52 protein-coding genes (1 of these 52 only partly in view) are annotated in these 56,424 nt (G+C 69.4%); 20 read left to right on the top strand and 32 right to left on the bottom strand.

The annotated features are described in order from the left end of the window. Positions 1–338: the end of a pyridoxal-phosphate-dependent aminotransferase family protein gene (locus tag ACI2L1_RS23765; RefSeq protein ID WP_404741357.1), read on the top strand. The gene continues 754 nt to the left of window position 1, outside the view; 338 of the gene's 1,092 nt are visible here — the last part of the coding sequence; the start codon falls outside the window, past its left edge; the stop codon is at positions 336–338. Between the two features lie 94 nt (positions 339–432). On the opposite strand, the gene ACI2L1_RS23760 is transcribed toward ACI2L1_RS23765, so the two are convergent. Beyond that, positions 433–1,365 (bottom strand): SDR family NAD(P)-dependent oxidoreductase, encoded by a 933-nt coding sequence (locus ACI2L1_RS23760; protein ID WP_404741356.1) that lies wholly within the window; start codon positions 1,363–1,365, stop codon positions 433–435. Between the two features lie 104 nt (positions 1,366–1,469). Here ACI2L1_RS23760 and ACI2L1_RS23755 point away from each other — a divergent pair, with 104 nt between their 5' ends. The 6 genes from ACI2L1_RS23755 (at position 1,470) to thpD (ending at position 6,372) form a co-directional block, all read left to right on the top strand. Beyond that, entirely contained in the window at positions 1,470–2,339 is an 870-nt protein-coding gene (locus ACI2L1_RS23755) for a helix-turn-helix transcriptional regulator (protein ID WP_404741355.1), read from the top strand. Positions 2,340–2,357: 18 nt separating this feature from the next. Beyond that, positions 2,358–2,885 carry a DinB family protein gene (locus tag ACI2L1_RS23750; RefSeq protein WP_404741354.1) on the top strand — a complete coding sequence of 176 codons (528 nt, stop codon included), beginning with the start codon at positions 2,358–2,360 and terminating at the stop codon, positions 2,883–2,885. A 307-nt stretch (positions 2,886–3,192) separates the two neighbouring features. Continuing rightward, on the top strand, positions 3,193–3,705 hold the full coding sequence (gene ectA / locus ACI2L1_RS23745; protein ID WP_404741353.1) for a diaminobutyrate acetyltransferase: 513 nt from the start codon (positions 3,193–3,195) through the stop codon (positions 3,703–3,705). 38 nt (positions 3,706–3,743) lie between these two features. Next, the gene (gene ectB / locus ACI2L1_RS23740; protein WP_404741352.1) at positions 3,744–5,027 is read left to right on the top strand and encodes a diaminobutyrate--2-oxoglutarate transaminase; all 1,284 of its coding nucleotides are present in this window, start codon (positions 3,744–3,746) and stop codon (positions 5,025–5,027) included. A gap of 33 nt (positions 5,028–5,060) precedes the next feature. Then, positions 5,061–5,480 carry an ectoine synthase gene (locus tag ACI2L1_RS23735; RefSeq protein WP_404741351.1) on the top strand — a complete coding sequence of 140 codons (420 nt, stop codon included), beginning with the start codon at positions 5,061–5,063 and terminating at the stop codon, positions 5,478–5,480. A gap of 4 nt (positions 5,481–5,484) precedes the next feature. Continuing rightward, positions 5,485–6,372, top strand: a complete 888-nt coding sequence (gene thpD, locus ACI2L1_RS23730) for an ectoine hydroxylase (protein ID WP_404741350.1) — start codon at positions 5,485–5,487, stop codon at positions 6,370–6,372. A gap of 3 nt (positions 6,373–6,375) precedes the next feature. Here the strand turns inward: thpD and ACI2L1_RS23725 are convergent, their stop codons facing one another. From ACI2L1_RS23725 to ACI2L1_RS23700, 6 genes are all read right to left on the bottom strand, one after another. Beyond that, positions 6,376–7,398, bottom strand: coding sequence for a maleylpyruvate isomerase family mycothiol-dependent enzyme (locus tag ACI2L1_RS23725; protein WP_404741349.1), 1,023 nt, complete (start codon positions 7,396–7,398; stop codon positions 6,376–6,378). A 135-nt stretch (positions 7,399–7,533) separates the two neighbouring features. Continuing rightward, complete coding sequence (locus ACI2L1_RS23720; protein ID WP_404741348.1) at positions 7,534–8,142, bottom strand: RNA polymerase sigma factor; 609 nt, start codon at positions 8,140–8,142, stop codon at positions 7,534–7,536. Between the two features lie 99 nt (positions 8,143–8,241). Continuing rightward, positions 8,242–9,303 carry an aminotransferase class V-fold PLP-dependent enzyme gene (locus ACI2L1_RS23715; protein WP_404741347.1) on the bottom strand — a complete coding sequence of 354 codons (1,062 nt, stop codon included), beginning with the start codon at positions 9,301–9,303 and terminating at the stop codon, positions 8,242–8,244. Between the two features lie 98 nt (positions 9,304–9,401). Continuing rightward, positions 9,402–10,127 (bottom strand): DsbA family oxidoreductase, encoded by a 726-nt coding sequence (locus tag ACI2L1_RS23710; protein ID WP_404741346.1) that lies wholly within the window; start codon positions 10,125–10,127, stop codon positions 9,402–9,404. Between the two features lie 119 nt (positions 10,128–10,246). Next, positions 10,247–10,855 carry a DUF1349 domain-containing protein gene (locus ACI2L1_RS23705; RefSeq protein ID WP_404741345.1) on the bottom strand — a complete coding sequence of 203 codons (609 nt, stop codon included), beginning with the start codon at positions 10,853–10,855 and terminating at the stop codon, positions 10,247–10,249. A gap of 139 nt (positions 10,856–10,994) precedes the next feature. Then, positions 10,995–12,524, bottom strand: coding sequence for an aldehyde dehydrogenase (NADP(+)) (locus tag ACI2L1_RS23700; protein ID WP_404741344.1), 1,530 nt, complete (start codon positions 12,522–12,524; stop codon positions 10,995–10,997). A 121-nt stretch (positions 12,525–12,645) separates the two neighbouring features. Here ACI2L1_RS23700 and ACI2L1_RS23695 point away from each other — a divergent pair, with 121 nt between their 5' ends. The 3 genes from ACI2L1_RS23695 to ACI2L1_RS23685 all read left to right on the top strand — a co-directional run bounded on the left by ACI2L1_RS23695 (position 12,646) and on the right by ACI2L1_RS23685 (position 15,711). Beyond that, positions 12,646–13,419 carry an IclR family transcriptional regulator gene (locus tag ACI2L1_RS23695; protein WP_030612680.1) on the top strand — a complete coding sequence of 258 codons (774 nt, stop codon included), beginning with the start codon at positions 12,646–12,648 and terminating at the stop codon, positions 13,417–13,419. A 289-nt stretch (positions 13,420–13,708) separates the two neighbouring features. Then, positions 13,709–14,179, top strand: a complete 471-nt coding sequence (locus ACI2L1_RS23690; protein WP_404741343.1) for a GNAT family N-acetyltransferase — start codon at positions 13,709–13,711, stop codon at positions 14,177–14,179. 80 nt (positions 14,180–14,259) lie between these two features. Next, on the top strand, positions 14,260–15,711 hold the full coding sequence (locus ACI2L1_RS23685; RefSeq protein ID WP_404741342.1) for a peptidoglycan D,D-transpeptidase FtsI family protein: 1,452 nt from the start codon (positions 14,260–14,262) through the stop codon (positions 15,709–15,711). 13 nt (positions 15,712–15,724) lie between these two features. Here the strand turns inward: ACI2L1_RS23685 and ACI2L1_RS23680 are convergent, their stop codons facing one another. Beyond that, positions 15,725–17,128, bottom strand: a complete 1,404-nt coding sequence (locus ACI2L1_RS23680) for an NCS2 family permease (RefSeq protein ID WP_404741341.1) — start codon at positions 17,126–17,128, stop codon at positions 15,725–15,727. Positions 17,129–17,364: 236 nt separating this feature from the next. On the opposite strand from ACI2L1_RS23680, the gene ACI2L1_RS23675 reads away from it, so the two are divergent. From ACI2L1_RS23675 to ACI2L1_RS23665, 3 genes are all read left to right on the top strand, one after another. After that, positions 17,365–17,931: a SigE family RNA polymerase sigma factor gene (locus ACI2L1_RS23675; protein ID WP_404741340.1), complete on the top strand. Its 567-nt coding sequence runs from the start codon at positions 17,365–17,367 to the stop codon at positions 17,929–17,931. Further along, positions 17,928–18,779 carry a hypothetical protein gene (locus tag ACI2L1_RS23670; RefSeq protein WP_404741339.1) on the top strand — a complete coding sequence of 284 codons (852 nt, stop codon included), beginning with the start codon at positions 17,928–17,930 and terminating at the stop codon, positions 18,777–18,779. The genes ACI2L1_RS23675 and ACI2L1_RS23670 overlap by 4 nt, the downstream gene beginning before the upstream one ends. 84 nt (positions 18,780–18,863) lie before the next feature. Beyond that, positions 18,864–20,546: a rhamnogalacturonan lyase B N-terminal domain-containing protein gene (locus ACI2L1_RS23665; RefSeq protein WP_404741338.1), complete on the top strand. Its 1,683-nt coding sequence runs from the start codon at positions 18,864–18,866 to the stop codon at positions 20,544–20,546. A 99-nt stretch (positions 20,547–20,645) separates the two neighbouring features. Here the strand turns inward: ACI2L1_RS23665 and ACI2L1_RS23660 are convergent, their stop codons facing one another. From ACI2L1_RS23660 to ACI2L1_RS23545, 24 genes are all read right to left on the bottom strand, one after another. Further along, positions 20,646–21,800, bottom strand: a complete 1,155-nt coding sequence (locus ACI2L1_RS23660) for a right-handed parallel beta-helix repeat-containing protein (protein WP_404741337.1) — start codon at positions 21,798–21,800, stop codon at positions 20,646–20,648. A gap of 227 nt (positions 21,801–22,027) precedes the next feature. Then, a complete protein-coding gene (locus ACI2L1_RS23655) occupies positions 22,028–22,825 on the bottom strand; it encodes an HAD family acid phosphatase (protein WP_404741336.1) in 798 nt (265 codons plus the stop codon). Between the two features lie 88 nt (positions 22,826–22,913). Beyond that, positions 22,914–24,026 (bottom strand): chondroitinase-B domain-containing protein, encoded by a 1,113-nt coding sequence (locus tag ACI2L1_RS23650; protein WP_404741335.1) that lies wholly within the window; start codon positions 24,024–24,026, stop codon positions 22,914–22,916. A gap of 54 nt (positions 24,027–24,080) precedes the next feature. Then, on the bottom strand, positions 24,081–25,238 hold the full coding sequence (locus ACI2L1_RS23645; protein WP_404741334.1) for a dienelactone hydrolase family protein: 1,158 nt from the start codon (positions 25,236–25,238) through the stop codon (positions 24,081–24,083). Beyond that, on the bottom strand, positions 25,225–26,385 hold the full coding sequence (locus ACI2L1_RS23640) for a polysaccharide lyase family 1 protein (protein ID WP_404741333.1): 1,161 nt from the start codon (positions 26,383–26,385) through the stop codon (positions 25,225–25,227). The genes ACI2L1_RS23645 and ACI2L1_RS23640 overlap by 14 nt, the downstream gene beginning before the upstream one ends. Before the next feature lie 91 nt (positions 26,386–26,476). Then, entirely contained in the window at positions 26,477–27,502 is a 1,026-nt protein-coding gene (locus ACI2L1_RS23635) for a pectinesterase family protein (protein WP_404741332.1), read from the bottom strand. Next, a complete protein-coding gene (locus tag ACI2L1_RS23630; protein ID WP_404741331.1) occupies positions 27,502–28,638 on the bottom strand; it encodes a pectinesterase family protein in 1,137 nt (378 codons plus the stop codon). The genes ACI2L1_RS23635 and ACI2L1_RS23630 overlap by 1 nt, the downstream gene beginning before the upstream one ends. 113 nt (positions 28,639–28,751) lie before the next feature. After that, on the bottom strand, positions 28,752–30,041 hold the full coding sequence (locus tag ACI2L1_RS23625) for a polysaccharide lyase family 1 protein (protein WP_404741330.1): 1,290 nt from the start codon (positions 30,039–30,041) through the stop codon (positions 28,752–28,754). A gap of 72 nt (positions 30,042–30,113) precedes the next feature. Next, a complete protein-coding gene (locus ACI2L1_RS23620) occupies positions 30,114–30,914 on the bottom strand; it encodes a rhamnogalacturonan acetylesterase (protein WP_404741329.1) in 801 nt (266 codons plus the stop codon). A 96-nt stretch (positions 30,915–31,010) separates the two neighbouring features. Beyond that, positions 31,011–32,354, bottom strand: coding sequence for an ABC transporter substrate-binding protein (locus ACI2L1_RS23615; RefSeq protein WP_404741328.1), 1,344 nt, complete (start codon positions 32,352–32,354; stop codon positions 31,011–31,013). Between the two features lie 56 nt (positions 32,355–32,410). Beyond that, positions 32,411–34,402: a pectinesterase family protein gene (locus ACI2L1_RS23610; RefSeq protein WP_404741327.1), complete on the bottom strand. Its 1,992-nt coding sequence runs from the start codon at positions 34,400–34,402 to the stop codon at positions 32,411–32,413. Between the two features lie 33 nt (positions 34,403–34,435). Continuing rightward, positions 34,436–35,977 carry a family 43 glycosylhydrolase gene (locus tag ACI2L1_RS23605; RefSeq protein WP_404741437.1) on the bottom strand — a complete coding sequence of 514 codons (1,542 nt, stop codon included), beginning with the start codon at positions 35,975–35,977 and terminating at the stop codon, positions 34,436–34,438. 44 nt (positions 35,978–36,021) lie between these two features. Then, on the bottom strand, positions 36,022–36,867 hold the full coding sequence (locus ACI2L1_RS23600; protein ID WP_404741326.1) for a PmoA family protein: 846 nt from the start codon (positions 36,865–36,867) through the stop codon (positions 36,022–36,024). After that, positions 36,864–38,021, bottom strand: coding sequence for a Gfo/Idh/MocA family protein (locus ACI2L1_RS23595; protein WP_404741325.1), 1,158 nt, complete (start codon positions 38,019–38,021; stop codon positions 36,864–36,866). Before ACI2L1_RS23595 ends, ACI2L1_RS23600 begins: the two co-directional genes overlap by 4 nt. Next, entirely contained in the window at positions 38,018–39,301 is a 1,284-nt protein-coding gene (locus ACI2L1_RS23590; RefSeq protein WP_404741324.1) for a polysaccharide lyase family 1 protein, read from the bottom strand. The genes ACI2L1_RS23595 and ACI2L1_RS23590 overlap by 4 nt, the downstream gene beginning before the upstream one ends. Positions 39,302–39,596: 295 nt before the next feature. Continuing rightward, positions 39,597–40,493: a carbohydrate ABC transporter permease gene (locus ACI2L1_RS23585; RefSeq protein WP_404741323.1), complete on the bottom strand. Its 897-nt coding sequence runs from the start codon at positions 40,491–40,493 to the stop codon at positions 39,597–39,599. After that, on the bottom strand, positions 40,490–41,425 hold the full coding sequence (locus tag ACI2L1_RS23580) for a carbohydrate ABC transporter permease (RefSeq protein WP_404741322.1): 936 nt from the start codon (positions 41,423–41,425) through the stop codon (positions 40,490–40,492). The genes ACI2L1_RS23585 and ACI2L1_RS23580 overlap by 4 nt, the downstream gene beginning before the upstream one ends. Positions 41,426–41,576: 151 nt before the next feature. Continuing rightward, positions 41,577–43,307, bottom strand: a complete 1,731-nt coding sequence (araD, locus tag ACI2L1_RS23575) for an L-arabinonate dehydratase (protein ID WP_404741321.1) — start codon at positions 43,305–43,307, stop codon at positions 41,577–41,579. Further along, positions 43,304–44,215 carry a dihydrodipicolinate synthase family protein gene (locus ACI2L1_RS23570; RefSeq protein ID WP_404741320.1) on the bottom strand — a complete coding sequence of 304 codons (912 nt, stop codon included), beginning with the start codon at positions 44,213–44,215 and terminating at the stop codon, positions 43,304–43,306. The genes araD and ACI2L1_RS23570 overlap by 4 nt, the downstream gene beginning before the upstream one ends. Next, positions 44,212–44,868, bottom strand: a complete 657-nt coding sequence (locus ACI2L1_RS23565) for a GntR family transcriptional regulator (protein ID WP_404741319.1) — start codon at positions 44,866–44,868, stop codon at positions 44,212–44,214. Before ACI2L1_RS23565 ends, ACI2L1_RS23570 begins: the two co-directional genes overlap by 4 nt. 160 nt (positions 44,869–45,028) lie before the next feature. Continuing rightward, a complete protein-coding gene (locus tag ACI2L1_RS23560; RefSeq protein WP_404741318.1) occupies positions 45,029–45,784 on the bottom strand; it encodes an MBL fold metallo-hydrolase in 756 nt (251 codons plus the stop codon). A gap of 94 nt (positions 45,785–45,878) precedes the next feature. Then, entirely contained in the window at positions 45,879–46,463 is a 585-nt protein-coding gene (locus ACI2L1_RS23555) for a TIGR03086 family metal-binding protein (protein WP_404741317.1), read from the bottom strand. 154 nt (positions 46,464–46,617) lie between these two features. Further along, complete coding sequence (locus ACI2L1_RS23550) at positions 46,618–47,787, bottom strand: hypothetical protein (RefSeq protein ID WP_404741316.1); 1,170 nt, start codon at positions 47,785–47,787, stop codon at positions 46,618–46,620. Then, complete coding sequence (locus ACI2L1_RS23545; RefSeq protein WP_404741315.1) at positions 47,784–48,728, bottom strand: 5-dehydro-4-deoxyglucarate dehydratase; 945 nt, start codon at positions 48,726–48,728, stop codon at positions 47,784–47,786. Before ACI2L1_RS23545 ends, ACI2L1_RS23550 begins: the two co-directional genes overlap by 4 nt. A 153-nt stretch (positions 48,729–48,881) precedes the next feature. On the opposite strand from ACI2L1_RS23545, the gene ACI2L1_RS23540 reads away from it, so the two are divergent. The 7 genes from ACI2L1_RS23540 (at position 48,882) to ACI2L1_RS23510 (ending at position 56,266) form a co-directional block, all read left to right on the top strand. Further along, positions 48,882–49,691, top strand: a complete 810-nt coding sequence (locus tag ACI2L1_RS23540) for an NAD-dependent epimerase/dehydratase family protein (protein WP_404741314.1) — start codon at positions 48,882–48,884, stop codon at positions 49,689–49,691. 307 nt (positions 49,692–49,998) lie between these two features. Beyond that, on the top strand, positions 49,999–50,766 hold the full coding sequence (locus tag ACI2L1_RS23535; RefSeq protein WP_404741313.1) for a DeoR/GlpR family DNA-binding transcription regulator: 768 nt from the start codon (positions 49,999–50,001) through the stop codon (positions 50,764–50,766). 78 nt (positions 50,767–50,844) lie between these two features. Then, positions 50,845–52,221, top strand: coding sequence for an ABC transporter substrate-binding protein (locus ACI2L1_RS23530; RefSeq protein ID WP_404741312.1), 1,377 nt, complete (start codon positions 50,845–50,847; stop codon positions 52,219–52,221). Further along, positions 52,218–53,156 carry a carbohydrate ABC transporter permease gene (locus tag ACI2L1_RS23525; RefSeq protein WP_404741311.1) on the top strand — a complete coding sequence of 313 codons (939 nt, stop codon included), beginning with the start codon at positions 52,218–52,220 and terminating at the stop codon, positions 53,154–53,156. Before ACI2L1_RS23530 ends, ACI2L1_RS23525 begins: the two co-directional genes overlap by 4 nt. Then, on the top strand, positions 53,153–53,992 hold the full coding sequence (locus ACI2L1_RS23520; protein WP_404741310.1) for a carbohydrate ABC transporter permease: 840 nt from the start codon (positions 53,153–53,155) through the stop codon (positions 53,990–53,992). The genes ACI2L1_RS23525 and ACI2L1_RS23520 overlap by 4 nt, the downstream gene beginning before the upstream one ends. Continuing rightward, entirely contained in the window at positions 53,989–54,978 is a 990-nt protein-coding gene (locus tag ACI2L1_RS23515; protein ID WP_404741309.1) for a zinc-dependent alcohol dehydrogenase family protein, read from the top strand. The genes ACI2L1_RS23520 and ACI2L1_RS23515 overlap by 4 nt, the downstream gene beginning before the upstream one ends. Positions 54,979–55,042: 64 nt before the next feature. Further along, entirely contained in the window at positions 55,043–56,266 is a 1,224-nt protein-coding gene (locus ACI2L1_RS23510; RefSeq protein ID WP_404741436.1) for a TerD family protein, read from the top strand. Positions 56,267–56,424 lie beyond the last annotated feature (158 nt).

Here is a 56,424-nt window from a genome sequence, read left to right as displayed (position 1 = left end):
CCGCGGCCGCGACGAGGGCGGGGGCCCTTGCCTTGGGCGGAGGGCTTGAGCCGTATGTGTACGACGCCGGGGAGGCCGCTCCTGTTGCTACGACGCTGCGGGCACCGGCCGGCGTTGTGGCGTCGGAGCTCGTCGCTTACGCGCTGAGTGTGGATCCTGGGGTGCCGTTGGCCGCGGGCGGGGGTGCGTTGGCCAAGGAGATGATCCGGGTCAATCACTACGGGGGCGATGCGACGGCGGGCGTGGTGCGGGCGAGTCTTGCGGCGTTGGGTTCCGCGTTGGCCGAGAAGGGGCTCGACGTGGATCTGGAAGGGGCACTCCGGGCCGCGTCGCGATAGGAAGTGCCACGATGTGTCGTCAGGCTTCTGCGGATTCGTCGTGACTGGTCGCGCCCACGCGGCGGAGCCGCATATCGATACAGCCCCGCGCCCCTCAAGGGGCGCTGTCGGTGCCCGGTGTTGTGAACCGTTCGGCTGTCTCCCAGAGGTCGGCTTCGCGTCGCCGGTCGTATGACTCCTTCGATGAGCGGGCGACTCGACTGCGGTCCACGTACGAGCCGCTCGGTGCCTGGATCGTCCCGAGGGCGACTTCGGCCAGGTGGCGGCCCGCGGCTTTGCGGTCTGTGGCGAGGGGTGTGAGGGTCAGCGCCGGGAGGATGCAGCGCATCGCGAAGCGGGAGGCGGGGCCTGCGTTGCGGGCCAGGCCCGTGGCGGGGACGAAGCCCGGGTTGTAGGCGACGGCCTCGATTCCGGGTGGCAGGCGGCGGGCGTACTCGTGGACCAGGTAGATCGTGGCCAGCTTGCTCGTCGAGTACGCGGTGCGGCCGGCGGTCGTGGTGTGCGGCCTGGGGAAGGCGCCCGGGCGGGCCAGGGTGTCCGGGCTCCTCCAGGACGGGCCCGGGACCATGCCCAGGTTGTGCCTGGCGTCGCCGAAGTGGGTGTCGCTGGTGGTGATCACGATCCGGGCGGGTGTCGTGAAGCGGTTCTGGAGCAGACGTACGAACAGGTGGTTGGCGAGCACATTGACGGTGAAGGTGGACTCCAGCCCGTCGGGTCCCTCCGTCAGCGCGTTCGTGTGCTGAATGCCCGCGTTGCCCACGAAGCCGCGCAGCGGCGGGAGTTCGCCGCGGTCAAGCCGGTCGCGGATGTCGGTTGCGGCCGAGTGGACGCTCTTCAACGAGCCGAGGTCCGCGGAGATGCAGGAGACCGTGGGCCCGCCCGCGCCGGGAACCGGGGTCGGCCGCGCGCCGGAGGATCCGCGGGCGACGACGAGGAGGTGCGTGTCCGGCGACCGGCGCAGGATGTGCTCCGCGGCGACGCGGCCGATACCACGGGTCGCGCCCGTCATCACGATGGTGTGCTGCATGGGGGACACGTTCGCCGGGTGCGGCGATGCCGACCAGTGCCGTGCCCGTCACTAGGACTGGGAGTACCCAGGCTCATCCGGCCCGGTACGGCGAGAATGAACCCATGGCTCCCTCCCTCCGTTCCGGTTTCGCCGGGCTGTTGCGTGCCTGGCGCGACCGGTTGTCCCCGGCCGACGCGGGCTTCGCCGCGATGGACGGGCGTCGTGCGCCCGGGCTGCGCCGTGAGGAACTCGCTCAACTGGCCGGGCTCTCCGTCGACTATGTGCTGCGACTGGAGCAGGGGCGGGCGAAGAATCCCTCGGCCCAGGTCGTCGGGGCTCTCGCGCAGGCCCTTCAGCTCTCCCGCGCCGAGCGCGATCAGTTGTACCGGAGTGCCGGGCTGCTGCCGCCTCAGGACGGGACGGTCAGTACGCATGTGCCGCCGGGGATCCAGCGGCTCGCCGCGCGGCTGGGCGATGTCCCGATCGGGGTGTTCGCCGCCGACTGGACGCTGGTGTGGTGGAACGCCATGTGGAGCGTCCTGCACGGCGACGCCTCCGTCGTCCCGGTCTCCGAGCGGAACCTCGCCCGTGCGCTCTTCGGCAACGGCGTCGCGCATGCCGCGATGCTTCCCGTGCGGTCCGAGCGCGGGCAGGACGCCTTCGCGATGTCGATCGTCGCCGATCTCAAGGACGCGGTGTCCCGGTACCCCCGGGACACCCGGCTGGGTCGGCTCGTGCGGGAGTTGCGGGAGGTGTCCGACGTCTTCGCCCGGCTGTGGGCCACGGAGACGGCCGCCGCCCCGCACACGTCCGACCGCAAGACGATCCGGCATCCCGAGGTCGGTGACCTCGTGCTCGACTGCGACGTCCTCGTCGTTCCCGGTGCGGACCTGCGCATGGTCACCTACACGGCGGCGGCCGGCAGCGGCGACGCCGGGAAGCTGGAGCTGCTTCGCGTCACAGCCGGCCGTTCCGCCGCCGCGCTTCCCTGACCGTGCCATGCTCGCCGTATGACCACCGACGCACCGCAGACGCTGCCCGACGGCCGCCCCATCCCTCTTCTGACCGGCGCCGAACTGCCCATGCTGGAGAGCTGGTTGGCCTTTCACCGGGCCACCCTGGAGCTGAAGTGTGCGGGGCTGGACGACGCGCAGGTGCGGATCGCGTCCGCCGAGCCGTCGCAGCTCACGCTGCTCGGGCTGGTGCAGCATCTCGCCGAGGTGGAGCGGAACTGGTTCCAGCGGGTGGTCGGGGGACTCGACGTGCCGCCCGTCTTCGAGGACGAGACCGGGTACGCGCTCGAACCGCGGCGCGGACTCGGCGAGGCGCTCACGGCCTGGCGGCGGGAGATCGCGCGGGGGCAGGAGGTCTGCGCCGGGCGGTCGCTGGAGGACGTCGGACACATCGCCGACGGACCCATGCGCGGCATCGGTGTCAGTGTGCGCTGGGTTTTCATTCACATGATCGAGGAGTACGCGCGTCACAACGGGCATGCCGACATCTTGCGGGAACGGATCGACGGGGTTACCGGGACATAATTCCCTGGGTAATTCCGGGGTTTTATCAGAGAACAGCTTCCCGTATTCTTCTGCCCGCTTTCTCGCAACCTAAACGCAAAGATTCTGCGAACGCCAGCCGACGCAATTCGGGTAGTTCTCGTGGAGGTTACACGGCTGTGACGCGTTACACACCTTGATCGATTTGCCCTTTATTTGTGGGGCAAAAACAGACAGAGCGGACAGCTCTCGCGCGGTCGTACGCGCCCGCGTGATAACACGCCGAGCGCCCGTACGGAACCCCACCCAGCAATGCAATTTTGAATTTCCCTCGGTAAATTCAATTCGCATGACTGCCGCACAAGCAGACCTGCAAATCGATCGGCCGACGGTCGCGGACGGAGCCGCGCTGTGGCGGATCGCCCGCGACTCCGAGGTTCTCGACCTGAACTCGTCGTACAGCTATCTGCTGTGGTGTCGCGACTTCGCCGCCACCTCGGCCGTCGCACGGGACGAGCGCGGGGAGCCGATCGGTTTCCTCACCGGGTACGTGCGGCCGGACCGCCCCGACACCCTGCTCGTCTGGCAGGTGGCCGTGGACCCGGCGTACCGTGGCCGGGGTCTCGCCGCCGCCCTGCTCGACGGACTGACCGCCCGGCTCGCCACCGAGCGCGGGCTGACCACCGTCGAGACCACGATCGCGCCGGGCAACACCGCCTCCGAGCGACTGTTCACGGCGTTTGCCGAACGGCGCGGCGCCGCCGTACAGCGCGAGGTGCTGTTCGACACCGGCCTGTTCCCCGACGGGCCGCACGACCCCGAAGTCCTGTACCGCATCGGTCCCCTCTCCCCCTCCGCCTGACCCGCCTGACCCCCCACGCACCCTAGGAGCGATTCGTCGTGACCATCACCCAGCCCGACCTCAGCGTCTTCGAGACCCTCGAGTCCGAGGTGCGCAGCTACTGCCGCGGCTGGCCCACCGTCTTCGACCGCGCGCAGGGCAGCCGCATGTACGACGAGGACGGCCACGAGTACCTGGACTTCTTCGCCGGCGCCGGTTCACTGAACTACGGCCACAACAACCCCGTGCTGAAACGGGCGTTGATCGACTACCTGGAGCGGGACGGCGTCACGCACGGGCTCGACATGTCGACCACCGCCAAGCGGGCCTTCCTGCAGGCCTTCCAGGACCACATCCTGCGGCCGCGCGACCTGCCGTACAAGGTCATGTTCCCGGGCCCGACCGGCACGAACGCCGTGGAGTCGGCGCTCAAGCTGGCCCGGAAGGTCAAGGGGCGCGAGGCCATCGTGTCCTTCACCAACGCCTTCCACGGGATGTCCCTGGGCTCCCTCGCCGTCACCGGGAACGCCTTCAAGCGGGCCGGCGCCGGGATCCCGCTCGTCCACGGCACTCCCATGCCGTTCGACAACTACTTCGACGGCACCGTCGAGGACTTCCTGTGGTTCGAGCGGCTCCTGGAGGACCAGGGCTCCGGACTCAACAAGCCGGCCGCCGTGATCGTCGAGACGGTGCAGGGCGAGGGCGGCATCAACGTGGCCCGCAAGGAGTGGCTCAAGGCGCTCGCCGAGCTGTGCGAGCGCCAGGACATGCTGCTCATCGTCGACGACATCCAGATGGGCTGCGGACGGACGGGCGCCTTCTTCTCGTTCGAGGAGGCGGGTATCACGCCGGACATCGTCACCGTGTCCAAGTCCATCAGCGGCTACGGCCTTCCCATGTCCCTCTGCCTGTTCAAGCCGGAGCTGGACATCTGGGAGCCGGGCGAGCACAACGGCACCTTCCGCGGCAACAACCCCGCCTTCGTCACGGCCACCGCCACCCTGCAGCAGTACTGGGCGGACGGGTCCGCGATGGAGAAGCAGACCCGCAAGCGCGGTGAGCAGGTCGAGCAGGGGCTCATCTCCATCACCGAGGAGAACCTGGCCGACGTGAAGGAGTACCGCGGGCGGGGGCTCGTGTGGGGCATGGAGTTCCACGACAAGGAGCGCGCCGGGAAGGTGGCGCACCGCGCCTTCGAACTCGGGCTGCTCATCGAGACGTCGGGCCCCGAGGGCGAGGTCGTGAAGCTGCTTCCGGCACTCACGATCACCCCCGAGGAACTGGACGAGGGGCTGAGCATCCTCGCCCGTGCCGTCCGGGAAACCGTCTCAGAATCCGTCTGAGAGACACATCTATCCAGGAGGTATCGCAGCACCGTGATCGTCCGTTCGTTCAAGGACATCGAAGGCACCGACCGGCATGTGAGGTCCGCGTCCGGCACCTGGGAGAGCAAACGCATCGTGCTCGCCAAGGAGCGGGTCGGCTTCTCGCTGCACGAGACGATCCTGTACGCGGGTACGGAGACGTCGATGTGGTACGCGAACCACATCGAGGCCGTCGTCTGCGTCGAGGGCGAGGCCGAGCTGACCGACCACGAGAGCGGGCGGACCCACTCGATCACGCCCGGGACCATGTACCTCCTGGACGGCCACGAGCGGCACACACTGCGGGTCAAGGAGGACTTCCGCTGCATCTGTGTGTTCAACCCGCCCGTGACCGGCCGGGAGGACCACGACGAGAACGGTGTCTACCCGTTGCTCACCGAACCTGACCTCACCGAACCCGAGGAGGTGTGACCGCATGACCACCGTCACCGATCTCTACCCCAGCCGCGGCGCCACCGAGGTGTCGACCCCCCGTAAGGACCCGGTCGTCTGGTCGGCGCCCGGCACGCCGGGACCGATCGCCACGGCCGAGCTGGAGTCGTTCGAGCGCGACGGCTTCCTCGCCGTCGACCAGATCGTCGGCCCCGACGAAGTCGCCGTCTACCAGCGCGAGTTGGAGCGGCTCATCAGCGCTCCGGAGATCCGCGCGGACGAACGCTCCATCATCGAGCCGCAGTCCAAGGAGATCCGCTCCGTCTTCGAAGTGCACAGGATCAGCGAGGTGTTCGCGAAGCTGGTGCGCGACGAGCGGGTCGTCGGGCGGGCCCGGCAGATCCTCGGCTCGGACGTCTACGTCCACCAGTCGCGGATCAACGTCAAGCCCGGTTTCGGGGCCAGCGGCTTCTACTGGCACTCCGACTTCGAGACCTGGCACGCCGAGGACGGCCTGCCCAACATGCGGACGGTGTCCGTCTCGATCGCGCTGACCGAGAACTACGACACCAACGGCGGCCTCATGATCATGCCGGGGTCGCACCGCACCTTCCTCGGGTGCGCGGGGGCCACTCCGAAGGACAACTACAAGAAGTCCCTCCAGATGCAGGACGCGGGCACGCCGTCGGACGAGGCGCTGACCGGGATGGCGTCCGAGTACGGCATCAAGCTGTTCACGGGCAAGGCCGGTTCGGCGACCTGGTTCGACTGCAACTGCATGCACGGCTCCGGGGACAACATCACGCCGTTCCCGCGCAGCAACGTGTTCATCGTGTTCAACAGCGTGGAGAACCAGGCCGTCGAGCCGTTCGCGGCTCCCGTACGGCGTCCTGAGTTCATCGGCGCGAGGGACTTCACACCGGTGAAGTGACCCTCACAGCCACGACAGCGACGCGGCCCGCTCCAGTACGTTCCGTACGGCGGCCGCGTCGCCCGTGGCGTTCCGGGGGACGGCGTGCGGCGCGTAACGTCCGCCGACCAGCAGGCAGAAGTCCACGGGATCCAGGGTGAGTTCGGCGGCCACGGGATCGCCGTCCGATCCCAGCACCCACTGCTCGCCGCCCCTCACCGCGAACAGCACGGGCGGTGCCCCGGCCCCCAGGGCCGCCCCGAGGATCCGCACGGCCAGCCGCACCAGCTGCCCCAGGTGCGCCTCGGGCGGCGGGGGTACGGGCATGCCCAGGGCGCGTCCGAGGTCGTCGGTGTGGATCCACGCCTCGAAGGCCCGCACCAGGAAGTGCTCGGTGACGGGCAGCCTGATCCCCATCAACAGCGTGGTCCCGGCGGCGAGTTCGGGGTCACGGGCATGCGCGGTGCCGAGCAGCGCGGCCGACTGCGCGGACCAGTCGGCGACGGTCTCCTCGGGCGTACGGCCGTACTCGTGGGCGATCACCTCGGCGGTACGCCGGTCCCAGGCGTCCGCCCAGTCCGCGTCCTCGTCGATGCGCGCGCCGGGCACCCGGGCGGCCAACCCCAGCCGTACGGCGAGGTGTTCGTCGGCGGCGAGCAGATGGGCGACGGTGGCGTGCACGTCCCAGTCGTGCACGACCGGGGTGGACCAGCGACCCGCCATCTCGGGCAGCAGCGCCTTGAGTCCGGCGACGGCGGCCGCGTAGGGGGCGGCGTGCCGGGCCACGCGGGGCGGGGCGGGGCGGGTGTGCCGGGCGCGGGTGAGAAGGGCGTCGAGGGGGGATGCCTGGACGCCGTCGTGCGTCGCGCGGGCCGGCTCGGGTGGCTGCACGTCCAGCAGTCGTACGGTCTCGCGCAGCCGTTCCGCCTCCGCCGCGCAGCTGTGGCACTCGGCCAGGTGCGGTGGGACCGTGCGCTCCTCGGCCGGTTCCAGGGCGCCGAAGGCCCAGGCGGCCAGCAGGTCTCGTACGCCGTCGTGATCGGTCACCGGATGCCCCCTTTCCCTGTGTTCCCCTGTCGCCGTCACGCCTCGGAGGCCGTCAGGTCTCCGTTGCCGTCATGAGTCTCCCGCCATCATGCCCCTGCCGTCACCATGCCCCTGTCGTCCATCCTCCTGTCGTCATCATGCGCCTCTTTCCAGCGCCGGGTCCGGTGGGTCCGCCAATGTCTCGGCCAAGGTGCGCAGCGCGGTGCGCAGACGGGTCTTCGCGGTGCCCTCGGGGATGCCGAGTTCGACGGCGGCCTGCCGGTAGGTGCGGCCCGCGAAGTAGGCGAGGTGCACCACCTCCCGCTGCGGCTGCGGGAGTTCGGCGAGGGCGGAGTGCAGCAGGATCGAACGTTCCCGGTCGACGACCGCCTCGGCGGGGCCGGGAGAGGCGTCCGGGATGGCGTGCAGCGCCAGGTCGTCGGCGAGGGCGTCCTTGCGGTGCCGGGCCTCGCTGCGCACCCAGTCGACGGCCCGCCGGTGCGCGAGCACCGACAGCCAGGTGCGCAGGCTGCCGCGTCGCGCGTCGAAGGCGTACGGCCTGCTCCACAGCTGTGCGAAGACCTCCTGCGCGACGTCCTCAGCCGCGGCCCGGCTGCGGGTCACGCGCACGGCGACCGCCCGCACCAGCCCGCCGTACACCCCGTACGCCTCGGCCAGCGCGGACTCGTCGCCGTACACCAGCCGCCGGTGCAATTCCGCGTCTGCGGGTTGCTGTACGGACGTCGTCCCGTCCGTGGACTCCACGGCACCACCACCCCTTGGTGCCCTTCCTAGCGTCCCGGGCGGCCCGGCGCCAGTGGTTCTGGAAGACAGGCGTTCGGTTCGAAAGCCTTCAGGGAGCCTTCAGGGAGTCAAGGCGTCGAGAAGCCGGTCGACATCGGCGGCCGTGTTGTAGAGATGGAAGGAGGCGCGCAGGTTGCCCGCCCGGTCGGAGACCTCGATCCCGGCGGCGCTCAACTCGGGCTGGCGGTGGCCGAGTCCGGGCACGGACACGATCGGTGAGCCGGGGGCCGACAGGGGGACGTGGCCGAGGTCGGCGAGTCCCGCTCGGAAGCGGTCCGCGAGGGCGAGGTCGTGGGCGCGTACGGCGTCCACCCCGAGTTCCTCCAGGAGTTCAAGGGAATGACGCGTCCCCGCGTAGGTGAACAGGGCCGGGCTGATGTCGAACCGCCGGGCGGAGTGCGCCGGTTCGGCGACCGGGCCGTAGCAGCTGTCCTTCGGGATCTCCCCCGAGACCCAGCCGGCGAGCACCGGCTTCAGATCGCCGAAGCCCTCGGATTCCGCCGGCACGACGAGGAAGGCAGCGCCGTGCGGGCCGAGCAGCCACTTGAAGGTGGTCGAGACGGTGTAGTCGTACGACTGCGCGTCCACCGGGAGCCAGCCCGCGGCCTGCGAGAAGTCGACGTAGGTGCGGGCGCCGTGTGCCCTCGCGGCCTCGCGCAGGGCGGGCAGGTCGGCGATCCGGCCGTCGGCGGACTGGGCGGCGCTGACCGCGACGAGGGCGGTGCCGGGGCGGACGGACTCGGCGAGCCGTTCCAGTGGCAGGGCGCGGACCTTGAGGTCGCCGCGGGTGTGGAAGGGGTTCACGACGGAGCTGAAGTCGTCCTCGGCGGTGAGGACTTCGGCACCGGGCGGCAGCGAGGCGGCGACCAGCCCGGAGTAGGTGGACACGGACGTACCGGCCGCGACCCGGGTGACCGGCACACCGGAGAGCCTCGCGAACGCGGCACGGGCCGCCTCCACGTCCTGGAACAGCGGATCCAGCGGCCTGCCCTCGGCACGGATCAGCGCGGCCTCCTGGAGCGCGGTCACGGTACGGGCGGGGAGCAGACCGCTGCTCGCGGTGTTGAGATAGGTGTTCTTCGGGGCGAACTCGGCACGGACGAGGCTCTCGAAGGTCTCCATGGGTCCACTGTGGGGCCAGGAGACCTGTCGGTCCATTGCGATTTTCTACGTGGTTCCGCCAAGGAACGCTTATATGTCCGCGCCGACCTGCGCGTTTGTCAGTCCTGCCGCGGTACGGCGCACCCGTCGGGGCCGCAGGCCTCGGCGCCGGCGTCGTTCTGGTCGATCAGCTGCAGCGGGGAGCGGTTGCCCCAGGCCTGGGTGAGGGCCTGGGTGAAGACCTCGGCGGGCTGGGCGCCGGAGACGCCGTACTTGCGGTCCAGGACGAAGAAGGGGACGCCGTTCGCGCCGAGCTCGGCGGCCTCGCGCTCGTCGGCGCGGACCTCGTCGGCGTAGGCGGTGGGGTCGGCGAGCACCTTGCGGACCTCACCGGCGTCGAGACCGGCCTCGACGGCGAGCTCCACGAGCCGCTCGTCGCCCTCGGTGAACAGGGAACGCTCCTCGGCGAAGTTGGCCCGGTAGAAGATCTGGACGAGCTCGTCCTGCCTTCCCTTCTCCTTGGCGAGGTGGAGCAGCCGGTGCAGGTCGAAGGTGTTGCCGTGGTCACGGTCACGGGTGCGGTAGTCGAGCCCCTCGGCCGCGGCCTGCGCCCCGAGGTTCTCCTCCCCGGCCTGGGCCTGCGCCTCACTCATGCCGTACTTCTTGCTCAGCATGGCGAGAACGGGCTGCACGTCCCCCTTGGCCCGCCCCGGATCAAGCTCGAAGGACCGGTGCACCACCTCGACCCCGTCCCGGTGCGGAAAGACCTCCAGCGCCTTCTCGAAGCGGGCCTTGCCCACGTAGCACCAAGGGCAGGCGATGTCGCTCCAGATCTCGACGCGCATGTCTACGGCTCTCTCCAGGTCGGACGGCTACGGAGACTCCCTCCGCTCAGTGGGTGAACATTCAAGCAGCGGGTTCCATTCCCGGGGCCGACCGCGGGCCGGGGTACCGACGGACGGGCTCAGCTTCCGTCTCGCAGGTCGTCCGGCCAGGTCGGTCTGAACTCGATGTGGTCGTAGGTCACCACGCAGCCCTCGCCCATCGGGGACTGGGTCATGAAGCCGATCAGGGCCGCGCCGGTCTCCTTCTCGTCGCCGAGGGTGAAGAGGCGGACGAAGGTCCAGTGCTTGCCGTCGCGGGAGGCGTGGAAGGCGAAGGCGCGGCCGGTGCGGCTGATCCGGAGCCAGACCGAACTGCCGTCCACCGTGAAGGAGTTGCAGTCGTCGGAGTGGCCCCGGGTGACTACCGTGCAGACGGTCGCTACGGTCGGGGAGTTCTCCAGGCACAGTTTGGCCCAGGCCCGTTCGCCGACATGGACGTACAACACCCCTGCGTCGAAGGACGCGTTGAAGCCGACGGTGACGCGGGCTATCAGCTGGAAGTCGCCCTCGGGGGCTCCGAGGAGGCGTGGGGCGTCGGAGGCGGGGTCCACGGCCTCGCCGGTGGGCGGTACGAAACGGTCCTGCCGGGGGCCGGCCCATCCGGAGAGGAATCCGTCCTCGTAGGCCCAGTGTCCGTCCGGGCCGTAGGTACGGAGAGGGAACGGAAGTTCGGGAAGTTCGACATCCATCCTGAGAGTTTTCCAGTTCCCTCTCCGCGGGTGACCCCGGGGTGCCTACGACCTGTCCGGCGGATCATGCCGGCGTCGCGGAGCCTGGGCATGCCCAACCGCGCGGTTTCTTACAGCCGGCCTGATCCGCCGACAGGCCTTAGCGCTCCAGGTGGTTGTTGAAGCGGCGGGGCAGGCCCTGGGGGTTGTCGTCCCGCAGCTCCGGCGGCAGCAGGGCCTCCGGCGCGTTCTGGTAGGCCACCGGCCGCAGCCAGCGCTCGATCGCCGTACCGCCGACCGAGGTCGACGTGGACGTCGTCGCCGGGTACGGGCCGCCGTGCTGCTGGGCCGGGGCCACCGCCACGCCCGTCGGCCAGCCGTTCACCAGGACACGGCCGGCGAGCGGGGTGAGCTCCGCCAGGATCTCGGCGCCACGCCCCTCGCCCGCGGCCTCCCGCGTCGACAGGTGGACCGTCGCGGTGAGGTTGCCCGGGAGCCGGGACAGCACGGACCGCGCCTGGTCGTCGTCCTCGTAGCGGGCCACCACGGTCACCGGGCCGAAGCACTCCTCCAGGAGCAGGTCGTACGCCCCCTCGGTGGTCAGCTTCTCCGCCGCCACCGTGAGGAAGCCGGCGCTCACCGTGTGCTCGCCGCCCGCTCCGGGCGTCACCGGCGAGTCGACCTCGGGGAGCTTCGCGCGCTCGGCGACCCCGGCGACGAAGTTGTCCCGCATGCGGTGGTCGAGGAGGACGCCCGCGTCGGTGTCGCTGACGGCATCGGTCAGGGACTTCACCAGGCCGTCGCCCGCCGCGCCGGAGGGCACAAGGACCAGGCCCGGCTTCACGCAGAACTGGCCGACGCCGAGGGTCATGGAACCCGCGAGCCCGGCACCGATGGCCTCCGCTCGCTCGGCGGCCGCCTCCTCGGTGATCACGACGGGGTTCAGCGAGCCCAGCTCGCCGTGGAACGGGATCGGCACCGGCCGCGCGGCCGCCGCGTCGAACAGGGCGCGGCCGCCCTTCACCGAGCCGGTGAACCCGGCCGCGGCGACCAGCGGGTGCTTGATCAGCTCGATGCCCGCCTCGAAGCCGTGCAGCAGGCCGACCACACCGGCGGGGATGCCGTGCTCGGAGGCGGCCCGCCGCAGCACCGCCGCGACCAGCTCGGACAGCGCCGGGTGGTCCGGGTGAGCCTTGACGACGACGGGGTTGCCGGCCGCGAGGGCGCTCGCGGTGTCGCCGCCGGCGACCGAGAAGGCGAAGGGGAAGTTCGAGGCCGAATAGACGGCCACGACACCCAGCGGCACCTTGTAGCGGCGCAGGTCCGGGATCGGCGGGGTCGCGGTGTCGTCGGGGTGGTTGATCACCACGCCGAGGAAGTCGCCCTCGTCGACGATGTCCGCGAAGGCCCGCAGCTGGTAGCTGGTGCGGGCGAGCTCTCCGGTCAGCCGGACCGGGCCGAGCGCGGTCTCCGCGTCGGCGGCCTCGACGAGCTGGTCCTTGGCGGCCTGAAGCCGGTCGGCGGCGGTCCGCAGGAAGGCCGCACGGACGGTGCGGTCGGCGAGGGAGGCGCGCGCGTCGTGCGCGGCGCGGACGGCGGCGTCCACTTCCTGGGCTGTGGCCTCCACCGCAACCTGTTCGCGCTGCTTCCCGGTTCGGGGGTCGACACTCCAGACTGGTGCTGCTGCCACCGCGGGTCCCTCCACATGTATCTGGGTCAGCCACCAGGACCGTTCGATATACTGAACGCCGTCCCTGATGGTGAATATGCTGTTGGAGACTATTTCTCGTCCAACGAAGGGGTCAAGGGCGATGTCGGCAGGCGAGACGGGCGGCGGAGCACAGGTCAAGTCCGCGGTACGGACGGTTGAACTGCTCGAATACTTCGCCGGGCGCCCCGGCATGCACTCCCTCGCGGCGGTCCAGGAGGCCGTCGGATACCCGAAGTCCAGCCTCTACATGCTGCTGCGCACGCTGGTGGAGCTGGGCTGGGTGGAGACGGACGCGACGGGAACGCGGTACGGCATCGGGGTGCGGGCGCTGCTCGTCGGCACCTCCTACATCGACGGCGACGAGGTGGTCGCGGCGGCCCGGCCGACCCTGGACCGGCTCTCCGACGACACCACCGAGACCATCCACCTCGCGCGTCTGGACGGCACGAACGTCGTCTACCTCGCCACCCGCCAGTCCCAGCACTACCTGCGGCCCTTCACCAGGGTCGGCCGCCGCCTCCCCGCCCACTCCACGTCCCTCGGCAAGGCGCTGCTGAGCACCTACTCCGACGAGCAGGTCCGCAAGATGCTGCCGGAGACCCTGCCTGCGCTCACCGAACACACGATCACCGACCGCGAGAAGCTCATCGAGGAGCTGCACCAGATCCGCGAGCAGGGCTTCTCCGTGGACCGCGAGGAGAACACCCTGGGCCTGCGCTGCTTCGGCGTGGCGATCCCCTACCGCACGCCCGCGCGGGACGCGATCAGTTGCTCGGTGCCGGTGGCGCGGCTGACCCCGGCCCACGAACAGATGGTGAAGGACGCGCTGTTCGACGCGCGGGACCGGCTGACCCTGGCCACCCGCAGGCTCTGAGACCTGGGGCCCCTCGGACCCGTCCGGCGAACCCTGTCGGCGTCGCGGGGCCCCGCGCACACTCCCCGGGAAGGGCACACCTCAGCCGCATCGCCGCCGGTCGCCGACTCCTGCCAGGCCCCGGCGTGCCGGACCGCTGAGCCACCGTTGCTCGCGGACGGCCCGATCCGGCGACCAGGCCCTGGGGTCTGTCCGGCGGATCAGGCCGGCGTCAGGCAACGGCGCCTCGGCAACCCAGGTGCCCCCGCGACGACGCATGATCCGCCGGACAGGCCCTACGCTCTGACGCATGCAGATCGCGCTCCGAGAGGTCCACGACAGCGATCTGCCGGTCTTCTTCCGGCAGATGAACGATCCAGAGTCCCTGCGCATGGCGGCCTTCACCCCGAAGGATCCGGCCGACCGGGACGCCTTCGACGCCCACTGGAAACGGATCCGGGCCACGGACGACGTGCAGCGCACGATCCTGGTGGACGGGGACGTGGTGGGCAGCGCGGCGGTGTACGGCGAGCCCGGCGAGCGCGAGGTGACGTACTGGATCGACCGCGCCTACTGGGGGCGGGGTATCGCCACGGCGGCACTGCGCGAGCTCGTCGCCCAGGTGCCCGAGCGTCCCCTGTACGCCCGCGCGGCCGCCGACAACGCGGGTTCCCTGCGCGTCCTGGAGAAGTGCGGGTTCCGGGTGACCGCCCGGGCCTCCGGGTACGCCAACGCGCGCGGCGCGGAGATCGCCGAGGTCGTGCTCACCCTGGACGCCTGACACCGTCGTAGATGAGCGTCCCATGAGAAAAGCGGACTCATGGGAACGATTCGATCCGCCCTGATCGTCTTCCGAGTGGGATGAACAAGACGATCAGGCGCGCATCGGTCTTCGCGCTGCTCCTGGTGTTCGCTCTGCTGATCCGGGCGACCTGGGTGCAGTTCTACGAGGGCCAGGCACTCGCGGACGACAACGACAACCGACGGAACGCGATCGAGACGTACTCCTCGCCGCTCGGGAACATCATCGTGGCCGGAAAGGCGGTCACGGGGTCCGAGAAGACGACGGACAGCGACCTCGCGTACAAGCGGACGTACACGAACGGCAAGCTGTACGCGGCGGTGACGGGCTATGCCTCGCAGGCCTACGCCCCGACGCAGCTGGAGGGCATCTACGCCGACCTCCTCAACGGCACGGACAGTCGGCTGAAGACCGTGATGGACACGGTCACCAACCAGCGGGCGGAGCCCGGTGATGTGATCACGACGATCGATCCGGCCGTGCAGAAGGCGGCGTACGACGCCCTCGGCGACAAGAAGGGCGCGGCCGTCGCGATCGACCCGACGACCGGCAAGATCCTGGCGGTCGTGTCGACACCGTCGTACGAGCCGTCCTCGCTGACCGACGCCAACACCGCGGGCAGTGCCTGGAAGCAGCTCACCGCGGACTCCGACAAGCCGCTGACCAACCGCGCGCTGCGGCAGCCGCTGCCGCCGGGCTCGACCTTCAAGCTGGTGGTGGCGGCCGCCGCGCTGGAGGACGGCCTGTACTCCTCGGTGGACGACAAGACCGACAGCCCGGACCCGTACACCCTGCCGGGCACGGTGACGAAGCTGGGCAACGAGAGCGCCTCGGCGCCCTGCGAGAACGCCTCGATCCGGGTCGCGCTGGAGTACTCCTGCAACACCGTCTTCGCGAAGATGGCCGTGGACCTCGGCCAGGACAAGGTCAAGGCGATGGCCGAGAAGTTCGGCTTCAACGACGACCAGCAGGACGTGCCGGTGCGGGCGTACACCAGCGTCTACCCCTCCGACATGAACAAGTCCTCCACGGCCCTGACCGGCATCGGCCAGTACGACGTCACCGCCACCCCGCTCCAGATGGCCATGGTCTCCGCGGCCATAGCCAACGGCGGCAAGCTGGTCTCGCCGCACATGGTCTCCACGATCACCGACAGCGGCGGCGATGTCCTGAAGAACTACGACGACGAGGCGAGCACCCAGCAGATCGTCAGCTCCGAGACCGCGGAGCAACTCCAGTCGGCGATGCAGTCGGTGATCCAGGACGGCACCGGCACCAACGCGCAGATCGACGGCGTCACGGTGGGCGGCAAGACGGGCACGGCCCAGCACGGCGAGAACAACAGCAAGACGCCGTACGCGTGGTTCACGTCCTACGGAAAGACCGACGGCAAGGAAGTCGCCGTGGCGGTGATGGTGGAGCAGTCCGACGCGGCCCGCTCGGAGGTGAGCGGCAACGGGTTGGCCGCCCCCGTGGCCAAGGCCATGATGGAGGCGGCCCTCAAGAACTGACGGTTCCCGGTGGTTACTTGACGCCGAGGATCTGCTCGATCGGGTCGATCGCGAAGTAGATCAGGAACAACGCCGACGTCCCCCACAGCAGCCAGTGGATCTCCTTCGCCTTGCCGAGCACGACCTTGATCACGACGTAGGCCAGGAAACCGGCCCCGATGCCGTTCGTGATCGAGTAGGTGAACGGCATCACGGCGATGGTCAGGAACGCCGGGATCGCGATGTCGTACTTGTCCCAGTCGATGTGCTTGACCTGGGTCATCATCAGGAAGCCGACGGCGACCAGGGCGGGCGCGGCGGCCTGGAGCGGAACGATCGTGAGCAGCGGGGTCAGGAACAGTGCCAGGCCGAACAGTCCACCGGTGATCAGGTTCGAGAAGCCGGTGCGCGAGCCCTCACCGACACCCGCCGCCGACTCGATGTACGACGTCGCCGAGGAAGCCGACGCGGCACCACCGGCGACCGCCGCCGCTCCGTCGATCAGCAGCACCCGCCCGAGGTTGGGCACCTTCCCCTCCTCGTCGAGCAGCCCGGCCTCCGCGCTGATGCCGACGACCGTGCCCATGGTGTCGAAGAAGTCGGACAGGATCAGCGTGAAGATCAGCAGGACGACGGTGATCACACCGACGCCCGGCGCGCTGAAGGAACCGAACAGGCTGAAGTGACCGATCAGCCCGAAGTCAGGGGTGTCGACGACCTTGTCGGGCCACGCCGGTGTCGTCAGGCCCCAGGACTTGATGTCGGCGATGGAGTTGATGACCATCGCGAGGATCGTCATGGTCACGATGCTGATGAGGATCGCGCCCTTGACCTTGCGGGCGAGCAGCCCGATCGTCAGCAGGACCCCGAGGCAGAACACGAGGATCGGCCAGCCGGTGAGCGCACCGGTACCGCCCAGCTGCACCGGCACGGTGGTGTTCGCGGCGTCCGGGATACGGCTCACGAACCCGGCGTCGACGAAGCCGATGAACGCGATGAACAGCCCGATCCCGACGCTGATCGCCTGCTTGAGCGGTTGCGGGATGGCGTGCATGACGGCCTCCCGCAGACCGGTCATCACCAGTACGCAGATCAGCAGGCCTTCGAGGACCACCAGGCCCATCGCGTCGTCCCAGCTCATCAGCGGGGCGATCTGGAAGGCCACGACGGCGTTCAGCCCGAGTCCGGCGGCGAGAGCCAGCGGCAGGTTCCCGCCCACGCCCATGACGATGGTCATCACCGCGGCCACCAGAGCCGTCGCGGTGGTCAACTGCACGGCATCCAACTGGTGTCCGAACTTGTCCTTGGCGCTGCCCAGGATGATCGGATTCAGGACAAGGATGTAGGCCATCGTGAAGAAGGTGGCGAAGCCGCCGCGTATCTCCCGGGCGAAGCTGGACCCCCGCTCGGAGATCCTGAAGTACTGGTCGACGGACATGGTCGTTGCTCCTTGTGGCCTGAATGATCGGTGTGCGGATGCTGGCTGGATTGTTCCTGTGTTGAACGCGCTTCAGGTTTTCTCCGTGTTACGGATTCGGGGGTCGCCCCGTCACACATCGTTCGAAGACCCGTACGAGAACACGTAATCGATCACTGCTACGCTTCCGGATCTCCGCCCGGTCACCCCCGGACGATCACATGTCATTCACATGACGCACAAGGGAGAGGGAGCCCGTGGGCACAGTCGTCGACGACGCCGCCTCCGTGGAGTTCCATGCCTTCTTCGAGCGCCACTACGCCGAACTGTCCCGCCTCGCCCATCTGTTGACCGGCGAGCCGGACGCCGCCGACGACCTGGCCGCGGACGCGCTGCTGGCGCTGTGGCACCGCTGGGACCGGGTGCGCGCCGCCGACCATCCGGCGGCGTACGCGCGCGGGGTGGTCGCCAACCTGGCCCGTACCCGTATCCGCAGCGCGGTCCGTGAGCGCCGGCGCGTAGCCCTGTTCTGGTCCCAACGCGAGGAGAAGGTCGAGAACCCGGACGTGGCGGGCGTGGTCGACGTCCGGGAAGCTCTGCGCAGGCTGCCGTTCCGCAAACGGGCGTGTGTCGTGCTGCGGCACGCGTTCGATCTCTCGGAGAAGGACACCGCGCTGGCCCTGGGTGTGTCTGTCGGTACGGTTAAGAGCCAGACCTCGAAGGGGATGGCCGAGCTGCAACGACTGCTCGGCACTCAGAACACTCCGCTGAGGGTGCACGCCGCGATGGCGCGCACCGGTGACGCCGGAGGAAGGGACCGATGACCATGCAGCGGGACGTGCACGGCGAACTGCGCGCCCGGCTGCAGGACGCGGCCGAGGCGCACGAGCCGAACCGCGAGCGGATCCTGGCCCGGGTCCAGCGTGGCATGAGTGAGCAGACCCGTCCCGACCACCGGGCGACCCGGCCGCCGGTCTACGGCTGGGTGCGGGTGGTGAGCGCGACGGCCGCGGTCGCCTGTGTGCTGGGCCTCGGAGGCTACGCGGTGGCCTCCGCGGTGAAGGACGAGACGCCCGCGCAGACGTCGGTCGCCTCCACGGGGACGCCCACTCCGTCGCCCGACGCGACGAGCCGCGCCCCCGCCCCGCCGGCCGAACCGACCCCGAGCCCCACCCCCACGCGGAAGACCGAGAAGCCCAGCAGCACGCCCTCGCGCACACCGAGCCCCTCCACCGAGGTGCAGGCCTCCGGCACCGAGGACGGCCCGCTGTGGTCGGACGGTTCGGTCGACCCGCACAGCAACGAGTTCTGGGCCCAGAGCGATCTGACCTTCAAGACCTCCGAGCAACTGACCTCGCTCACCGTCGAGTTGAAGATCGCGCAGACCGGCGGCGTCACCAGCGCGGGCGCCTGGCGTTCGCTGCCCGAGGACGACTTCACGCTGACGGTCACCGAGAAGGACGGCTTCCTCGTCTACACCTGGGTGCTCAAGGAGGGCCGTACGGTCGCGGCGGGCGAATGGGTGTTCGCCGGGCAGTACAACCACGAGCGCGGCGGCCGGGACGCCAAGGACGACAGCTATACGGCGACGGCGACCACGAAGTCCGACGAGCTCACCGTGAAGGGCGGCTTCGCCGCGCAGGGCGACGACGCCGACGCAGGCGATTCGTAAAGACTCCGTCAGCGCGGCAACCCTTTCCTCATCAGCGCCAACTTACTGGGTGCACGATCCCCCCTGATGACGGAGCACTCCCCCTTGAGCACGCACAAGAGACCCCTCACCCGCCGCCGGGTGCTCAGCGCCTCCGCCCTCGGCGTGGCCGCCACCGGTGCCGCCGTCGCGGCAGGCACCGGTCTTCTCTCGACCGCCTCGGCAGCGACCTTCGGCTACTCGGACGACGGCAAGAACTACGTCGTCAACACCGGAGGCTCCCTGATCTTCAAGGTCTCCAAGTCGACCGGCGACCTCACCTCCCTGGTCTACAAGGGCACGGAGTACCAGGGGTACGGCGGCAAGAACTCGCACGTCGAGTCGGGGCTCGGGGCCTCCACGGTCACCGTCGAGCAGTCCGGGTCGGTCATCCTGATCAAGGTCGTGCACGGCGCGATCACCCAGTGGTACGCGGCCCGCAGCGGCCAGAACAACGTCTACCTCTGGACGGACAAGAAGGACGCCTCCTTCACCGCGACCCGCTACATCGTCCGCCTCAAGCCCGGAATGTTCCCCAACACGGGCTCGGACAGCTGGATCGAGACCTCGGACGAGATCATCGAGGCCGGTGACGTGTGGAAGCGCGCGGACGGCACGACCCGCTCCAAGCACTACTCGGGCAAGCGGACGATCGACTACGACCATGTCGGCTTCACCACCGGCTCGGTCGGCCTCTGGCTGGTGCGCTCCAACCACGAGAAGGCCTCCGGCGGCCCCTTCTACCGCTCGCTGCTGCGACACTCGAACGACAAGGGCGCGGGACTCTACGAGATCCTGCACTACAACGAGGCCCAGACCGAGGCGGAACGTTTCGGCCTACAAGGCCCGTACGTCCTCTCCTTCACCGACGGCGGCGCTCCGTCGTCCTCGCTCTCCCACGGCAGCCTCGACACGGGCTGGGTGGACGGCCTCGGCATCACCGGCTGGGTCGGCGCGTCCGGCCGCGGCAAGGTGGCGGGCGTCGGCCTGAAGGGCATGGACGCCAAGTACCCGTACACCGTGGGCTTCGCCAACGCGGACGCGCAGTACTGGGCGAAGGCCGCGGCGGGCACGGGCGCGTTCTCCTGCAAGGGGATGCTGCCGGGGACGTACACCCTGACCGTCCACAAGGGCGAACTCGCCGTGCACACCGCCTCGGTGAAGGTGACCGCTCGCGGTGCGACGACGCTGCACTCCTTGAGCATCACCGGTGACCCGTCCACCGCGAAGACCGTCTGGCGGCTGGGCGACTGGGACGGCACGCCCGGCGAGTTCAAGAACGCCGAGCTGATGACGTACGCGCACCCCTCCGACGGCCGCGCGGCCAAGTGGACCGGCAACGTCACGATCGGCAGCGGCAGCGAGGCGGCGTCCTTCCCGGCGTACATGTGGAAGGACGTCAACGACGGCATCCTGATCTACTTCAAGCTGACGGCGGCGCAGGCGGCGGCCGCGCACACGCTGCGGGTCGGGGTCACGGACGCCTTCGCCAACGGCCGTCCCCGGGTGACGGTGAACGACTGGGTTTCGGCCATCCCCACGGCCCCCACGCAACCCGACACGCGCTCCCTCACCACGGGTTCGTACCGGGGGAACAACCATTCGTTCACCTTCAACGTCCCTAGTAGTGCCTGGATGACCGACACGTCCCAGTACAACGTCCTGAAGCTCAACATCGTGAGCGGCTCGGGCGGCAGTGCCTACCTCAGCGCGGGCACGTCGTTCGACTGCGTGGACCTGCTGGCCTGAGCCCCCCTCGGCCAGCAGTTGCCGGTCAGAGCCCCCCTCGGCCGGCACGAGGAACGCCCCGCCTGTGACGACAGGCGGGGCGTTTCGTCGCTTCTCCGCTCAGTTCATCGTCGTGCCGATGGTGGTCGAGCCGGTGGTCAGGAAGGTCGTCGCGGGCAGCGAACCGTCCGACGTGCGCGCGCCGTACGCCGTGGTCGCGTCCACGGACTTGAAGGCCGGCGTGGCGACACCGCTGTCCCAGTTGTTCGCCGCGGACACGGTGGACGAACCCAGCTTGGACAGACCGCCCTTGTTGCTCACCGCCAGGTTCCGGGCCAGCCGGGCCTTGCCCGTGGCGAAGTAGAAACCGGCCTCGGCGTTGGAGTACGCCGTGTTGCGGTTCAGCGCGATCGCCCCGGTGTTGGAGTTCTCGGTGAACCCGTTCAGCGTGTTGTCCCAGGCCGCGTTGTTGTTGACGACATGCGCCACCGTGACGCCCCCGCCGCCCAGCTTGAACCCGTTGCCGTTGCCCTCGAACGCGCTGTCCCCCCACCGGTTCTTGCCGTTGCCGAAGGCCCAGCTGTGCTCGATGGTGACCGGCGAGGAGAACTGCCAGAGGTCGATCCCGTCATCCGAGTTGTTGTACAGACGTGCGCCCGTGATCCTGTTGCCGGTCCCGGAGCCGAACTTCACGGCGATCCCGTCGGCGTTCTGCCCGTGCCCGGCCGGGTCGTAGTTGCCGTAACTGTCCAGGTTCTGCACGAGGTTGCCGCTGGTGCCGTCGCCGCGCAGGGTGAACCCGGAGTCCCCGTTGTTCGCGGTGACGAGGTTCTTGAAGACACCGCCGACCGACGAGGTGGCGACGAAGCCCTGGGCCGGGGAGTTCTGGAAGGTGAGGTTCTGGACGGTCCAGTAGTCGCCGTAGATCCCGGCCAGCCAGGACCCGGCGGGCAGCTTGGACCCGTCGATCTTGACCTTCTCGCTGCCGTACGCCTGGAGCGTGATCCGCGCCGAACTCGTGCCGTCGGCCGTGGACTTGAGGGTGGCGGACGGGGTGTACGTACCGGCGCGGACCTGGATGGTCGTACCGGCGGTCGCGGCCGCCACCGCCGACTCCAGCTGAGCGGTGCTGGTGACGGTGACCGTCGAGGCCGCGGCTTCGGCGCCGCCGCCCGAGAGGCCGAGGTGGACGCCGGCCGCGCCCGCGGCGACGGCGACCGCCGCGGCGATGGAGAGCGTACGGGTCCTGCGGTGGCGTCCGGTGCTGTGACGCACGGGGCGTTCCTTTCCTTGGTGACGGGGACGCCCTGCAGTCGCCGCCGGGGCCGCATCAGGTTGCCGCGCCTCAACGAAAACAGCCGGAACTTTCGCTGCTTCTCATCGCCCACTCATCGATTGACGTGCTGTTTCCCACTCGTAACACTCCGGATGCGAGGAACCCCAGGGCTGAAGCCCTGGGGTTCCTCGCAGGACAAAATGCTGAACGGTAACCAGGTGCTGAACTAGCTGACGAAGTACGTCGGGTTGGGCAGCTTGTACGTCTTGTCGGCGTAGCCGCCGTCGAGATCCGAGTACTGGTCGCCGAAGTTGGCGATGATCTCGTACCCGAGGTCCTTCTCGATGTGCCCCCGGGTACCGGACTTGTACTGCACGGTGGTGCAGGTCCAGGTGCCCGCGGTCGCGCAACCGCTCAGGTACGACGGCGGGTTGGCGGTGTTCTTGAGGAACATGTGGTCGGCGTCGAGGTTCACATCGGCGCCGATCTTCTTCAGGTTCTCGACCGCGGCGGAGCGCTGGGCCTCGCTCAGACCGGAGTTGTAGAAGACCTCGACGCCCTTGGACTCGGCGTACTGCACGAGCTCGGGGCTGCCGAAGACGGCCGGGCGGTCGGCCTTGTTGACATAGGCCGCCCAAGTGGCCGAGTTGTACGTGTAGTTGTAGCGCTTCTCGTAGTCGAGGCTGAGCAGCAGCGTGTCGTCGATGTCGAAGACGACCGCGGGCTTCTCGCCCTTGTGGTGGGACTTGCGGGCGGCCTGGTCGATGTACTTCCTCGCGGCCTTGTCGAGGGAGGCCAGGTCCTTGGCGTAGGGGCTGGTGGCGGACGCCTGGTAGACACCGTTCGCGTCGGCCGTGGTGCCGTAGTAGGTGTCGATGTCCTTGACCAGGAGCCCGATGTTGTAGGGCTCGTGCGTGGAGTTCGCCGTGGACTGGCCGGCGGTGGCCGCCCCGGCGCCGTAGAGGGCACCGGCGGCGACGGCACACGCCGCGGTGACGGCTGCGATACGCAATGGCTTATGCATGACAGACGTTCTACGCGCGTCACCATGTCGGGCGCGAGACCCGCCCGGTAAAAAGCGGGTCAAGCGCCCCGGCATGGGGGCAGGCGGGTCAGTTCATGGTCGCGCCGATGGTGGTGCTGCCCGTCGTCAGGAACGTGGTGGCGGGCAGGGTGCCGCTGGAGCTGCGGGCGTTGTACGTCGTCGAGGCGTCCGTCGACTTGAAGGCGGGGGTGCTGATCCCGCTGTCCCAGTTGTTGCCGGCCGAGGTGACCGACGAGCCCTTGCTCACCGAGCCGCTGCCGTTGCTCACCGCGAGGTTCTTGCCGAGCTTGGCGGAGCTGGTGGCGAAGTAGTAGCCCCACTTGCTGTTGGCGTAGGCGGTGGTGCGATTGATGACGATCGCGCCGGTGTTGGAGTTCTCGGTGAAGCCGTTGCCGGCGTTGCCCCAGGCGGCGGAGTTGTTGACGACGTGTGCGACGACCTCGCCGTCGCCGCCCAGCTTGTAGCCGTTGCCGTCGCCCGCGAAGGCCGAGTCGGACCAGCGGTTGACGCCGTTGCCCATCGACCAGGTGTGCTCGATGGTGACCGGCGAGGAGAACGACCAGAAGTCGATCCCGTCGTCCGAGTTGTTGTAGAGGCGGGCCCCGGTGATCAGGTTGCCGGTGCCGGAGCCGAACTTCACGGCGACACCGTCGGCGTTCTCGCCGTGGTTCACGGCGTCGTAGTTGCCGTAACTGTCGATGTTCTTCACGGTGTTGTTCACGGTGCCGTCGCCGGTGAGCGTGAAGCCGGAGTCACCGCCGTTGATGGTCTTGATGTTGTTCCAGACCGTGCCGGTGCAGGACTGGCAGACGACCGCGCTGTCCGGGGAGTTCTGGAAGGTCATGTTGGAGACGTTCCAGTAGTCGACGGTCAGCTTGAAGATCCAGTCGCCGTCGGGCAGCGAGGACCCGTCGATCTTCACGGTCTCCGAGCCGTACGCGGTGAGCGTGATCGGCGCGGAGGAGGTGCCGTTGGCCGTGGACTGGAGGGTGGCCGTCGGGTAGTAGGTGCCGCCGCGGACCTGGATGACGGTGCCGGCGGTGGCGTTCTTGATGGCGTTGGACAGGTCGGTGGAGTTGCTGACGACCACCGTCGCGGCCTGGGCCTGGGTGGGGAGTACGGCGAGACCTGAGCCGAGGGCGAGAGCTGCCGTGGCGATGAGGGCGGTACGACGAGACATGGAGTGCGGGTCCCTTCGTGTGCGGGTGGGGGGATGTTCCACAGGACGGATGGTTCACAGGACGGTGTCGAGCCAGCTGAAGACCTCGTCCTGCATCCGGTCGACGAAGACATGGCCGAGGTCGGGCCAGGTCTTCAGGTGCAACCGCTCCTCGACGTGACGGGAGTGCCAGACGGCGCGCAGCTTGTCGTACGCGACCTGTACGCCGTCGGCGGGGAACAGCGGGTCGAGCCCGCCGTTGAAGAAGAGCATCGGCCTGGGTGCGGCGATGCTCGCCACGTCGGGGAAGTCGAGGAACCGGGGAAGCCCGGGGTGGAGCATGTAGTACGACGACTGCCCGCGCAGGGTGTTGTTGCCGGGCACCATCATTTCCTTGACGCCGGTCATCCAGCAGACGGACGCCGTGGCCGCGACGCGGTCGGTCAACGCGGCGGTCTGCCAGGCACGGTAGGCGCCCATGGAGAACCCGACGGCCACGACCCGGCGGGCGTCCACCCGGTCGAGACCGGCGAGGAAGTCGGCGGCACGGGCGTCCTCGCGGGCCATGAGCCCGGCGAGCGAGGAGCCCAGGTTGTAGAAGTTGCTTGCCAGGGCCTGCTGTTGGTCGTAGGCGATCGGCCCGCGGTCGCCCCAGCCGAGCGCGTCCGCGCACAGGACGACATAGCCACGCCGGGCGAGCTCGTCGCCGACGAACCGGCCGCTGAAGTACTTGTCGGCCCATGCCTGCGCGGAGGCGAGCCGGGTGTCGTCGTACCAGGGCCGGACCAGCTTCTCCTTGCCGATGTCGAACTTCGCCCCATGGTCGTGGAGCAGCAGCACGGCGGGGAACGGTCCGGGCCCCTGCGGGGTCAGCAGGGCGGCCCGGACGCGCTCGTGGCGGGTGAGGGAGAGGGTGACCAACTCCCGTGTGTAGCCGTTGACTTGGGGACCTGCGAGGAATTCGGCGCCGTACGGTGTGCCGTTCTCGCGGTCGACGAGGAGGTGTTCCTCGACCTTGGCGCGGGCCGTGCGCCGCCAGGTCCTGAAGTCGCGGACCGGTGAAGTCCCCCAGGCCAGGGGGAAGTTCAGCCGGTTCTTGAGCGCCGGGTAGAAGTCGGGCAGCGGGCCGTCCACGACCCCGGCCTCCGCGGGGCTCACCGCTCCCCCGGCGAGCACGGCCGCTCCGGCGCCCACCACGAATGCCCGCCGCCCGAAGGCGTCATGGCCGCTCATACTGCCTCCCGGTGCCGACGTGCGTCAGGACGTGGTGCTCGACCGCCGCGGCGGAGGTGAGCGGCCGGTAGTCATAGACGTCGGCCGGGTCCCAGCCCACGTCGTCGGTCAGTCCGAGTCCGGCGGCCACCGTGTTCAGGCGGGCCGGGCGGCCGTTGGTCCAGGAGCCGGTGTCGTGGAAGTGCTCGCCTCCGTAGACGGCGAGGCTCGCCTCGTACCGGAACACGTTGCGCTCGGAGTAGAGGGCCGACTCGACGCCGACGCCCAGGGCGTAGAGGGGAGCGCGGCCCCGGGACACGTACACGTTGTTGACGACGTGCACCTGTCCGAAGCGGACACGGGGTCCGCGCTGCACGATGTCGGTGAAGAGGTTGCGCAGGAAGGTCACCTTGAGGTGCCCGCGGTCGCGGTCGCCGCGTCCGTCGCCCGACCCGATGAGCAGCGCCTTGTCGTGGCCGGTGAACCGGCTGTCGGAGACGGTGACGAAGTCGGAGCCGTCCTCGATGTCCAGGAGCCCGTCGTGCCGTTGGACGTGCTCGGCGTGGAAGCCGACGGGGGCCTCGCGGTCCGGGAAACGGCCGTCGGTGAAGGTGCAGTGGTCGACCCAGATGTTCTTGCCGGTGATGACGGTCATGGCGTCGAAGCGGGCGTTCCAGTTGCCCTGGGTGCCGTCGTCGGGCGACCAGCTGGTGAAGTGGTCGACGGGGGCTTCGAGTCGAAGGTTCCGTACGACGATGTTGGTGCCCGTGTTGACCGTCAGGAAGACGCCGAGGAGCCGGGCGTCCCCGCCGACGCCGACGAGTGTCGTGTTGCTCGGCACGGTCAGCTGGATCTGCGCCTTCTCCTTGTTGGAGCCGGTCTGGCGGAGCTGTCGCTGCTGCCTGCAGTAGTCGTGGCGGGTGTCGGACCAGGTGGTGCCGTCCTCGCCGAAGCAGGACATGTACTTGGCCAGGTCGTATCCGGGCGCGTAGTCCTGCTCGCCGAGCAGTGAACCGTCGTCCGACTCATGGCCGTTGATGTCGCCGACGACGCGGATCACCTTGGGTGCGGTGGGGTCGCCGGCGCCCGCGAGGGCTTCCTTGAGCTCGGCGCGGGTGTGCACGGTCCAGGTGGTGCCGCCCGCCCCGCCGGTGGTTCCTGTGCCCATGGAGGCCCAGCCCACAGGACCTCGATCCGTTATGGAGGCCTGCGGCGCGGCCCCGAGCAGACACGCGCCGGCGAGGAGGGCGGCGGCCGCCCTACGCACGGGGCCGCCAGTCGCCGAGGTAGGTGCGCTTGGTGTGCAACTTGGCTTCCGCCGAGGTGAGTTGAGGCCGGTTCTCCGGCACCGGGACCACCGCGCCCGGACCGGAGTTGCCGTATTCCCTGAAGCGCATCGTCTGCCAGGGGTACTGCTCCCGCATGTCGGTGTACGGCGCCACCGGGTCGGTCCCCGGCCCGATCCAGGTGTCCCGGACGACGAGGGACGGCCAGGCGGTCGTCTCGTACGTCGGCACCCAGGGCCGTGCCAGCTTGTACGCCCCGTCCTCCGCGCCCGAGGTGATGCGGGAGCGGACGGCGAGGATGCCGTACGGGTTGGCGCGGGCGGTGGAGGGGGCGAAGACCATGCCCTTGGGGGTGAAGGTCACGTCCCGCTGGAGGGTGTGGAAGTGGCACTCCTCGAAGACGGCGGTGGCCCGGCCGAAGACGAAGTCGACGTCGCCCTCGATGTGGCAGCGGTGGAAGTACTGCCGGTCGAAGGAGGTGAGCGCGGTCGTCTCGACGAAGAGCGTGTCCTGGTGCGCCAGGAGGCGGACGTTCTCGAAGTGGGTGCGGTCGCCGTAGGTGTAGGCGGCGACCGCCTGGGTGCCGGTGATGTCGGGGTGGTCGGCGCGCAGCCAGTCGTTGGCGAGGGTGAGGTCGCGGACGGTCAGGCCGGGGGCCGCGGAGGTGAAGGTGGCGGAGCCCGCGGTGCCGTAGGTGCCCGAACCGTCGGGCTTCTGGGTGCCGTTGGCGTTGTCGTACACGATGACCACGTCACGGGGGTCGCTGGTAGCGCCGCGTACGGTCAACTCCGCCTTGTCGGCGGGGATGTCGACGACCTCGCGATAGGTCCCCGGGTGCACGACGATCGTCCAGCCGGGGCCGGTGACCGCGTCGACGGCGGCCTGGACGGAGTCGCCGGGGCGGACGTGGAGGACGCGGTGGCCTTTGGTCGCGGAGGCGGGGGACGCTCCGGCCACGGCGAGTCCGAAACCGGCCGCGAGAAGAGTTCGTCTGCGCATCAGCACGTCTCCTTCCAGGGATGCCAGTCGCCGAGGTAGTCCTCCCGGGTCGCCGACTCGGCCTGCTCGCGGGTGAGTTGGGGCCGGTTCTCGGGGACCGTGACCTTCGCGCCGGGGCCGGTGTTGCGGTACTCGGCGAAGCGCTGGCTCTGCCAGGGGAAGGCGTCCGACATGTTGGTGTAGGGGGCGACCGCGTCGATGCCGGAGCCGAGCCAGGTGTCGCGGACGGTGAGACTCGGCTTCGCCGTCGTGTCGGAGCTCGGCACCCACGGACGGGCCAACTTGTAGAAGGTGTCCGGGGCTTCGCTGCTGACGCGGCTTCTGCTGACCAGGTATCCGCGCGGGTTGGCGCCCGCCGTCGAGGGCGCGAACACGAAGCCGTAGGGCGCCGCCGCCAGGTCGGTCCGGTTCAGGGTGCGGAAGTGGCAGTTCTCGTAGACGGCGGTGGCCCGGCCGAAGACGAAGTCGACGTCGCCCTCGGCGTAGCAGTGCGCGAAGTACTGGCGGGCGAAGGAGGTCAGGGCGATCGAGTCGGCGTACAGGGTGTCCTGGTGGCCGAGGAAGCGGCAGTGGTGGAAGGCGGAGCGGTCGCCCTGGACCTTGATGGCCACGGCCTGGGTGCCGGTGATCTCGGGGTGGTCGGCGCGCAGCCAGTCGTTGGCGAAGGTGATCCAGCGGGCGGTGAAGCCGTCGGCCTGCACGGTGGTGGTGGCCGACCCGGTGGTGCCGTAGGTGCCGCCGCCGGGCTTGGCGGTGCCGGCCGCGTTGTCGTAGACGATCACGACGTCCGCGGGGTCCTCGGAGGCGCCGATCCAGGTGGCCTCGGTGCGGGTGACGTCGACGGCGACCGTCTCCCGGTAGGTGCCGGGCGCGAGGACGAGCGTCCAGCCGCTGCCGGTGGCGGCGGTGACGGCGTCCTTGACGGTGGTGTGGTCACCGCGGCCCCCCGGGTCGACGTAGAGGGTCTGCGGGGTGAGCCGGGCGGACGGTGATCCGAACCGCCCGAACGGACGCCTGCCGCCGGCCGGGGCGGCCTTCGCGGGGCTCGACGTGAGAGCGAGCGCGGCCGCGGCTCCGCCGCTCGTGATCAGGAACCCCCTTCTGGACAGGGGGAGTTGGGCGTGGTGCGAGGACATGCGGGTGCTCCTTGGCATGCGGCTCAGTGGTGGGGTGCCTCGCGTGGGGGGTGGTGGAAGGTGGCCGGGGCGGCCGCTGGATTCCGCCCCGGCCGGTCAGGGGGTGGGGCGGGTCAGCAGATTCGGCCGGCGCCCGCGCCGCGGTCGACGATCCCCGGCACCTTCTTCGCCGGGTCGATCTTCGTGCGCAGGGTGGGCGTCCAGCCCGCGCCGGACTCCAGGGTCTCGGCGGGAATCTCGGCGTTGTGGACCGCGATCAGGTCGGTGAGCGTGCCGTTGACGTAGTTGTCGTCGGCGGTGAGCGGGGAGACGTTCCACCGCTTGAGCACGTTGCCCGCGCTGACGCCGTCCGGCAGCGTGAACGCGTTGTGCTCGGCGACCAGTTGGGACTCCTTGCCGATGCCGAAGCTGTAGGCGAAGTCGTCGTTCGCCACGAAGTGGTTGTTGTAGGAGTCGACCTGTCCGAAGCGGACGCGGGGTGCGCGCTCGACGAGGTCGGAGAACTCGTTGTGGTGGAAGGTGACCTTGAGCTTGCCCCGGTCCCCCACCGCCGTGGACTCGCTGTCGCTGTTGCCGATCAGGATCGTCTTGTCGTGCTCGGTGAAGACGTTCCAGGAGGCGGTGACGTAGTTCGCGCCGCGGACGACGTCCAGCTCACCGTCGTGCTGCTGGTAGAGCATGCCGAAGTAGGTGGGGGCGGCACTGTCGGGGTGGGAGCCGTCGGTGAAGGTGTTGTGGTCCAGCCAGACATGGGTGGAGCCGTAGACGACCGCGGTGTCGTACTCGGAGTTCCAGTTGCCGGTGTCGCCGTCGGTCGGGTCCCACTGCGGGAAGCAGTCGATGGGGCTCTCGAAGGTGAGGTTGCGGACGATGACGTTGTCGACGGCCTTGATCTGGAAGCTGGCGCCCTTGAACCCGGCGTTCTCGCCGATGCCGATGATCGTGGTGTTGGCGGGGATGTTCGCCTTGATGGTCTGATCCTGGTTGGCGGCGGAGGCGCGGCGCAGTCCCTCGGGGCTGTCGTCGGGCTCGGCGCTCAGGTCGGTGTCGAGGCCCCAGGACTCGGGCGAGTACTTGGCCAGGTAGGCGTCGAAGTCGTAGCCGGGTGCGGCGAGGGAGTCGCAGCCCTCGGAGACGGCGTCGATGGTCCCCTTCACCTTGATGATCTTCGGTGCGCTGCCACCGGCCGCGAGGGCGGCCTTGAACCCGGCCCAGTCGGTGACGGTGTAGACGTGGTCGGCGTCGGCCGCCGCGCCTCCGGTGGTGCCGGTGCCGTAGGAGCCCCAGCCGTCGTTCGCGGCGAGGGCCTCACGGGCGACGTCGTGTCCCTCGGCCTGGGCGGTGGTGCCGGTGACCGCGAGAACGAGGGCGGTGCAGCCGGCCACGGCCAGACTCTTTGTCATGACATGCTCATGCCATATCCGTGTGTTCACTGTGCGGCTCTCTTTTCGGAAAAGTTCGAGGAACGGGAAGGGTCAGACGGTGGCCGGCGGCGGCCAGGTGATCCACGACTCCGGGATCTCGGCGTCGAGCCGGCACACCTCCCGGGGCGCCAGCACCCGCCGGTGCGCCAGCTCACCGGCGACGAGCCGGGCCACGGCGATCGCACCCGGCGGGTTGAAGTGCGTGTTGTCCTGCTCGGTGTCGGTCCAGTTGAAGTACGTCTTGGTCTCCTCGACCCCGAGCTTCTGCCACAGGGCGAGCGACAGCGCCTGGATGTCGAGCAGCGCCACGCCCTCTTCCTCGGCGAGCGCCCGCATCGCGGCGGGGTACTCCCCGTGGGTCGGCACGGCATTGCCGCTCGCATCGAACTTCCGCCGCTCGACGGGCGTGGCGAGCACCGGCCGGGCACCCTTGGCGCGGGCGCCGTCGATGTACAGCCGGAGATAGTCCTGGTACGTCGTCCAGGGCTCGGTGTAGCGGGTCGGATCGGCGGTCTTCTCGTCGTTGTGCGCGAACTGGATGAGAAGAAGGTCGCCGGGCTGGATGAGGGCGAGGATCGCGTCAAGCCGCCCCTCGTCGACGAAGCTCTTGGAACTCCGCCCGTTCACGGCGTGATTGGCGACAGGCCGGCCCTTGTGCAAAAAGAAGGGGAGCGCCATGCCCCACCCGGTCTCGGGGGCGGCGTCGGAATACTTCTGGGCGGCGGTGGAATCACCGGCGATGTAGAGGGTGCGTGTTCTTCGAGGAGCGGCTTGAGCAGTACCGGTCGCACTGAAGGCAACGGGCACGGCGGCAAGAGCCGCCACGGTGACTTGTCTACGGGTAAGAGGCATCTCCGGTGCACCTTTCTGTTTTCAGGGGCGCGGGGAACTGCGCGACCAGCCACGACGAGACCCGCAGCCGGCCGCACGGCGAAACCACCCACCCTCCTAGCCGTTCTGTTCCTTCCATTCGGCCTGGGCCTTGTTCAGCTGATCGGCCATGGTGTCCAGGAAGTCCTTCGCACTCATGTCCCCGAGCAGCACCTTCTGGAAGTTCGGCTCGTTGTCCGCCTTGGAAATGGTGTTCCAGTCGGGCAGGTAGTACGGCAGCTGAACAATGCTCGTGGACCCGTCGGTCAACGCGGCGGCGGCCAGCTTCGTGGGCTCCGCCTCCGCGATCCACGAGTCCTTGGCGGCGTCGTTGTTGGACGGCACCTGCCCCGCCGACTCGTTGAACTTCGAGTTCTCCGCGTGCGAGGTCGCGAACTCGATGAACTTCCACGCGGCGTCCTTGTTCTTCGAGCTCTTGAACACCCCGAGCCCGTCAACGGGGTTGGACACCTGGACCCGCTTGCCGTCCGCGCCGATCGGCTGCGGAATGCCCCGGAACTTGTCGGCCCCGAGCGCCTTCACATGGTCCTGGTACGACCCCAGGTTGTGGTTCAGCATCCCGATCGTGCCGGAGTCCCACTGCGCGACCATCTTGGTGAAGTCGTTGTTGAGGTCGGCCGCCGGAGTGTCCTTCTTGTACAGCGCCGCGTACTTCTCCAGCGCCGCCACGTTCTTCGGGTCGTTGAGGGTGGTCTTGTCGCCGTCCCAGAAGGAGGTGATCCCGCTCTGTCCGTACGCGGCGTCCAGGGCCTGGGCGATGGAACCGGCCCCACCGCGGATGGTGTAGCCGAACTCGTTCTTCTTGGAGTCGGTGAGCTTGGCCGCGGCCTCGTAGAACTTGTCCCAGGTCGTCGGCTCGTCGAGGCCGGCCTGCTTGAACAGGTCGGTCCGGTAGTAGAGCACACCGTTGTTGGCGGAGGTCGGGATCGAGTACAGGGTCCCGTCCCCGCCCCCGGCCGCCTTCAGCGAGTCGACCATGTTCTCGTTGAGCTTGCCGTTCAGGGAGGACCCCGCGAGCCGGTCGTCCAGCGGCTCCAGCGCCTGCTGCGCGGAGAACCCGGCGAGCATGGCCGCGCCGACCCCGCCGACGTCGGGCAGGCCGCCGCCCTGGATGGCGGTGTCGACCTTGGACTGGTACTCGGTGGACGCGATGCCGACGTACTCGACCTTGATGTCGGGATTGGCCTTCTGGAAGTCGGCGATGATCTCCTTCCAGACGTCGGTGCGCACACCGCCGTTGTTGTCCCAGAAGACGATCTTGCCCTTGCCACTGCCCTCGTCGCCCTTGTCACCACCGGCCCCGCTGCCGTCGTCACCGCAGGCGGTGGCGGTCAGCGCCAGGACGGACCCGAGGGCGACGGCTATGGCAACGCGCCTGCTTCTGCGGATGCTGATCTTCATTGGTCGGCTCTCTTCTTCTTCTGATTCCAGCGGAGAAATGAAGTTGTGGGGGGAAGTCAGTGGTGGGCGCTCGGTGCCCAACCGTCCGTGCCCTTGAGGTAGTTCGCGACGGTGTACGACCTCGCGTCGGCGGCGCTCAGCTGCGGCCGGTCCGCGCTCGGGGCCGCGCCGGGACCGGAGTTGCGGTACTCGGCGAACCGGGCGTCCTTCCACGAGAAGCCGCTCATGTCGGTCCACGGCGAGGACTTCACCGCGGTCGGCAGCTCGGTGTCCCGGATCAACACCTGGGCCACGGCGGCGGGTTCACCACCGGGGTGCCACGGCCGACCCAGGTGGAAGGACTGGCCCGGCGCGTCGCTCACCACCTTCGACCGGGTGATCAGAAAGCCGTGGGGGTTTCCCGTCCAGGTCGAAGCGGCCGTCATATAGCCGTTGTTGGTGGTGGAACCCCGGCTCAGCAGCCGGATCACGGACCGCTCGACGACGGTGGTGGCCCGGCCGTAGAGGAAGTCGACGTCGCCCTCGATGTACGAGTCGCGGATGTAGACCCGGCTGATCACGTCCAGCTTGGGGCTGTCGGTCATCAGGGTGTCCTGGTTGCCCAGGAAGGCGGTGTCCTCGAAGACGATCCGGTCGCCGGTCGTCTTCATGGCCAGGGCCTGTTCGCCGTTCAGCTCGACCGCGGCCTCGTCGAAGTCGTTGCTGAAGGTGAGGTGGCGGGCGGTGACGTCGTTCGCGGCGATCCGGACCGTCGCGCTGCCCGTCGAACCGCCGTACTCGGCAGGCGTGTCGAAGACGATGACGGTGTCGGACCGGTCGTGTCCGGTCCCCTGCAGCACGATGTTCGGCTTGGTCGCGGGGATGAAGACCTTGGCGCGATACGTGCCCGGCGCGACGGCGATCGTCACCGGCACGGCGTTCCCGTCGGGCACGGCGTCCACGGCGGCCTGCACGGTCGGGTAGTCACCGGGGACGTGCAGGGTCACGCCGATCCGCTTCTGCGGCCCCGAGAACCGGGACACCAGCGCGGGCACGGCGGCGGCCGGGTCCAGCCGGTAGTCGTAGAACTCATGGGGATCGAATGCCGTACCCCACGCGTCGGTTCGCCCGGTCGTGTTCTTCAGGATCGATCCGCGCTGCACCAACTCGGCGGTGGCATCGGCCTGGTAGGGATGCTGGACACCGTCGTAGTAGCTGTTCTCGATGACCATCCTGGTCTTGCCGCGCGCCCAGTTCCCGTACGTCCACACCGGATCGCCGTCAGCGACCTGCGAGGACAGATAGTTGTTGTAGAGGTGGGCGTAGGCGAGGTTGTCCGCCGAGGGGTTGCGCTGCTTGGTGCCGTGGAACCAGTTGTGGTCGATCGTCATCTCGGTCAGGACATTGGTGGTCCAGCCGATCCCGAACGCCTTGTTGTGGTTGGTGAACCGGTTGTAGGAGACGGTGATGTACCGGCTGTCCTTGCGGATGTCGAGCAGCCCGTCGCCCATGTGCGTGAAGGTGTTGTGGTCGATCCACACGTGGTCGGCCGTGTCCATCTGGATGGCGTCGAAGTCGGTCGTCTTGCCGTCCCAGTCCCCCTCGACGTACGAGTCCCGGATCGTCAGATTGCGGATGATCACGTTGTGCGTACCGGGGTTGAGATGCAGCTCGCCGTGGACGATCTCGCCGGTGTCGCCGACACCGATGATCGTCTTGTTCGAGCCGACCACGATGTCCGAGCCGAACGGCTCGACGGCTATCGCCCCCGAGACCCGGATGACGTACGGCTCCTCGGCGGCCGCATAAGCGGCCAGCGAGGCCTGGTCGGTGACGGTGACGACCTTGCCGCCGGCCCCTCCGGTGGTGCCGCCGGCAAGGGAGGCGTAGCCGTGCGGCCGGTCGTCGAAGCGGTCCACGGAGGCCGCCGCCCCGGAGACCGGCGCCACGGAGGCCTTCGCCTCTCCGGCCGCCCCGAGGCCCAATGCGGCCACGAGGCCGAGCACGGCGGCCACGACTCTGCCGTATCCCGGCTTCTGCAAGCGCTTGCTATGAAGGTGCTGCGTCATTGCGGCTCCCAACAGGCTTACGGGTTCGGTGCGTTACAGGTGGTCGATCCTGAAGTGCGAGAAGGTTGCCGCGCCGGCGTGTCCTCCTCCGACGGGCGCGAGGGCGAACAGGCCGAGCAGTGCGCCGACCCAGCGCCAGGGGGTGGCGGCGAAGACGGGTCCTGAGGGGCGCGGGCCCTCGCCGAGGTCGTAGAAGAACCGGCACCGCGCGCCCGCGCCGATCTCGATCCGCAGCCGTGCCCGTCCGCCGTCCGCTTCGGGCACGGGGTGCGGATGGTCGGCGTCCCGTTCCCGCTCCGCGACCCCCTCGGCGAACCGGTGCACGAGGTGGATATTCCCGTCGGCGCCGCGCTGGAGCCCGATCCAGCTGAAGGCGTCACCCAGGACGGCGAGCCCGGCGCGGGCCCCCGGTTCCTCGCTGTGCAGTTGAAGCTCCACCTCGACTGCCGATGGCGTGCCGGGCAGCCGCTGGGTGAGCACGTTCGGCAGTTTGCGCAGGTCGTGCGCGTCGGCCGAGCGGACGCAGGTGAGCCGGAGGCCGTCGCCGGAGTGGTGGGTGGCCCAGCCGTGCTGCGGGTTGGCGGTCCACTGCCACTGACGGCCGAAGCGTCCGCCGGGGAAGTCGTCGTCGGTGGCGGGTGCCGCGTCCGGCTGCGGCGGCAGAGCGGGCTTCGCGTGTACGGCGACGGGGGCGCCCGTGTCGCCGAGCACCGGCCAGCCGTCGTCGTCCCAGCTCATCGGCTGGAGGTGGACGACCCTGCCGTAAGCGCCCTTCTGCTGGAAGTGCAGGAACCAGTCCTCGCCGGATGGGGTGCGCACCCAGCCGCCCTGGTGGGGGCCGTTGACGTCGGTGTCCTTCTGCTCCAGGACGACCTTCTCCTCGTACGGGCCGAAGAACCCGCGCGAGCGCAAGGCGCCCTGCCAGCCGGTCTCGACTCCCCCCGCGGGGGCGAAGATCCAGAACCAGCCGTCGTGCCGGTAGAGCTTGGGGCCTTCGAGGGTGAACCAGCCCGGTATCCGGTCGCCGTCGACGATCAGCTTGCCCTCGTCGAGGAGCCCGCGCCCGTCGGGGTCCATACGGTGGCCGGTGAGGCGGTTCTTGACGCCGGAGCGGGACTTGGCCCAGGCGTGCACGAGGTAGGCCTCGCCGGTCTCCTCGTCCCACAGGGGACAGGGGTCGATCATTCCCTTGCCCGACTTGAGGAGGTGCGGGCGGGTCCAAGGGCCCCTGATCTCAGGGGCGTTGATCTGGAAGATGCCCTGGTCGGGGTCGCCCCAGAAGATCCAGAAGCGTTCGTCGTGATGGCGCAGGGAAGGCGCCCAGACCCCGCAGTCGTGCCGGGGTCTGGTGAACTCCCCGGCCGGTTCCAGGCGTTCGAGGGCGTGGCCGATGAGCGTCCAGTTGACCAGGTCGCGGGAGTGCAGCAGCGGCAGGCCGGGGACGCGGCCGAAGCTGGAGGCGGTGAGGTAGAAGTCGTCGCCGACGCGGACGACGTCCGGGTCGGACCAGTCGGCGTTCAGGACCGGATTCGTGTACGTCGCTTTCGGGGTCGGGTGAGTGTGGGCCCCTGGCAGGGACGGGTGGGTCTGTGTCCCTGCCAGGGCCGGGTGAGTGTGTGTCACTGGCTGACCGCCTTCCGCACCAGGGCCGCCACTTCGAGCTTGGGCAGACGGCCGTCCGCGACGACGGTGACGATCCGCCGTACGACGGTCTCGCCGGGCGGGATCGGCAGCCTTGAGTCGTGGGCGAGCGAGGAGCCCACGCCCGGGTACTCGTCGGCGCGCACGAACCACGGGTCGCGGCGGGTCTGGTCGGTGGCTCCGGCGAAGACGAGCGTCCAAGTGGCGCCGACGAGGGCGACCCAGTCGGCGCGGGTGCCGTGGATCGCGGCCTCGCCCTCGCGGTCGGCGGTGAAGACGTCCGGCGCGTCCTGTTCTTTCCGGGCCCGCCAGAAGAAGCCGCCGTAGGCCGCGCCGGGGCGGCCGTTGGTGGCCGGGCTGCCGATCGAGAGGGCGTCCTGGGTGACGTTGGTGAGCGAGAAGGTGAAGTCCAACGCCCAGGCCGCGCCGGTCAGTTCGGTGGCCGCGACGGTACGGCGCTCACGCAGCAGCTCGGTTCCGGAGGCGACCCAGCGCAGCTCCTCCACGAAGCCGTCGGGGTCGCGGAGTTGGAAGGAGTTGTGGCGCTGGGCGCCGTGATTGTCGAGTTCGGTCGGGCCCTGGTCGCGGACGTAGGTGCGCCCGCCCCAGAAGTTGTGCCCCTCGACGTCGGGAACGGCGACACCGACGCCGAGGTGGTGGATGTGGTCGGCGGGGCTCAGTTCGGTGACCGCCGTGCCGGCCAGGGTGGTGACGGGGTGCAGATAGGGGCGTGGCGAGAGCCGGGCGGGCAGCTCGGGCCGGGTGACATAGCGGCCGACCGGGCGGCCCGCGACACGCAGGACCGGGGAGTCGGGAGTCGTCATGTGCTCACCTCGTGGGGGTTGCTCCAGCCGGCACCCAGCTCGGAGTAGAGGGCGAGAGAGTCGGCGGCGGCCGCGACGAGTCCGTCGATGCCGGGGACGACCCGGCGCTCCTCGTCGCGGAGCAGATGCCAGGCCGTGTCCGGGAGCGGAGCCGGGTCGGGGGCCAGTCGAATCGCTTCAACGACCTTCATGAAGGCGCCGGTCAGGTCCGGGACGACCAGGAGGTCGGCGCCGTCGGTGAGGTGGTCGACCAGGTTCTCCAGCAGGTCGGTGCTGCCGTACTGGTACTCCTCCGGACCGTGGTCGGCCCGCTGGAGCAGCACGCGGTCCTGCTTGTACCAGTAGGTGATCCGGCCGCGGTCGCCGTGCACGACGATGTACGGCTCGTCGGGGTCCTCGGCGCACAGGGTCGCGGCGACGGTGACCGTGAGGCCGGTCGCGGTGGTGACGCGGACGCAGGAGGTGTCGTCGGACTCGATGTCGTTGGCGCGCAGCAGCTCGGTCTCGATGCGGGTGACGTCCTCGGCGCGGCTCGCGTCGCCGAGGGCGAGGGCGGTGGCGACGGCGTGCGCGAGGGGGTTGGTCAGGACGCCGTCGATGACGTCGACACCGTTCATCCGCCGCTTGCCCGCCCAGGGCGCACGCCGGTAGTAGGACTCGGCGCGGGCCCAGGCGCCGGCCCCGCCGATCCCGATCAGGTCACCGATCGCGCCCTCCTCGACCAGCTCGCGGATCGCGGGCACGGCGTGCGAGCCCAGCGACTGGAAGCCGACCTGGCAGGCGACCCCGGCCGCGGCGACGCCGTCGGCCATGCGGCGGAACTCGGCATAGGAGGGGGCGGGGGGCTTCTCAAGGAGGATGTGCACCCCTCGCGAGGCCGCCGTGAGCGCCAGGTCCGTGTGGGTCGGGATCGGTGTGCAGATCACCGCGATCCGGGCGCCCGTGGAATCGAGGAGCGCGCCGAAGTCGGCGGACTGCTCGGGCATGCCTTCGGGCCTGGCGAGGCCCTCGGGGAGCTCGTCCGCGGTCAGCGGGGTCAGCTCGCAGATCCCCGCCAGTCGTACGATCCCTTTGTCCTGCAGCCGGCGGATGTTCTCCAGGTGCCAGCGGCCGTGGCCGCGCGCGCCCGCCAGGACGATGTCTACGGTGCTCATGGGATCCTCCCTGCGCCCGCGCCGCGCGCCACCTCTCGGTCGGCCGCCTCGGCGCTGTCGATCTTTGTGTGCAGGGTAGGCGTCCAGCCGACGTCCGCCGTGAGATCACGCTCGCTGCCCGAGTTGTAGGCGTTGTAGATGGCGAGGAGATCCACCGGATAGCCGTCGAAGAGGGTGCCGGTCTGGTGGAGCGCGCTGCCGTTCCAGCTCTTGACCAGGTCGGCGACCTCGATGTGGCCGGGGGTGTGGAAGGCGTTGTTCTCGGCGTAGACGCCGGACTCGGTGGAGACGCCGAGGGAGTAGCGGTAATCGTCGTCCGGTACGACGTACCGGTTGTTGTAGACGTGCACCTGTCCGAAGCGGACGCGGGGCGCGCGCTGTACGACGGACTCGAACTCGTTGTGGTGCAGGGTGACCCGGAGCTTGCCGCGGTCGCCGGTGGCCGAGTCGCTGCTGCCGATGAGCATCGCCTTGTCGTGGTCGGCGAACCGGCTCCAGGAGACGGTGACCAGGTCGGAGGCGTTGGTGATGTCCAGCAGTCCGTCGTGGCGGAGGTAGTTGCGGGCGAAGTAGGTGGGCTCGGCGGAGTCGGGGTGGCCCTTGTCGCTCAGGGTCACGTGGTCGACCCACACATGGGTGGCACCGGTCAGCCAGATGTTGTCATACGCCGTCTTCCAGTCGCCGAGGCCGCCGGTGTTGGGCTGCCAGACGGGGAAGCAGTCGTAGGCGTCGCGGCTGTCGAGGTTGCGGATGATGACGTTGGTGGCGTTCCTGACCTGGAGGCTCGCGCCCTTCAGGACGGCTCCCTTGAGCCCGACGATCGTGGTGTTGGACCCGACGGGCAGTTCGACCCGCTCGGCCTGCTTCTTGGCGGAGGCCTGGCGGGCCTCCTCCTGCGGGCCGCTGGGCTTGACGGAGCCCCAGGTGCGGGGGTCGTAGGCTGCCAGGTACTTCTTCAGGGAGTAGCCGTCGGTGGCGTAGTCGGCGCAGTCCAGGTGGTCGCCGTCCTCGTCGGTGTTGGCGTCGACGGTCCCGGCGATCCTGATGATCTTCGGGGTGGCGCTGCCGCCGTCGAGGGCCCGGACCAGCTCGGCGCGGCTGGTGACGGTGTAGACGTGGTCCGCGTCGGCGGCGGAGCCTCCAGTGGTGCCTTCACCCTCGGCGGCCCAGCCGTCGTTCGCGGGCAGGGTGTCACGGCTGATGTCCCGGGACTCGGCGTGGGCGGGGAGACTGAGCAGCGCCAACATGGCTGCCAGGACGGTGATCTGACGGATCCTCATATGTTCACCACCGGGTGCTCCGAGGGAAGTGCCGCGAGATGTCGTAGATTCGCCGCGGCGCCGTCGTGGCTGAGCGCGCAGTTCCCCGCGCCCCTCGGGGCGCAGCCGAAACACGACCGACCCCGCTCAGCAGCCACCCCCGCACGACTGGGCACTTTGCAGGAAGTGTCACCGGACGTCACCGGTCCACCGCGGCGCCGTCGTGGCTGAGCGCGCAGTTCCCCGCGCCCCTTCGGGACGCCGGCGAACCGCGGGTCGCCAGTCATCGCTCCTCCCTCACTCGTCCGACGGAGTCTCATCCCTTCACCGCCCCAGCGCTGAAGCCCGTGATCAGCCACTTCTGGATGAAGGCGAACACGATCACCACGGGAACCGCCGCGATGATGCCGCCGGCGGCGAGTGCGCCGAGGTCGACGCTGTCCGCGCTCATCAGGGTGTTGAGGCCGACCGGGATCGTCTGCTTGTCCTGGTTGTTGAGGAACATCAGGGCGAAGAGGAAGTGGTTCCAGGAGTGCACGAAGGCGAAGGAGCCGACGGCGATCAGACCGGGCCGCAGGAGAGGCAGGACGACGATCCTGAAGGCCGTCAGGCGGTTGCAGCCGTCGACCCAGGCCGCCTCCTCCAGGGAGTACGGCACGTTCTTGATGAAGTTGCTGATCAGGATCATCGACAGCGGCAGCTGGAACACCGTCTCGGCGATGATGACACTGCCCAGCGAGTTGATCATCTTCAGCTCGGCGAAGATCTCGAACAGCGGCACCAGGAGCAGCGCGCCCGGCACGAACTGGGAGCACAGCAGAGCCAGCATGAACGCGTTCTTGACCTTGAAGTCGAACCGGGCGAGGGCGTAGCCGCCGGCCAGGGCGACGAGCGTCGTCATCACCAGGGTGGCGAGACCGACGTACACGCTGTTCTCGAAGTACGTGCCGAACGACCGCTCCGTCCACACCTTCTCGAAGTGGTCGAAGGTGATCGGCCAGGGCACGAGCGAGGTCGAGCCGGCCGGGCGCAGTGCGAAGAGCAGGATCCAGTAGAAGGGGATCAGCGTGAAGACGAGGTAGATGGACAGCGGCGTGTAGATCTGCCAGCGGGGGACCTCGTCCCAGGAACGGCGGTGCTTCACCGGACGGGTCGGTTCAGGAGTCTCCCGCACCGGAGCGGACGCGACTTGCGTGGCCTCCTTGGTGATCACTTGGCCTCCCTTCCGAACTTGCTCAGCCGCAGGTAGACCATCGAGCAGAAGAGCAGGATCACGAACGCGACCGTGGTCAGGGCGGACGCGTAGCCGAAGTTGTGAGCGTCGACGCTGGTGTTGGCGATGTAGAGCGGGAGAGTCGTGGTCTCTCCGGCCGGGCCGCCGCCGGTCAGCGTGTAGAGCAGGTCCACGTTGTTGAACTCCCACACCGCGCGCAGCAGCGTGGACAGGATGATCGCGTCCTTGAGGTGCGGCAGCGTGATGTGCCAGAACTGCTTGAAGCGGCTGGCCCCGTCGACCTCGGCGGCCTCGTACAGGTCCTTCGAGACGGACTGGAGGTCGGCGAGGATGAGGATCGCGAAGAAGGGGACACCGCGCCACAGGTCGGCGACGATCGCCGCCGAGAAGACGGTGGAGGTGTCCGACAGCCAGCTGGTGCCGTAGGAGCCGATGCCCATGTCGGCGAGGTAACGGGTGATGCCCGTCTGGGAGTTGTAGAGCAGCACCCAGATCGCGGAGGTCAGCACGCCGGAGACGGCCCACGGGGAGAAGACGAGCGCACGGCCCATCGCCCGGCCCACGAAGGTCTGGTTGACGATCAACGCGAGCGCCAGGCCGAACAGCAGCTGGAGTCCGACCTCGACGAGGACCCACTTGGCGCTGAAGGTCAGCGTGTCCCAGAACTGCGGGTCCTTGGTGAAGATCTGGACGAAGTTGTCGAAGCCCGCGTAGCCGTTCCGCCATGGCTTGGTGGGGTTGTAGTTCTGGAGGCTGTAGTAGAAGACGCTGATCACCGGGTAGGCGATGAAGCCCAGCATCAGCAGGGCCGCCGGCGCGATCAGCAGGTACGGCAGCCTGCGCGGCGTGGCGGAGGCACGGCGCCGCCGGGGTGGCGCGGGCGGTTTCGCCACGGCTGCGGCTTGGGCCATGACAGGGTCTCCGTTCTCGGTACGGTCGTACGGGAAGCGCTTTCTCGATGTGCAGCGGTTCGCGATACGGGGTGCCTGTTGCGGTGTTTGCGGCGGCTGCAGGTTCGTTGTGGTCTGTCGCGCAGTTCCCCGCGCCCCTAGGGAAGACCGGTCAACCGGCGTAGGGGTCTGGGGCCTTGCCTTGCCTGGCCAGGAACTCGAAGTCGCAGCCGGTGTCGGCCTGGGTGATCTGGTCGTTGTAGAGGGCGCCGTAGCCACGTTCGTAGCGGGTGGGCGGCGGGGTCCACTCCGCCCTGCGGCGCTCCAACTCCTCATCGTTCACGTTGAGTTGGAGGGTGCGGGCCTCGACGTCCAGGGTGATCGAGTCCCCGGACCGCACAAGGGCCAGCGGGCCGCCTACGTACGACTCGGGCGCCACGTGCAGCGCGCACGCGCCGTAACTCGTGCCGCTCATCCGGGCGTCGGAGATGCGGACCATGTCCCGCACGCCCTGCTTGAGCAGATGGTCCGGGATCGGCAGCATCCCGTACTCGGGCATACCCGGGCCGCCCTTGGGGCCGGAGTTGCGCAGCACCAGCACACTGTCGGCGGTGATGTCCAACGCCGGGTCGTTGATGGTGCGTTGCATGGTCCTGTAGTCGTCGAAGACGACCGCGGTGCCGGTGTGCTTGAGCAGGTGCGGCTCGGCGGAGATGTGCTTGATGACCGCGCCGTCCGGGCAGAGGTTGCCGCGCAGGACGGCGACCCCGCCCTCGGCGGCGACCGGGTTCTCGCGGGTGCGGATGACGTCGTCGTTGTGCACGACGGCCCCCTCGATCTGCTCGCCCAGGGTGCCGTTGACGGTCGGCCGGTCCAGGTGCAGCAGGTCGGTGATCCGCGAGAGGAAGGCGGGCAGGCCGCCGGCGAAGTGGAAGTCCTCCATGAGGTACGTCTGTCCACCGGGCCGTACGTTCGCCAGCACCGGCACGGTACGCGCGATGCGGTCGAAGTCGTCGAGGGTGAGCTTGATCCCGGCGCGGCCCGCCATCGCGATCAGGTGGATGACCGCGTTGGTGGAGCCGCCGAGCCCGAGGGCCGTGGTGACGGCGTCCTCGAAGGCCTCCTGGGTGAGGATCTCGGACGGCTTGAGCCCGGTCCAGGCGAGCTCCACGGCACGGCGCCCGGAGGCGGCGGCCATGCGCTCGTGCGCGGAGTCCACGGCCGGGATCGAGGAGGCGCCCGGCAGGGTCATGCCAAGGGATTCCGCCACCGCGGTCATCGTGGACGCGGTCCCCATGGTCATGCAGTGACCGGGCGAACGCGCCAACCCGCCCTGGAGCTCACGGAGTTCACAGTCCGTCAGGTTGCCCGCGCGATGCTCGTCCCAGTACTTCCACATGTCGGTGCCGGACCCGAGGGTCTCCCCGCGCCAGTGGCCCGGCAGCATCGGCCCCGCGGGCACGAAGATCGAGGTGACATCGGCCGAGGCCGCGCCCATGAGCAGCGCCGGTGTCGACTTGTCGCAGCCGCCGAGCAGCACCGCCGCGTCGATCGGATACGACCGCAGCAGTTCCTCCGTCTCCATCGCGAGGAGATTGCGGTAGAGCATCGGGGTGGGCTTCTGGTACGTCTCCGAGAGGGTGGAGACCGGGAATTCGAGCGGGAAGCCCCCGGCCTGCCACACCCCCCGCTTGACCGCCTCGGCGCGCTCACGCAGATGGACGTGGCAGGGGTTGATGTCGGACCAGGTGTTGAGGACGGCGATCACCGGGCGGCCCCGGTACTCCTCCGCCTCGTAACCCAGCTGTCTCATACGGGCGTTGTGCGACCAGGTGCGCAACTGGCCTTCGGTGCCGTACCACTGATGACTTCTCAGCTCTTCAGGACGTTTCCTGTCGGTCATATCGACCACCCCGCGGCTATCGCGGCGACCTCGGCGCGCTCGTCCTCGGGCAGGTGCCGGCTCGGCGGTCGGACCTCGCGGCGGCACAGACCGAGGGAGGCGAGGGCCTCCTTGACGATGGTGACGTTGTTGGCGGAGCCGTTCGCCGCGCGGAGTTCCTCGAAGCGGCGGATCTGCTCCCAGACCTTCATGGCGGCCGGGTAGTCACCGGTTCGAAGCGCCTCGATCATGTTCAGCGAAACGGCGGGTGCGACGTTCACGAGCCCCGAGGTGAAGCCGGTGGCGCCCGCCGAGAAGTACGAGGGGGCGTAGGGCTCGGCGAGTCCGGCCACCCACACGAACCGCTCCAGTCCCGCGTCCCGTGCGAAGGCGGCGAATTTGGCCGCGTCCGGGACGGCGTACTTCACGCCGATCACGTTCGGGCAGGCGTCGGCGAGTTCGGCGAGGCGGTCACCACTGAGCTGGGCGTTGCGGATGTACGGCACGACGCCCAGCTCCGGGACGGCCGAGGCGATCGCACGGTGGTAGTCGACCCAGCCGGCCTGCGAGACATACGGGTGGACGGGCTGGTGGACCATGACCATCCCCGCGCCGAGCTCACGGGCGTGGCGGGCGGAGGCGACGGCGGTGGGGACGTCGTGTCCGACGCCGACCAGGATGTCCGCCCGGTCGCCCGTCTCGTCGACGGTCAACTCCGTGACGAGACGCCGCTCTTCGGGGGTGAGGGCGTAGAACTCGCCGGTGTTCCCGTTGGGGGTGAGGGTGGTGATCCCTCCGTCGAGCAGCCGACGCAGCAGGGCCCGGTGGGCGTCCTGGTCGACGGTGCCGTCCTCGGCGAACGGGGTCACCGGGATCGCCACCACGTCGGCCAGGGCCTCCCGCTGGGCCAGATACGTCTCGCTGCTCATTCCTGACCTTCCTGGTCCGTCGATCCGGGGAACGCTCGCTCGACGAAGGACCCGATGTGGGCGTGCAGGGCGCGGGCCGCGCCGTCCGCGTCGCCCTCCAGGGCCAGCCGCAGGATCTCCCGGTGCTCGCCGGCCTCCCGCTCCCAGGAGGGCGAGGCCGCCCAGGCGACGGCGGAGACCAGGGCCGCCTGGTCGCGGACCTCGTCGAGCATCCGGCCGAGCAGCGGATTGCCGCAGGGCAGGTAGAGAGCGCGGTGGAACTCCCGGTTGGCGAGGGAGCGTTCGGCGGTGTCGGTGGCGTCGTCGGCCCTGGTCAGTGCGTCCCGCGCGGCATCCAGTGAGGCCCCTCGCTTCACGGCCCGCTTCAGCGCCTCGGGTTCGAGGAGCAGCCGGACGTCGTAGACCTCGCGCGCCATGTCCGCGTCCACCATGCGCACCGTGACGCCCTTGTACTGGTTCATCACGACGAGCCCGGTCCCGGCCAGGGTCTTGAGCGCCTCGCGCACCGGGGTCTTGGACACCCCGAACTGTGCGGCGAGTTCGGTCTCCACCAGGGCCTGACCAGGCGTCAGACGCCCGGTGAGGATGCGGCGTTTGATCTCCTCCAGCACGTACTGCGTGCGGGAGGGGATCGGCGTGGGCACAGAGGTCATGCGCGCCTCTCGGATCTCGCGTATCGGATCTTGCGTATCTGATCTCGCGTATCGCGTCTCATATATGACATACGAAGTACGACGCGTTGAAGGTAGGAGGGGCGTGATGTTTCGTCAATGCTTCTGGCAAAGGAAGTCGACGTTGCGGTGAAGACGGGGGTCAGACGAGCCGGGTGGCACCCTCGAACGCCGTACTGGTGCGCCCGGCGAAGGCGACGGCCGCCCGGGCGGTGGCCACGTCCCTGGTGAGCGTGGGTCCGACATGGGTGACGATCAGCTCGCGCACCCCGGCCTTGCGGGCGATGTCACCGGCGTCCTCGGGCGTGAGATGGACCTGTTCGCCTTCGTGATGCCTGTCGATGTCCGCCTCGCACAAAAACACATCGGATTCGGCGGCGAGTTCGACCAGGGCGGCACAGGGGCCGCTGTCCCCGGAGTACGCGAAGACGCGTCCCGCGCACTCGGCCCGCAGCCCGTACGCCTCGGTGTCGTGCCGGACGGCGCGGGAGGCGAGCCGGAGGTTCCAGTGCCGGACCTCGTGGCCGTCGTACAGGGGCTGGAAGTCGAGGACACCGCTGAGGAAGCGTACGTCGGCCCGCCCGAAGAACCCGGCGAGCCGATGGGCGGCACCCGGCGGGGCGTACACCGGGATCGGGGCGGGCGGGGTGAGGCCGCCGTACGCGAAGGCGTAGACGGCGGACAGCAGATCGGCACTGTGGTCGGCGTGCAGATGGGAGATCCAGATCGCCGTGAGCCGGGAGGGGTTCGTGTGCCGCTGCAACTCCGCGAAGGTTCCGGGCCCCGCGTCCACCCACACCTCGGCGCCCCCGCCGCGCAGCAGATAGCCGGAGCAGGGGCGGCCCGGTTCCGGGTGCGGGGAGGCGGTACCGAGGACCGTGAGGCTGAGGGGCGGCATGGTGGGGAGCGTACGGTCCGGGCCTCCCGGCCGCGGCAGGTTTCCGTTCCTCTACGGCACTCTCGTACGGGCGTCTACGGGTGCCGGACCCCGCTTACGCCGTCCACCCGGGGTTCCGCCCGCTCAGCCCCACCGCCCGGTCCAGCAGCGACGCGTCCGACGGGACCGGGACGATCGGACCGAAGATGGCGCCCCGGCTCGGATCATCGGCCGAGGCCTGGAGGAAGTCGTGCGAGGCCTGGAGCGCGGCGGGGTCCGGGTCGTACGGCCGGCCGGTGGCGCGGGCCAGGTCCCAGCCGTGGATGACCAGTTCGTTCACCGCGACGGCGCCGGCGATCTCGCCGGGCAGGTCCACGCCGCCCGCGCGGGTCATGCCGGTCCAGGCAGCCGGGTCGCGCCAGGCCTCGGCGAGTTCGTCGAGGACCTTGGGGAGCTCCTCGCGCCAGCCGGGGCCGATGTCCGGGACGGAGTCGGTCGGCGGTGTGTCGGTCGCGACGCCGAGATCCTTGCGGGCGGCGTCACGGAAGGCTGCGGTTAGGCCGAGCAGGTGGCCGAGCAGGTTGTGCACCGCGTAGTCCGGGCACGGTGTGGCATTGCCCAGCTGATCGTCGGTGACCGCGTCGGCCAGCCGGGCGATGGCGCGGGTCTGCGGTCCGAGGTCCAGGGTCGGGACGGTCATTCGATGCTCCTCGTGGTTCCCGGGCAACGGTTCCCGGTGTCGTGAGGGGTAGACCGTCCACGGCCCGAGAACTCATCGCTCGCACCGTCTCACGCGGTGCCCGCTACCCCGAGGGCGGCCGCGTGGCGGGGCTCGATACGACCGTCCCGCTGTTTCAGAGGCCGGCGAGCCCCTCGCGGATCGCGGACAGGTCGTCGTCCGACGCCAACCCCGCGTGATACAGCCGGACTTCGGTCGCCCCGAGCTCCCGCGCCGCCGCCACGTCCGCAGCGAGCGTGGCCGGGCTGCCGCCCATCGCCGAGATCACGGGGAAGTTGGCGGCGATCACCGCGTCCTTCCGGGTCTGGGCAAAGGGCGTGAGGAGGCCCGGTCCGCCCGCGCAGGGCACGACCACACCGTCCGCGACGGACAGGACGTGCTCGGGGTCGACTCCCGGGTTGGCACCGACGTGGTAGGTCACGGGATCGGCGTGCAGCAGGATCTGGAAGCCCTCGGGAGCGGCCGCGCGCACCGCCCGGACAGCCGTCTCCTGGAGCGTGCGGGCGGTCTCGTCACGCCACGCGCGCGTGGCCGCCGCCTTCGAGGCACCGAGCAGCTTCTCGACCCCAGGCCAGCCCTCGTCGCCGACGGCACCCTGCCACAGCGGCTCCAGAGCCGTACGCACGGCCACCGCCAGCTCGTCGGGATCGACGCCCTGTTCGCCGTATCCCTCCCGGCAGGTCGCGCAGAAGCACAGCGCCATGAGGTACATCCCGGCGTCGCCGAGCGGGACCCCGCCGGTCTTGTCGTGGGCGTGCAGATGCTGGAGGCCGTACCAGCCGAGTGACTCCAGTTCGGTTCCGGCCGCGCCCGGGCGTACGGCCGCCTCGACGGCGAGGTCGACGAGGTACGCGCGCGTGGCGGGCTGTGCGATGCACGGGGCCCACGGGTAGCGGTCGCCGTAGGCATTGACGACGGAGGCGCTCGGGTGCTCGGCGCCCAGGCGGGAGTTGTGCGCGAGAACGACCCAGGTGTGGACTTCCAGGCCGGCCCGGGTGAGTTCCGACGAGGCCTCACCGAAGGCGTCGCCGGGGGCCCAGTCGCCGGCCGCGTACGGGCGCAGTGCACGGCCTGCCCAGCGGCCGTCCGTCGGGGACGTGGGGTACAGGACCGACGCGTGCTCGGCGGTGACGATGCGGTGGTGAGGGTGACGGGGGGTAAGCGCACGCGTGGAGTGGTACGCGGCGGCGAGGGTCGCCTGCCGCACGCCGAGACCCGCGATGCGGGCCGCGGCCTCCGGGTCCCCGTTGACGTCCCAGGGGTAGACGAACGTCGACGCCTTCACTGTGCCTCCTCCAGCAGCGCGTACCCGCGCTCGATGATCTCCGTGAGCTGCTTCACATGATCCTCGCCCGGCTCGTGCAGCGGGGGCCGGACCTCCCCCACGTCGAGCCCGCGCAACCGTACGCCCGCCTTGACCAGCGCGACGGCGTAGCCGCGGCCACGCGCGCGTAGTTCGACGAAGGGACGGTAGAAGCCGTCGAGCAGCCGCTCGGCGGTGGCCCGGTCGCCGTCGATGAGCGCGCGGTGGAAGGCGAGGGCGATCTCGGGGGCGAAGCAGAAGACGGCCGAGGAGTACAGGGGGACGCCGATGGCCTGGTAGGCGAGCTGGGTCTGCTCGGCGGTCGGCAGTCCGTTGAAGTAGAGGAAGTCACCGGGGCCCTCGGTGCGTACGGCGCTGACGATCCGCTGCATCAGATCGAGGTCGCCGAGGCCGTCCTTGAGGCCGATGATCCCCTCGGTGCGGGCCAGCTCGACGGCGGTCTCCGGGGTGAAGACGGCGTTGTCGCGCTGGTAGACGATCACCGGGAGCGCGGTCGCGGCGGCCACCTCGCGGTAGTGCCGCAGCAGCCCCTCCTGCCCGGCGACGACGAGGTACGGCGGCATGGCGAGCAGTCCGTCGGCCCCGGCCGTCTCCGCGAGCCGCGCGTACCGCACGGCGAGCGCGGTGCCGTATCCGGCGCCCGCGACCACCGGGACGCGCCCCGCCGTCTCCTCGACGGCCGCCCGGACGCAGACCTCGAACTCCTCGGGCGTGAGCGCGTGGAACTCCCCGGTGCCACAGCACGCGAACACGGCGGCGGCGCCCATGTCCACGCCTCGGCGTATGTGCGCGCGATACACAGCGAGGTCGACGGATCCGTCCGGGCCATAGGCGGTGACGGGAAAGAACAGCGGCCCGCTGGGGATGCCGAGTCGATGGGCGAGGTCGGCGGACGACGTCACAGGCTCTCCCTAGAATGGCATGCAGAATACTGATCAGAGTTTACATTTCTGAACGCGCACCGCGCCACCCTTGACGAAGCCGAGACCCAATCCCTAACTTGTCCACGAATGTGAATACCGTGCGCTCATGAGGCCGTTCAAGGAGACCCGAGGATGTCCGCTCCCCGCACCGTCCTGCTCACCGGCGCCGCAGGCGGCCTGGGCACCCTGATGCGGGACCTCCTGCCCGCGTACGGCTACGAGCTGCGTCTGCTCGATCTGCGGCCCATCGAGGGCGAGCCGGACGCGGTGATTGCCGACCTCGCCGACAAGGACGCGGTGCGCGAGGCCGTGCGGGGCGTCGACGCGATCATCCACCTCGCGGGCATCTCCCTGGAAGCCCCCTTCGAGAAGATCCTCAGGGCGAACATCGAGGGCACCTACAACCTGTACGAGGCCGCGCACACGGAGGGCGTCGGGCGGATCGTCTTCGCCTCCTCCAACCACGCGGTCGGCTACACCCCCCGCCCCCAGGGCGACGACCCCCTGATCCCCATCGACACCCCGCGCCGCCCGGACACCTTCTACGGCCTGTCCAAGTCCTTCGGCGAGGACCTCGCGCAGTTCTACTGGGACAAGCACGGCCTGGAGACCGTCTCGGTGCGCATCGGCTCCTGCTTCCCCGAGCCGACCAGCGTGCGCATGCTCTCGCTGTGGATGAGCCCGCCCGACGGCGCCCGTCTCTTCCACGCGGCCCTGACCGCCGAGGAGGTCGGCCACACCGTGGTCCACGGCTCCTCCGCCAACACCCGCCTGTGGTGGGACCTGAGCACCGCGCGGGCCCTCGGCTACGACCCTCAGGACGACTCCGAACCGTTCGCGGAAAAGCTGATCGCCGAGCAGGGCGAACTCCAGGACGGCAACGAGGGTCACGCCTACCTGGGCGGCCAGTTCGTGACGGACCCGCCGATCTGGCCGTACTGAAGCCTCATCGTGAGGGCGGGCGGGCACCGAACGGGCCCGCAGCAGCCATATCCGGGCAGGGCCGTCGGTCCTGGGTGCAGGCGCGACAGCGCCACCCCCGGGGGCGCGGGGAACTGCGCGACCAGCCACAACGAACCCGCGGCCGCCACACGACGGCACCACCCGACCTCATGAGGCACACCCCGCCCGAACGGGCACACACGGACAGGATCCCTCCCGCAACAGACCTGGTCACCACCCCGCACCCGCTGTACAACTTCCTGCATACGGCCCGAACGGGCAGCACGACAGGAGGGCGGGTGACCGAATGACCGGAACCGCGGAAGAACGCCAGCGGGAAATCGTGCGTGCCGCCCGCACCACAGGCGCCGTCGACGTCAACAACCTCGCCACCCAACTCGGCGTGGCCAAGGAAACCGTGCGCCGAGACCTCCGCGCCCTGGAGGACCACGGCCTGGTCCGCCGCACACACGGCGGGGCCTATCCCGTGGAGAGCGCCGGATTCGAGACGACCCTCGCCTTCCGGGCCACCAGTCACGTACCCGAGAAGCGCCGGGTCGCTGCCGCCGCGGCCGAACTGCTCGGGGACGCCGAGACGGTCTTCGTCGACGAGGGCTTCACCCCGCAGCTCATCGCCGAGGCCCTGCCCAGGGACCGGCCGCTGACCGTGGTCACCGCGTCCCTGCCGGTCGCCGGCGCCCTCGCCGAGGCCGAGAACACCTCCGTGCTGCTGCTCGGCGGCCGGGTCCGCCCCGGCACCCTCGCCACCGTCGACCACTGGACGACGAAGATGCTGGCCGGTTTCGTCCTCGACCTGGCCTACATCGGCGCCAACGGCATCTCCCGCGAACACGGCCTCACCACCCCCGACCCCGCGGTCAGCGAGGTCAAGGCGCAGGCGATCCGGGCCGCGCGCCGCACGGTGTTCGCGGGCGTCCACACCAAGTTCGGCGCGGTCAGCTTCTGCCGGTTCGCGGAGATCGGCGCACTGGAGGCGATCGTGACAAGCACCCTGCTCCCGTCGGCCGAGGCCCATCGCTATTCCCTGCTGGGGCCGCAGGTCATCCGCGTCTGAAAATCCAACTCACTCCCCATTGCGGCCCCTCGACCTTTGGCATGCCCTTTAACTCCCCCTATGTCCCAGGAGCGATCCATGCGAACCCAGAGCCGACGACGGCCACCGCGAGCCACGCTCGCCATGGCCGCCGCAGGGACGCTGCTCGCCGCCCCGCTGCTCTCCGGCTGCTGGGTCGGAGCGGGCGGGGCCGGATCGGGCGGCGATTCCATCAACGTCCTGATGGTCAACAACCCCCAGATGACCGAGCTGCAGAAGCTGACCAAGGCCCACTTCACCAAGGAGACCGGGATCAAGGTCAACTTCACCGTCCTGCCCGAGAACGACGTCCGCGACAAGATCAGCCAGGACTTCGCCAACCAGGCGGGCCAGTACGACGTGGCGACCCTGTCCAACTACGAGATCCCGATCTACGCCCGCAACGGCTGGCTGCGCGACATGGACTCGTACGTGGCCAAGGACCCGTCGTACGACGAACAGGACGTCCTGAAGCCGATGCGCCAGTCTTTGACCGGCGACGACGGCAAGCTCTACGGCCAGCCCTTCTACGGCGAGTCGTCCTTCCTGATGTACCGCAAGGACGTCTTCGCGAAGGAGGGCCTGACGATGCCCGCGCACCCCACCTGGCAGCAGGTGGCCGACCTGGCCGCGAAGGTCGACGGTGCGGAGCCCGGCATGAAGGGCATCTGTCTGCGCGGACTTCCCGGCTGGGGCGAGGTGATGGCCCCGCTCACGACCGTCGTGAACACCTTCGGCGGCACCTGGTTCGACAAGGGCTGGAAGGCCCGGCTCGACTCCCCCGAGTGGGAGAAGGCGGCCAAGTTCTACATCGACCTGATCCGCGAGCACGGCGAGTCCGGCGCCGCCCAGTCCGGCTTCGCCGAGTGCCTCAACAACATGACCCAGGGCAAGGTCGCCATGTGGTACGACGCCACCTCGGCCGCCGGATCGCTGGAGGCTTCCGGCTCCCCGGTCAAGGGCAAGGTGGGCTACGCCCCCGCCCCCGTCGAGAAGACCGAGTCCTCCGGCTGGCTCTACACCTGGGCCTGGGGCATCCAGGACGCCTCCCGCAACCCCGGCAAGGCCTGGCAGTTCGTCTCCTGGGCCTCCAGCAAGCAGTACGAGCAGCTGGTCGGCGACCAGATCGGCTGGTCCAACGTGCCGGCCGGCAAGCGCGCGTCGACGTACACGAACCCGGCGTACGTCAAGGAGGCCGCCGCCTTCCAGGAGATGACCAAGGAGGCCATCGAGGAGGCCCGCCCCAATGATCCGGGGGTGCAGCCGCGCCCCGCGCCGGGCATCCAGTTCGTCGGCATCCCCGAGTTCACCGATCTCGGCACCAGGGTCTCCCAGGAGATCAGCGCGGCCATCGCCGGACGCCAGTCCGTCGAGTCGGCCCTGAAGAAGTCCCAGCAGCTCGCCGAGAAGATCTCCGAGGAGTACGAGGGACGATGACCGCGACAACCACGGCCCCACCGGCCACCCTGTCCGTACGCACCGCGGACCCCTCGAAGGCCCGCCTCCGAGCCTGGGCCACCCGGGCCCCGCTGCTCCCCGCCCTGATCTTCATGATCGTGGTCACCCAACTCCCCTTCGTGGCCACGGTGGTGATCTCGTTCTTCGACTGGAACTCCCTCTATCCCAAGGCCCGTCACTTCACCGGCGTCGACAACTACCAGGAGGTCCTCACCGACGCGGACCTGCGCCACTCGGTGTGGACGACGATCCTGCTGACGGTGACGGTGGTCCTGGTCAGCCTGGTCCTCGGGCTGGTACTGGCCCTGCTCCTCGACCGTCGCTTCAAGGGCCGCGGAGTGGTCCGCACCCTGCTGATCGCCCCCTTCCTGGTGGTCCCGGTGGCAGCGGCCCTTCTCTGGAAACATGTGCTCTACAACCCCGAATACGGCCTGCTCAATGGGTTGCTGCACTATGTGGGCGGCCCACAGCCTGACTGGATCTCCAACACCCCGCTGCTCGCGGTCGAGGCTTCCCTGGTCTGGCAGTGGACCCCGTTCATGATGCTGATCCTGCTGGCCGGCCTGCAGAGCCGCGACCAGCAGCAGATGGAGGCCGCACGGGTGGACGGCGCGAGCGACTGGCAGATGTTCCGCTATCTGACGCTCCCGCACCTGCGCCGCTACCTGGAGCTGGGCGCCCTGCTCGGCTCGATCTACATCGTCCAGAACTTCGACGCGGTCTTCACCATCACCTCGGGGGGCCTCGGCACCGCGAACCTCCCGTACACCGTCTACCAGAGCTTCTACCAGGCCCACGAGAACGGCCTCGCCTCGGCCGCCGGAGTCCTGGTCGTCATCGGCTCGATCATCATCGCGACCTTCGCCCTGCGCGTGGTGTCGTCCCTGTTCCGTGAGGAGGCGGGCCGGGCATGAGCAGCACAATCGCCGTGAAGCGCAAGGGGCTTGGCCTGGGCCTGGTGGCCTGGCTGCTGGGAATCGTGTTCTTTCTCCCGATCGCGTGGATGGCCCTGACGTCCTTCCACTCGGAGACGGACGCGGCCACCAACCCGCCCTCCTTCGGCGCCGCCCTCACCCTGGACGGCTACCGCGAGTTCTTCGGCACGGGCGGCGGCGCGAGCCCCTGGCCGGCCCTCATCAACTCGACGGTCGCGTCGCTGGCGTCGACCCTGTTCGTCCTGATCCTCGCCCTCCCGGCGGCCTACGCGCTCTCCATCCGCCGGGTCAGGAAGTGGACGGACGTCCTGTTCTTCTTCCTGTCGACGAAGATGCTGCCGGTGGTGGCGGGCCTGCTGCCCATCTACCTGTTCGCGAAGAACACCGACATGCTCGACAACATCTGGCTGCTGGTCATCCTCTACACGTCGATGAACCTGCCGATCGCGGTCTGGATGATGCAGTCCTTCCTGGCCGAGGTCCCGGTGGCGGTGATCGAGGCCGCGCGCGTGGACGGCGCCCGCCTTCCGACGATCCTCGCGCGCGTGGTGGCCCCGATCGCCCTGCCCGGCATCGCGGCGACGGCGCTGATCTGTTTCATCTTCAGCTGGAACGAGCTGCTGTTCGCGAGGGTGCTGACCGGTGTCGTGGCCGAGACCGCCCCCGTCTTCCTGACCGGTTTCATCACCAGCCAGGGCCTGTTCCTGGCGAAGGTCTGCGCCGCCTCGCTCGTCATCTCCCTGCCGGTGCTCGCCGCGGGGTTCGCCGCCCAGGACAAGCTGGTCCAGGGCCTGTCGCTTGGAGCCGTGAAATGAAGGCCGCCGTCATCGAGTCCGTGGGCCGTGCCGTCGTCGCCGAGGTCCCGGACCCGACGCCAGGCCCGCGCGAGGTCGTCGTCGAGGTCGCCGCGTGCGGCCTGTGCGGCACCGACCTGCACATCCTCCAGGGCGAGTTCGCCCCCAAGCTGCCGATCGTGCCGGGCCACGAGTTCGCGGGCGCGGTGGTCGGGGTCGGCACCCAGGTCACCGAGCTGGCGGTCGGCGACCGGGTGGCCGTGGACCCGTCCCTGTACTGCTACGAGTGCCAGTACTGCCGTACGGGCCACAACAACCTCTGCGAGCGCTGGGCCGCGATCGGCGTGACGACGGCGGGTGGCGCGGCGCAGTTCGCGGTGGCACCGGTGGCCAATTGCGTACGGCTGCCCGAGCACGTCCGCACCCAGGACGCGGCCCTCGTCGAACCCCTGTCCTGCGCGGTCCGGGGTTACGACGTCCTGCAGTCCCGCCTCGGCGCCCACGTCCTGATCTACGGCTCGGGGACGATGGGCCTGATGATGCTGGAGCTGGCCAAGCGGACCGGCGCGGCGAGCGTGGACGTGGTGGACGTGAACCCGACCCGCCTGGAGACGGCCCGCCGGCTCGGCGTCTCGGCGTCCGCCGCGAACCCGGACGAGCTGGACCGCCCCCAGGGCTGGGACCTCGTGATCGACGCGACGGGCAACGCGGCAGCGATCCAGGACGGCCTGGAGCGGGTGGCCAAGGCGGGCACCTTCCTCCAGTTCGGCGTGGCCGACTACGCGACACGGGTGACGATCGACCCGTACCGCATCTACAACCAGGAGATCACCATCACCGGCTCCATGGCCGTCCTGCACAGCTTCGAACGCGCGGCGGAACTCTTCGCGACCGGGGTCCTGGACCCGGAGATCTTCATCAGCGACCGTCTGCCCCTGGACCGCTACCCGGAGGCGCTGGAGCAGTTCGCGGCGGGGGTGGGTCGGAAGATCGTGGTGGTGCCGTAGAAGACGGCGTGGAAGATTAAGGGAACGGTAAAGCGCCGTCGCTCGTTCACCGGGCATGACAGCTATGACCCCCGGCTCGAACATCCCCCTCCCCGTCGCCCGTGTGACGGTGGACGTCTCCGCACCGGTGCGGCTCGACGTATCGGGCCTGCTGCTCACCGCCGATGGCAAGGTGCGCTCCGACGACGACTTCATCTTCTACAACCAGCCCACGGGACCGGGGGTCACCTACCGGTCGGGCGGCGGTACGGCACCGGACGCGATCAGCGTCGACACCGCCGCCCTGCCCCCGGGCATCGAGAAGATCGTCATCACCGCCAGCCCGGACGCGGCGGGCCAGACCTTCCAGGGCATCGAGCCGACGGCCACGATCCGAGGCGCGGACGACAGCAGCGTGCTGGCCACGTTCACGCCTCCGCAGCTCGGCACCGAGACGGCCCTGGTGGTCGTGGAGATCTATCTGCGCAACGGCGCCTGGAAGGCCCGGGCGGTGGGGCAGGGATACGCCAACGGGCTGGCCGGGATCGCGACGGACTTCGGCGTGTCGGTGGAGGAACCGGCCCCTGCCCCCGTGGCCCCGCCGCAGCCGGTGACTCCGCCGCCCGCGCCGACCATGCAGACCCCGGTGGCGCCGCCCGCCCCGGCCATGGACCCGCGGCTCGCCCCGCCGCCGGCACCCGCCGCTCCGCCCGCTCCCGCGCCGGGCGCAGGGAAGATCAACCTCGACAAGGGGCGGGTCAGCCTCCAGAAGAACCAGACCGTGTCCCTGGTCAAGGGCGGCCGTCCCCTCCTCTCCCAGGTCAAGATGGGGCTCGGCTGGGAGCCGGCGTTCCGCGGCAAGGACATCGACCTCGACGCGTCCGTCATCGCCTACGGTCCGCAGCGCAACCACATCGACAGCTGCTACTTCGGCAAACTGTCCATCGTCGGCGGCGCGATCAAGCACTCCGGGGACAACCTCACGGGTGAGGGGGGCGGCGACGACGAGGTGATCGTCGTCGACCTCGGCCGGCTCCCCCAGGAGGTCACCGGGCTGGTCTTCACGGTCAACTCCTTCTCCGGCCAGAAGTTCACGGAGGTCGCCAAGGCGTACTGCCGCCTCATCGACGCGGCCAGCGGAGAGGAACTGGTCCGCTTCGACCTCACGAACGCGGAGGCGCAGACCGGCGTGATGATGGCGAAGCTGATCAAGCAGTTCTCCGGCGAGTGGGAGATGACGGCTATCGGCGACTTCGTGAAGTCCCGCACGGTGAGGGGGATGGTGAAGCCGGCGGCGCAGGCACTCTGAACAGCGCCGTGTAGTGGTTCGTCTGCGGCTGCGTGGGGGCTGGTCGCGCAGTTCCCCGCGCCCCTAGGTGGGTACAGCCAGGCATGCGTTGACTGCACCCACTCAGGGGCGCGGGGCTGTATCGACATGCGGCTCCGCCGCGTGGGCGCGACCAGCCA

The sequence above is a fragment of the Streptomyces sp. NPDC019531 genome (genome assembly GCF_044903305.1).
Classification (GTDB): Bacteria; Actinomycetota; Actinomycetes; order Streptomycetales; family Streptomycetaceae; genus Streptomyces.
This window is presented reverse-complemented; position numbering and strand designations above follow the sequence as displayed.

Bases quoted from the DNA above. Each gene is read 5' to 3' on its own strand.
- ACI2L1_RS23595 (WP_404741325.1), bottom strand. From the start codon at position 38,021: ATGAGCACCGTAGACATCGTCCTGGCGGGCGCGCGCGGCCACGGCCGC.
- ACI2L1_RS23760 (WP_404741356.1), bottom strand. From the start codon at position 1,365: ATGCAGCACACCATCGTGATGACGGGCGCGACCCGTGGTATCGGCCGC.
- ACI2L1_RS23750 (WP_404741354.1), top strand. From the start codon at position 2,358: ATGACCACCGACGCACCGCAGACGCTGCCCGACGGCCGCCCCATCCCT.
- thpD (WP_404741350.1), top strand. From the start codon at position 5,485: ATGACCACCGTCACCGATCTCTACCCCAGCCGCGGCGCCACCGAGGTG.
- ACI2L1_RS23705 (WP_404741345.1), bottom strand. From the start codon at position 10,855: ATGGATGTCGAACTTCCCGAACTTCCGTTCCCTCTCCGTACCTACGGC.
- ACI2L1_RS23515 (WP_404741309.1), top strand. From the start codon at position 53,989: ATGAAGGCCGCCGTCATCGAGTCCGTGGGCCGTGCCGTCGTCGCCGAG.
- ACI2L1_RS23690 (WP_404741343.1), top strand. From the start codon at position 13,709: ATGCAGATCGCGCTCCGAGAGGTCCACGACAGCGATCTGCCGGTCTTC.
- ACI2L1_RS23670 (WP_404741339.1), top strand. From the start codon at position 17,928: ATGACCATGCAGCGGGACGTGCACGGCGAACTGCGCGCCCGGCTGCAG.
- ACI2L1_RS23530 (WP_404741312.1), top strand. From the start codon at position 50,845: ATGCGAACCCAGAGCCGACGACGGCCACCGCGAGCCACGCTCGCCATG.
- ACI2L1_RS23615 (WP_404741328.1), bottom strand. From the start codon at position 32,354: ATGAAGATCAGCATCCGCAGAAGCAGGCGCGTTGCCATAGCCGTCGCC.
- ACI2L1_RS23655 (WP_404741336.1), bottom strand. From the start codon at position 22,825: ATGCATAAGCCATTGCGTATCGCAGCCGTCACCGCGGCGTGTGCCGTC.
- ACI2L1_RS23640 (WP_404741333.1), bottom strand. From the start codon at position 26,385: ATGGGCACAGGAACCACCGGCGGGGCGGGCGGCACCACCTGGACCGTG.
- ACI2L1_RS23630 (WP_404741331.1), bottom strand. From the start codon at position 28,638: ATGTCCTCGCACCACGCCCAACTCCCCCTGTCCAGAAGGGGGTTCCTG.
- ACI2L1_RS23610 (WP_404741327.1), bottom strand. From the start codon at position 34,402: ATGACGCAGCACCTTCATAGCAAGCGCTTGCAGAAGCCGGGATACGGC.
- ACI2L1_RS23710 (WP_404741346.1), bottom strand. From the start codon at position 10,127: ATGCGCGTCGAGATCTGGAGCGACATCGCCTGCCCTTGGTGCTACGTG.
- ACI2L1_RS23620 (WP_404741329.1), bottom strand. From the start codon at position 30,914: ATGCCTCTTACCCGTAGACAAGTCACCGTGGCGGCTCTTGCCGCCGTG.
- ACI2L1_RS23535 (WP_404741313.1), top strand. From the start codon at position 49,999: ATGACCGGAACCGCGGAAGAACGCCAGCGGGAAATCGTGCGTGCCGCC.
- ACI2L1_RS23570 (WP_404741320.1), bottom strand. From the start codon at position 44,215: ATGAGCAGCGAGACGTATCTGGCCCAGCGGGAGGCCCTGGCCGACGTG.
- ACI2L1_RS23680 (WP_404741341.1), bottom strand. From the start codon at position 17,128: ATGTCCGTCGACCAGTACTTCAGGATCTCCGAGCGGGGGTCCAGCTTC.
- ACI2L1_RS23715 (WP_404741347.1), bottom strand. From the start codon at position 9,303: ATGGAGACCTTCGAGAGCCTCGTCCGTGCCGAGTTCGCCCCGAAGAAC.
- ACI2L1_RS23645 (WP_404741334.1), bottom strand. From the start codon at position 25,238: ATGAGCGGCCATGACGCCTTCGGGCGGCGGGCATTCGTGGTGGGCGCC.
- ACI2L1_RS23565 (WP_404741319.1), bottom strand. From the start codon at position 44,868: ATGACCTCTGTGCCCACGCCGATCCCCTCCCGCACGCAGTACGTGCTG.
- araD (WP_404741321.1), bottom strand. From the start codon at position 43,307: ATGACCGACAGGAAACGTCCTGAAGAGCTGAGAAGTCATCAGTGGTAC.
- ACI2L1_RS23525 (WP_404741311.1), top strand. From the start codon at position 52,218: ATGACCGCGACAACCACGGCCCCACCGGCCACCCTGTCCGTACGCACC.
- ACI2L1_RS23695 (WP_030612680.1), top strand. From the start codon at position 12,646: ATGTCGGCAGGCGAGACGGGCGGCGGAGCACAGGTCAAGTCCGCGGTA.
- ACI2L1_RS23560 (WP_404741318.1), bottom strand. From the start codon at position 45,784: ATGCCGCCCCTCAGCCTCACGGTCCTCGGTACCGCCTCCCCGCACCCG.
- ACI2L1_RS23650 (WP_404741335.1), bottom strand. From the start codon at position 24,026: ATGTCTCGTCGTACCGCCCTCATCGCCACGGCAGCTCTCGCCCTCGGC.
- ACI2L1_RS23590 (WP_404741324.1), bottom strand. From the start codon at position 39,301: ATGAGGATCCGTCAGATCACCGTCCTGGCAGCCATGTTGGCGCTGCTC.
- ACI2L1_RS23520 (WP_404741310.1), top strand. From the start codon at position 53,153: ATGAGCAGCACAATCGCCGTGAAGCGCAAGGGGCTTGGCCTGGGCCTG.
- ectA (WP_404741353.1), top strand. From the start codon at position 3,193: ATGACTGCCGCACAAGCAGACCTGCAAATCGATCGGCCGACGGTCGCG.
- ACI2L1_RS23600 (WP_404741326.1), bottom strand. From the start codon at position 36,867: ATGACGACTCCCGACTCCCCGGTCCTGCGTGTCGCGGGCCGCCCGGTC.
- ACI2L1_RS23755 (WP_404741355.1), top strand. From the start codon at position 1,470: ATGGCTCCCTCCCTCCGTTCCGGTTTCGCCGGGCTGTTGCGTGCCTGG.
- ACI2L1_RS23685 (WP_404741342.1), top strand. From the start codon at position 14,260: ATGAACAAGACGATCAGGCGCGCATCGGTCTTCGCGCTGCTCCTGGTG.
- ACI2L1_RS23540 (WP_404741314.1), top strand. From the start codon at position 48,882: ATGTCCGCTCCCCGCACCGTCCTGCTCACCGGCGCCGCAGGCGGCCTG.
- ACI2L1_RS23635 (WP_404741332.1), bottom strand. From the start codon at position 27,502: ATGCGCAGACGAACTCTTCTCGCGGCCGGTTTCGGACTCGCCGTGGCC.
- ACI2L1_RS23580 (WP_404741322.1), bottom strand. From the start codon at position 41,425: ATGGCCCAAGCCGCAGCCGTGGCGAAACCGCCCGCGCCACCCCGGCGG.
- ACI2L1_RS23625 (WP_404741330.1), bottom strand. From the start codon at position 30,041: ATGACAAAGAGTCTGGCCGTGGCCGGCTGCACCGCCCTCGTTCTCGCG.
- ACI2L1_RS23555 (WP_404741317.1), bottom strand. From the start codon at position 46,463: ATGACCGTCCCGACCCTGGACCTCGGACCGCAGACCCGCGCCATCGCC.
- ACI2L1_RS23510 (WP_404741436.1), top strand. From the start codon at position 55,043: ATGACCCCCGGCTCGAACATCCCCCTCCCCGTCGCCCGTGTGACGGTG.